Annotated in this window: 45 protein-coding genes (1 of these 45 running past the window's edge); 33 read left to right on the top strand and 12 right to left on the bottom strand. The window is 54.2% G+C overall.

The features are described 5' to 3' along the window. Nucleotides 1-447: the 3' portion of an S-methyl-5'-thioinosine phosphorylase gene (locus Q8W32_RS13200; protein ID WP_305415304.1), read on the top strand. Its footprint begins 300 nt before the window's first position; only the last 447 of its 747 coding nucleotides appear in the window; its start codon lies beyond the left edge, outside the window; the stop codon is at nucleotides 445-447. A gap of 128 nt (nucleotides 448-575) precedes the next feature. On the opposite strand, the gene Q8W32_RS13195 is transcribed toward Q8W32_RS13200, so the two are convergent. Beyond that, nucleotides 576-1,400, bottom strand: coding sequence for a CsiV family protein (locus Q8W32_RS13195; RefSeq protein ID WP_305415302.1), 825 nt, complete (start codon nucleotides 1,398-1,400; stop codon nucleotides 576-578). Nucleotides 1,401-1,403: 3 nt separating this feature from the next. Then, nucleotides 1,404-4,859, bottom strand: a complete 3,456-nt coding sequence (mfd, locus tag Q8W32_RS13190) for a transcription-repair coupling factor (protein ID WP_305415300.1) — start codon at nucleotides 4,857-4,859, stop codon at nucleotides 1,404-1,406. Between the two features lie 718 nt (nucleotides 4,860-5,577). Between mfd and Q8W32_RS13185 the strand changes: the two genes are divergently transcribed. The 21 genes from Q8W32_RS13185 to Q8W32_RS13085 all read left to right on the top strand — a co-directional run bounded on the left by Q8W32_RS13185 (nucleotide 5,578) and on the right by Q8W32_RS13085 (nucleotide 31,713). Next, complete coding sequence (locus tag Q8W32_RS13185) at nucleotides 5,578-7,029, top strand: glyceraldehyde-3-phosphate dehydrogenase (RefSeq protein WP_303431978.1); 1,452 nt, start codon at nucleotides 5,578-5,580, stop codon at nucleotides 7,027-7,029. A gap of 423 nt (nucleotides 7,030-7,452) precedes the next feature. Then, nucleotides 7,453-8,787 carry a Na(+)-translocating NADH-quinone reductase subunit A gene (locus Q8W32_RS13180; protein WP_303431979.1) on the top strand — a complete coding sequence of 445 codons (1,335 nt, stop codon included), beginning with the start codon at nucleotides 7,453-7,455 and terminating at the stop codon, nucleotides 8,785-8,787. Nucleotides 8,788-8,789: 2 nt separating this feature from the next. Further along, entirely contained in the window at nucleotides 8,790-10,001 is a 1,212-nt protein-coding gene (locus tag Q8W32_RS13175; protein WP_303431980.1) for an NADH:ubiquinone reductase (Na(+)-transporting) subunit B, read from the top strand. Then, on the top strand, nucleotides 9,991-10,788 hold the full coding sequence (locus tag Q8W32_RS13170; protein WP_303431981.1) for a Na(+)-translocating NADH-quinone reductase subunit C: 798 nt from the start codon (nucleotides 9,991-9,993) through the stop codon (nucleotides 10,786-10,788). Before Q8W32_RS13175 ends, Q8W32_RS13170 begins: the two co-directional genes overlap by 11 nt. Before the next feature lies 1 nt (nucleotide 10,789). After that, a complete protein-coding gene (locus Q8W32_RS13165; protein WP_303431982.1) occupies nucleotides 10,790-11,452 on the top strand; it encodes an NADH:ubiquinone reductase (Na(+)-transporting) subunit D in 663 nt (220 codons plus the stop codon). Beyond that, entirely contained in the window at nucleotides 11,452-12,066 is a 615-nt protein-coding gene (nqrE, locus tag Q8W32_RS13160) for an NADH:ubiquinone reductase (Na(+)-transporting) subunit E (protein ID WP_303431983.1), read from the top strand. The genes Q8W32_RS13165 and nqrE overlap by 1 nt, the downstream gene beginning before the upstream one ends. Nucleotides 12,067-12,078: 12 nt before the next feature. Next, the gene (nqrF, locus tag Q8W32_RS13155; RefSeq protein WP_303431984.1) at nucleotides 12,079-13,302 is read left to right on the top strand and encodes an NADH:ubiquinone reductase (Na(+)-transporting) subunit F; all 1,224 of its coding nucleotides are present in this window, start codon (nucleotides 12,079-12,081) and stop codon (nucleotides 13,300-13,302) included. A gap of 263 nt (nucleotides 13,303-13,565) precedes the next feature. Continuing rightward, nucleotides 13,566-14,756, top strand: coding sequence for a fatty acid desaturase (locus Q8W32_RS13150; RefSeq protein WP_305415296.1), 1,191 nt, complete (start codon nucleotides 13,566-13,568; stop codon nucleotides 14,754-14,756). Nucleotides 14,757-14,861: 105 nt separating this feature from the next. Then, on the top strand, nucleotides 14,862-15,533 hold the full coding sequence (locus Q8W32_RS13145) for an SDR family oxidoreductase (RefSeq protein ID WP_303431986.1): 672 nt from the start codon (nucleotides 14,862-14,864) through the stop codon (nucleotides 15,531-15,533). A gap of 48 nt (nucleotides 15,534-15,581) precedes the next feature. After that, complete coding sequence (locus Q8W32_RS13140) at nucleotides 15,582-15,950, top strand: hypothetical protein (RefSeq protein ID WP_303431987.1); 369 nt, start codon at nucleotides 15,582-15,584, stop codon at nucleotides 15,948-15,950. 467 nt (nucleotides 15,951-16,417) lie between these two features. Beyond that, nucleotides 16,418-17,404, top strand: a complete 987-nt coding sequence (locus Q8W32_RS13135) for an ABC transporter substrate-binding protein (RefSeq protein ID WP_305415295.1) — start codon at nucleotides 16,418-16,420, stop codon at nucleotides 17,402-17,404. Further along, nucleotides 17,404-18,018 carry a hypothetical protein gene (locus tag Q8W32_RS13130; protein WP_303431989.1) on the top strand — a complete coding sequence of 205 codons (615 nt, stop codon included), beginning with the start codon at nucleotides 17,404-17,406 and terminating at the stop codon, nucleotides 18,016-18,018. Before Q8W32_RS13135 ends, Q8W32_RS13130 begins: the two co-directional genes overlap by 1 nt. Further along, nucleotides 18,015-19,079 carry an iron ABC transporter permease gene (locus tag Q8W32_RS13125; RefSeq protein WP_305415293.1) on the top strand — a complete coding sequence of 355 codons (1,065 nt, stop codon included), beginning with the start codon at nucleotides 18,015-18,017 and terminating at the stop codon, nucleotides 19,077-19,079. Before Q8W32_RS13130 ends, Q8W32_RS13125 begins: the two co-directional genes overlap by 4 nt. Beyond that, nucleotides 19,076-19,858 (top strand): ABC transporter ATP-binding protein, encoded by a 783-nt coding sequence (locus Q8W32_RS13120; protein ID WP_303431991.1) that lies wholly within the window; start codon nucleotides 19,076-19,078, stop codon nucleotides 19,856-19,858. The genes Q8W32_RS13125 and Q8W32_RS13120 overlap by 4 nt, the downstream gene beginning before the upstream one ends. A gap of 662 nt (nucleotides 19,859-20,520) precedes the next feature. After that, complete coding sequence (locus Q8W32_RS13115) at nucleotides 20,521-21,348, top strand: substrate-binding domain-containing protein (protein WP_305415292.1); 828 nt, start codon at nucleotides 20,521-20,523, stop codon at nucleotides 21,346-21,348. A 109-nt stretch (nucleotides 21,349-21,457) separates the two neighbouring features. After that, nucleotides 21,458-28,132 (top strand): filamentous hemagglutinin N-terminal domain-containing protein, encoded by a 6,675-nt coding sequence (locus tag Q8W32_RS13110; RefSeq protein WP_305415290.1) that lies wholly within the window; start codon nucleotides 21,458-21,460, stop codon nucleotides 28,130-28,132. Continuing rightward, entirely contained in the window at nucleotides 28,129-28,485 is a 357-nt protein-coding gene (locus tag Q8W32_RS13105) for a hypothetical protein (protein WP_303431994.1), read from the top strand. Before Q8W32_RS13110 ends, Q8W32_RS13105 begins: the two co-directional genes overlap by 4 nt. Further along, on the top strand, nucleotides 28,482-30,140 hold the full coding sequence (locus Q8W32_RS13100; RefSeq protein ID WP_305415288.1) for a ShlB/FhaC/HecB family hemolysin secretion/activation protein: 1,659 nt from the start codon (nucleotides 28,482-28,484) through the stop codon (nucleotides 30,138-30,140). Before Q8W32_RS13105 ends, Q8W32_RS13100 begins: the two co-directional genes overlap by 4 nt. 14 nt (nucleotides 30,141-30,154) lie before the next feature. Continuing rightward, entirely contained in the window at nucleotides 30,155-30,583 is a 429-nt protein-coding gene (gene exbB / locus Q8W32_RS13095; protein WP_303431996.1) for a TonB-system energizer ExbB, read from the top strand. Then, nucleotides 30,576-30,956: a biopolymer transporter ExbD gene (locus tag Q8W32_RS13090; RefSeq protein WP_305415286.1), complete on the top strand. Its 381-nt coding sequence runs from the start codon at nucleotides 30,576-30,578 to the stop codon at nucleotides 30,954-30,956. The genes exbB and Q8W32_RS13090 overlap by 8 nt, the downstream gene beginning before the upstream one ends. A gap of 1 nt (nucleotide 30,957) precedes the next feature. Further along, nucleotides 30,958-31,713 carry a TonB family protein gene (locus Q8W32_RS13085; protein ID WP_303431998.1) on the top strand — a complete coding sequence of 252 codons (756 nt, stop codon included), beginning with the start codon at nucleotides 30,958-30,960 and terminating at the stop codon, nucleotides 31,711-31,713. Between the two features lie 15 nt (nucleotides 31,714-31,728). On the opposite strand, the gene dbpA is transcribed toward Q8W32_RS13085, so the two are convergent. Further along, nucleotides 31,729-33,312, bottom strand: coding sequence for an ATP-dependent RNA helicase DbpA (gene dbpA / locus Q8W32_RS13080; RefSeq protein ID WP_370693689.1), 1,584 nt, complete (start codon nucleotides 33,310-33,312; stop codon nucleotides 31,729-31,731). Next, the gene (gene trmA / locus Q8W32_RS13075) at nucleotides 33,312-34,415 is read right to left on the bottom strand and encodes a tRNA (uridine(54)-C5)-methyltransferase TrmA (protein ID WP_305415284.1); all 1,104 of its coding nucleotides are present in this window, start codon (nucleotides 34,413-34,415) and stop codon (nucleotides 33,312-33,314) included. Before trmA ends, dbpA begins: the two co-directional genes overlap by 1 nt. A 37-nt stretch (nucleotides 34,416-34,452) precedes the next feature. Between trmA and Q8W32_RS13070 the strand changes: the two genes are divergently transcribed. Together Q8W32_RS13070 and Q8W32_RS13065 are read left to right on the top strand one after the other, a co-directional pair. Further along, nucleotides 34,453-34,593, top strand: a complete 141-nt coding sequence (locus Q8W32_RS13070; RefSeq protein ID WP_305415283.1) for a hypothetical protein — start codon at nucleotides 34,453-34,455, stop codon at nucleotides 34,591-34,593. Nucleotides 34,594-34,617: 24 nt separating this feature from the next. Next, the gene (locus Q8W32_RS13065) at nucleotides 34,618-35,499 is read left to right on the top strand and encodes an acyl-CoA thioesterase II (protein WP_303432001.1); all 882 of its coding nucleotides are present in this window, start codon (nucleotides 34,618-34,620) and stop codon (nucleotides 35,497-35,499) included. 22 nt (nucleotides 35,500-35,521) lie between these two features. Here the strand turns inward: Q8W32_RS13065 and Q8W32_RS13060 are convergent, their stop codons facing one another. Beyond that, complete coding sequence (locus Q8W32_RS13060) at nucleotides 35,522-36,508, bottom strand: peptidoglycan DD-metalloendopeptidase family protein (protein ID WP_305415281.1); 987 nt, start codon at nucleotides 36,506-36,508, stop codon at nucleotides 35,522-35,524. A 95-nt stretch (nucleotides 36,509-36,603) separates the two neighbouring features. Continuing rightward, complete coding sequence (gene xseA, locus Q8W32_RS13055) at nucleotides 36,604-37,965, bottom strand: exodeoxyribonuclease VII large subunit (RefSeq protein WP_370693690.1); 1,362 nt, start codon at nucleotides 37,963-37,965, stop codon at nucleotides 36,604-36,606. 269 nt (nucleotides 37,966-38,234) lie between these two features. Here xseA and Q8W32_RS13050 point away from each other — a divergent pair, with 269 nt between their 5' ends. From Q8W32_RS13050 to Q8W32_RS13020, 7 genes are all read left to right on the top strand, one after another. Next, complete coding sequence (locus Q8W32_RS13050; RefSeq protein ID WP_305415278.1) at nucleotides 38,235-38,714, top strand: DUF3015 family protein; 480 nt, start codon at nucleotides 38,235-38,237, stop codon at nucleotides 38,712-38,714. Between the two features lie 208 nt (nucleotides 38,715-38,922). Further along, entirely contained in the window at nucleotides 38,923-40,950 is a 2,028-nt protein-coding gene (locus Q8W32_RS13045) for a DUF4105 domain-containing protein (protein ID WP_305415276.1), read from the top strand. 146 nt (nucleotides 40,951-41,096) lie between these two features. After that, complete coding sequence (locus tag Q8W32_RS13040) at nucleotides 41,097-42,023, top strand: alpha/beta hydrolase (RefSeq protein ID WP_303432006.1); 927 nt, start codon at nucleotides 41,097-41,099, stop codon at nucleotides 42,021-42,023. Between the two features lie 150 nt (nucleotides 42,024-42,173). Beyond that, the gene (guaB, locus tag Q8W32_RS13035; RefSeq protein WP_305415274.1) at nucleotides 42,174-43,661 is read left to right on the top strand and encodes an IMP dehydrogenase; all 1,488 of its coding nucleotides are present in this window, start codon (nucleotides 42,174-42,176) and stop codon (nucleotides 43,659-43,661) included. Nucleotides 43,662-43,844: 183 nt separating this feature from the next. Further along, entirely contained in the window at nucleotides 43,845-45,422 is a 1,578-nt protein-coding gene (gene guaA, locus Q8W32_RS13030; RefSeq protein WP_305415272.1) for a glutamine-hydrolyzing GMP synthase, read from the top strand. A gap of 276 nt (nucleotides 45,423-45,698) precedes the next feature. Next, nucleotides 45,699-48,035: a YecA family protein gene (locus Q8W32_RS13025; RefSeq protein ID WP_305415270.1), complete on the top strand. Its 2,337-nt coding sequence runs from the start codon at nucleotides 45,699-45,701 to the stop codon at nucleotides 48,033-48,035. 331 nt (nucleotides 48,036-48,366) lie between these two features. After that, nucleotides 48,367-49,491 carry an NAD(P)/FAD-dependent oxidoreductase gene (locus tag Q8W32_RS13020; RefSeq protein WP_305415268.1) on the top strand — a complete coding sequence of 375 codons (1,125 nt, stop codon included), beginning with the start codon at nucleotides 48,367-48,369 and terminating at the stop codon, nucleotides 49,489-49,491. Nucleotides 49,492-49,570: 79 nt separating this feature from the next. Here Q8W32_RS13020 and Q8W32_RS13015 read toward each other — a convergent pair whose 3' ends face one another. The 3 genes from Q8W32_RS13015 to Q8W32_RS13005 all read right to left on the bottom strand — a co-directional run bounded on the left by Q8W32_RS13015 (nucleotide 49,571) and on the right by Q8W32_RS13005 (nucleotide 51,876). Next, nucleotides 49,571-50,305: a cupin domain-containing protein gene (locus Q8W32_RS13015; protein WP_305415266.1), complete on the bottom strand. Its 735-nt coding sequence runs from the start codon at nucleotides 50,303-50,305 to the stop codon at nucleotides 49,571-49,573. 193 nt (nucleotides 50,306-50,498) lie between these two features. Continuing rightward, complete coding sequence (locus tag Q8W32_RS13010) at nucleotides 50,499-50,789, bottom strand: putative quinol monooxygenase (protein ID WP_303432016.1); 291 nt, start codon at nucleotides 50,787-50,789, stop codon at nucleotides 50,499-50,501. Nucleotides 50,790-50,850: 61 nt separating this feature from the next. Beyond that, nucleotides 50,851-51,876, bottom strand: coding sequence for a zinc-binding alcohol dehydrogenase family protein (locus Q8W32_RS13005; protein ID WP_305415264.1), 1,026 nt, complete (start codon nucleotides 51,874-51,876; stop codon nucleotides 50,851-50,853). A gap of 103 nt (nucleotides 51,877-51,979) precedes the next feature. On the opposite strand from Q8W32_RS13005, the gene Q8W32_RS13000 reads away from it, so the two are divergent. After that, nucleotides 51,980-52,915, top strand: coding sequence for a LysR family transcriptional regulator (locus Q8W32_RS13000; RefSeq protein ID WP_303432018.1), 936 nt, complete (start codon nucleotides 51,980-51,982; stop codon nucleotides 52,913-52,915). Nucleotides 52,916-53,210: 295 nt separating this feature from the next. Beyond that, entirely contained in the window at nucleotides 53,211-54,431 is a 1,221-nt protein-coding gene (locus tag Q8W32_RS12995; RefSeq protein WP_305415263.1) for a multidrug effflux MFS transporter, read from the top strand. Nucleotides 54,432-54,475: 44 nt separating this feature from the next. Here the strand turns inward: Q8W32_RS12995 and Q8W32_RS12990 are convergent, their stop codons facing one another. Genes Q8W32_RS12990 through Q8W32_RS12980 form a run of 3 tightly spaced genes read right to left on the bottom strand, consistent with a single transcriptional unit; the run spans nucleotide 54,476 to nucleotide 57,470 of the window. Next, nucleotides 54,476-55,702: an MFS transporter gene (locus Q8W32_RS12990; protein ID WP_305415261.1), complete on the bottom strand. Its 1,227-nt coding sequence runs from the start codon at nucleotides 55,700-55,702 to the stop codon at nucleotides 54,476-54,478. 5 nt (nucleotides 55,703-55,707) lie between these two features. Then, a complete protein-coding gene (locus Q8W32_RS12985; protein WP_305415258.1) occupies nucleotides 55,708-56,967 on the bottom strand; it encodes an FAD-dependent oxidoreductase in 1,260 nt (419 codons plus the stop codon). Between the two features lie 56 nt (nucleotides 56,968-57,023). After that, a complete protein-coding gene (locus Q8W32_RS12980; protein WP_303432022.1) occupies nucleotides 57,024-57,470 on the bottom strand; it encodes a MarR family winged helix-turn-helix transcriptional regulator in 447 nt (148 codons plus the stop codon). Nucleotides 57,471-57,671 lie beyond the last annotated feature (201 nt).

Here is a 57,671-nt window from a genome sequence, read left to right as displayed (position 1 = left end):
ATTGTGATTCCGGATCAACTGATCGATCTGACCTGGGGACGGGAAAGCACCTTTTTTGACGGCAGTTATCAGCCACTGAACCATATTGATTTCACCGAGCCATTTGATGCCGGATTACGCCAGGCACTGATTGAAGCCGCCAGGGTGTTACCGGCGCCGGTGAGTGATTATGGCGTGGTTGGCGTGACCCAAGGCCCACGGCTGGAGACCACCGCCGAAGTGAATTACCTCGAGCGTATTGGTTGTGACCTGGTTGGAATGACCAGTATGCCGGAAGCGGTACTGGCACGGGAGCTAGGCATACCCTACGCCAGCGTCTGCCTGGTGGTGAACCCGGCGGCGGGTCGCAGCGATGCCGAAATTACCATGGCTGATATTCAGGCGGTACTGGACAGCGGTATGAATAACGTTCGGGACTTGCTGGCAGCGGTCTTGTTGTCACTGTAAGGGCCGGCTCCCGGCTCTGTCGGTGTCCGCCGGTTATGTCTGTGCCGTAGCTTCGTGTGTGTCCTCTGCCCCGGGATCAAGGCCCGGGGTGACGGATGATTTGGTGGCGGTCGTCTGTGCTCGCCAGTCTATTCGCCAGCTGTCAGGTCTGGAAACTCAACCGGTGTAATAATCAATACAACGCCCAGCATCGGGTGGTCGATATAATGCAATTCCTTGCTGCGCATGCGGCGTTTCTGACGAACCTCGGTGGCCCGTATCGGGTAGAGGCCATGAATGGTCAATGGCTGCTGGCTTGCCAGTATGGCCGGGGTCGATGTGCCGTCGGTATTGATGGCTGTGCTGAATGCCTGTAACTGTGGCTCGGCGGGCATCTGGCTGCTGAGGTGTTGCACATGAAAGTCGGTCGAAATATGCAGGTAGCGGCTGAGGTAGAGGCTGAAACCGCCGGTAATCTGGATTTCCGGTTCTCCGCCGACGGTCAGGTTGACCTTGTGGACGATGGTGCCTTCCTGGCTTTGTACGGGTTCCAGCCAGCTTTGGTGCCATACCACATCCATATCGGCCTGTGGGTTGATGCGGTTGGCTTCCCGTTTCAGTTTAAGGCTGGACAGCGGTGCCAGGGGTTGCCACAGGCTATCCGGTAGTCTGACCGGGAGCTTGATGGCATTGAGAAACTGCGTTTGTAGCCGGCGGTAACGGTAATGTTTGGCGACCGGGTCAAGGCGTCTGGACTTGGGTGTCATCGTTGCAAAGAGCGACTGGCTGTCGAGGATGACTTTGGGCCAGTATTCCTGGTCGATGTCGCTGTTATTACGATAGGCGACCAGCATCATTTCAACCTGAAACCAGTTATCGCTTAACGGAGTGGCGGCCACCGCGCTGGTGGGCAGTGTGAATAATGTGGTGAGGCTCAGAAAGAACGCCACTTTGGCAGAGTGAAACAGGTTCAAGGGTCAGAGTTCCTTTTGCAGTTCGGTCAGCACCTGGTCGATGACGTTAAAGCGCCGGTCGATAGTGTCCATGTTGAAGTAGAAACGCAAGGTGTGGCCACCTTCCAGTTTGTAGCTGTGGGATTTGCTTTGTACCAGCTTGACCAGCGTGAAGGGGTTGATTTTGGTGTCGGCGCTGAATTCCAGTCGACCGGAGTCGGAACCAACGTCGAGCTTGGCAATGCCCAGCGGGTTGAGCCGCAATTTCAGCGCGGTTTGGCGGAACAGGTTTTTCACCGGGTCTGGCAGTAGCCCAAAGCGGTCGATCATTTCGACTTGCAGTTCTTTCAGTTCGTTATCGCTCTGGCCGTTGGCAATCCGTTTGTAGAGCGTAAGGCGGCTGTTGACGTCGGGCAGGTAGTCGTCCGGGATCAGCGCCGCAATATGCAAATTGACATCGGCCATCTGTTTCGGGGTCAGGTCGTCAGATGGAATCTTGCCGGAGCGCATCGCCTGTACGGCTTGTTCCAGCATTTCCATATAGAGGGTAAAGCCGATGGTTTCGATCTGGCCGCTTTGCTCTTCGCCCAATAATTCCCCGGCACCCCGGATCTCAAGGTCATGGGTTGCGAGCATAAAGCCCGCACCGAGGTCTTGTGCCGAAGCAATGGCTTCCAGACGTTTTTCAGCGTCCTTGGTCATCACTTTGGGCGGCGGTGTCAGCAGATAGGCATAGGCCTGATGGTGTGAACGGCCAACCCGGCCACGCAGCTGATGCAGCTGGGCCAGGCCGAATTTGTCGGCCCGTTCAATAATAATGGTGTTGGCTGAGGGAATGTCGATGCCGGTTTCAATAATCGTGGTGCAAACCAGCACATTAAAGCGTTTGTGGTAAAAATCACTCATCACGCTTTCAAGTTCGCGCTCCGACATCTGGCCGTGGGCAAATACAACCCGGGCTTCCGGCACCAGTTGGTCCAGTTCACGGGTGATTTTCTCGATGCTTTTGACTTCGTTGTGCAGGTAATACACCTGACCACCACGGAGGATTTCCCGCAGGATGGATTCCTTGATGGTGGCTTCGTCGTACTGGCGTACAAAGGTTTTGACGCTCAGTCGCCTTGCCGGTGGGGTGGCAATGATCGACAGGTCGCGAATGCTGGCCATGGCCATATTCAATGTACGCGGGATCGGCGTGGCGGTCAGGGTCAGAATATCGACATTGGCGCGCAAGGCCTTGATGCGTTCTTTTTGCTGTACCCCGAAGCGGTGTTCTTCATCGATGACCAACAACCCGAGGTGTTCAAACCGTACGTCTTTTTGCAGCAGCTTATGGGTGCCGACGACGATATCGGTTTTGCCATCAAGCATGCGTTCAAGAGCCTGTTGGGTTTCCTTGGCGGACTTGAAACGCGACAGTACATCGACCTTGACCGGCCATTCGGCAAAGCGGTCGGCAAAGTTCTGGTAATGCTGTTGTGCCAGCAACGTGGTAGGGACCAGTACGGCGACTTGCTTGCCGCTTTGTACCGCCATAAAGGCAGCTCGCATGGCCACTTCGGTTTTACCAAAGCCTACATCGCCACACACCAGCCGATCCATGGGGCGTGGTGAGCACATATCGTTGACAACGGCGTCGATGGCGGTCTGTTGATCCGGGGTTTCTTCATAAGGGAAGCCCGCAGCAAAGCGGTCGTATTCTTCGTCCGGGCCGTTAAAAGCAAAACCTTTGCGGGCTTCCCGGCGGGCATAGATTTCCAGTAGCTCGGCGGCGGTGTCACGAATTTTTTCGGCGGCCTTGCGTTTGGCGGCCGCCCATTTTTCGGTGCCGAGGCGGCTGATTGGAATTGCCCCGTCTTCGGCTCCGCCGTAGCGTGAAATCAGGTGTAACGACGACACCGGTACGTACAATTTACTGTTGTTGGCGTATTCCAGCACCAGAAATTCATTCAGCTGGCCACCGGCATCCAACGCCTGTAGCCCTTGATAGCGGCCGATGCCGTGATCGAGGTGTACCACGGGGGCGCCGGGTTTCAGCTCGGACAAGTCACGGATAGTGTTGTCGGCATCGGTTTTCTGTTTGTTGCGGCGGCGGGTCTGACGAATGCGCTGGCCGAACAATTCATTTTCGGTAATCAGGGCCAGCGGTTGGCTGGCGTCGATCACAACGCCCTTGCTGAGCGGTGCGGTGGTGAGCACGAGCTGGTCGTTGCTCTGGGTCGCAGTGATCCAGTCCGGGTGCTCACTGGCCCGGATTTTGATGCGGCTGAGTAATTCTTTCAGGGCTTCCCGACGACCGGCTGACTCGGCACAAAACAGCACTCGGGTGTTGGCGTTGGCTTGCAGCCAGGATTGCAGGCGTTGCAATGGTTGATCCAGTCGCGAGTCGATACTGATGTCGGGCAGGGGGTGGGTGTCAAACCGGACGGCACCGCCGCGGCTGGGCAGGTCGGCATCATGCCATTGAATGCGTGGGTAATCGTTGAGATGACTGAACAACTGGTCGGTTGCGATAAACAGCTCACCTGGCGCCAGGATCGGGCGGGTGCGGTCGTAGCGGCGGCTTTCGTAACGCTGCTCCAGTTCATTACGAAAATGTTTGGCACCGGGTTCGATACCGGCATCGTGAATGATCAGGGTATTGCGGGGCAGGTGGTCAAAAAAGTTACCCAGATCATCGGCAAAAAACAGCGGTAAATAGTATTCGATACCCGCCGGGGCAATGCCCTGGCCGATGTCGACATACACCGAGCAGTCGTTGGGGTTGTGCTCAAAAAAGTCGAACCAGCGATGTTTGAACATCTTGATGGCGGCGGCATTGAGCGGGAATTCCCGGGCGGGCAGAATGCGGATGCTGTCGACTTTATCCAGCGTGCGCTGGTTTTCAGGGTCGAAGGTTCGCAGGGTCTCGATTTCGTCATCAAACATATCGATGCGGAATGGTAATGCCTGACCCATTGGGAAAATATCGACAATGGCCCCTCGAACAGCAAATTCGCCGTGTTCATACACGGTGTCAACACAATGATAACCGGCGGCCTGTAACTGCTTGCGGGTATTGTCGACGTCAAAGTGCTGGCCGACGTCCAGTGCAAAACTCTGGCCTTGGTAAAAGCTGGCAGGGGGCAGGCGATGCAACAGGGTTGCGACCGGGATAATCAGAACGGCCTGACGAATATCCTGCAACTGGCTGAGGGTGGCGATCCGTTGGGAAATGATGTCCTGATGGGGAGAAAACACATCATAGGGCAGGGTTTCCCAGTCGGGAAATAACAGCACGGGCAGTTTGGCGGCGAAAAAACGAATATCTTCTTCCAGCTGCAAGGCGTTGGTGGTGTCGTTGCATACCACCAGGGTCAGGCCCTGATTGGATGATGCGGCCTGGGCAATGGCCAACGCCAGGCTTGCTCCCTCAAGATTGCCCCAGAAGCGACGTTCGGCAGCTTTGGTTGGCAGGTCGGGAGTCATCGGACTGGTCATGCGTTCTCCGTGCGTATATCGAAGGGTGGAATCGGCAGGCGGTCAAGTGTAATCAATGGCTGGAAGGGTGTCACAGGTTTCCCGTCAGAGGGCTGCTGTTTTGCCCTGCCAATGCGGATCAGACAGGCTGGTATTAGGAAATCATTGAGAAATCATCGGCGGTTGGGCCTTGTGTATCTCCTGGAGAGAACGTAACCACGTGACTGTTTTGTCATGGAATTGTGTCAATTCGAGGAATTTTGACACCTTTTGAGCCCAATAATCCGCTGTTTACCCTGTGTCAACCAATGGGCAATGGAAGTATTTTGTCAGTTTGGGTCGGTTTTTGTTGGAAATTAACTACGTTAATTGTGCAGCTTGTCATTATGTGAATCGAGGTAAGAGTGTTGTGATGGTGATTTCAAAAGCCACGACCTGGTCGCGAGGGACAGACAGGTTTGGGTATTGAGGACGATGACAACAAGATAACGACAAACAGGGGCTATGCTATGGAATATGCCTTTGCTGAGTCGCTATTGTTGGCCGTACTGGCCTGAACCGGTCTGGCTGATTGATGGTGGCATGGGAGGAGCAATGGTCGTCTGGTTCACCAAATTCGAAAAAATAGGTAGGTTTTCTACAAAGTCGGTTGCTTTTTGGTCGGATTGTGAACTTGGGCCGGCACGTGCATAATCTGCACCGTAATGATCCCTCGAACAATTAAATGGAAGGTTTGCCTGTGACTCAAGATATGCGCGACACCTGCTTGCAGGATTGGATGGAACGCGAAGCGATTGCTGAATCCATGATTCCCCTGATTGGTGGTTTGTACCGCACTCATAATGTGATCACATCCCTGTATGGTCGTGCGATCATCAATCGTTCTGTGATTGATATTCTGAAAGCACATCGTTTTGTCCGTCACATGGAAAAACAGGAAGTCACTGTCCGCGACACGTTCCCGATTCTTCAGGTTCTGGCAGAGCTGGATATCAACCGTGTCCATGTTGATATCGGCCGTCTGGCGGTAAAATTCCGCACTGAGGCAAATGGTCGCGACCTGCGCACCTTTGTGACTGACGAGCTGGGTGACGCCGTTGGCCAAACCACAGAAGATGGCGAAAACCGTGACATCGTATTGTACGGCTTTGGTCGTATCGGTCGTTTGCTGGCTCGTATCCTGATTGAAAAATCCGGCGGTGGCCGTGGTTTGCGTTTGCGTGCCATCGTGGTTCGTCGCGGCAAGGGTGATGACCTGGTCAAACGCGCCAGTTTGCTGCGTCGCGATTCAGTACACGGTACTTTCCGTGGCAGCCTGTCTGTCGATGAAGAGAACGAATGCCTGATCGCTAACGGCAACGTGATTAAAATCATCTACGCTGGTAGCCCATCTGACGTTGATTACACGGAATACGGCATCAAGAACGCTCTGGTGATTGATAACACCGGTGTATGGCGTGACGAAGATGGCCTGAGCCAACACCTGAAATGTAACGGCGTTGCCCGTGTGCTGCTGACTGCACCAGGCAAAGGCGATATCAAGAACATCGTTTATGGCATTAACAACGGTGATATCACAGAAGCCGACAAGATCCTGTCTGCGGCTTCCTGTACCACCAACGCGATTACGCCGGTTCTGAAAGTGATGAACGATGAGTACGGTATTGTCAGCGGCCACGTTGAAACCGTTCACTCCTATACCAACGACCAGAACCTGATCGATAACTACCACAGTGGGGATCGTCGTGGCCGTTCTGCACCGCTGAACATGGTAATTACGGAAACAGGCGCTGCCAAGGCGGTTGCCAAGGCATTGCCAGCACTGAAAGGCAAGCTGACCGGTAACGCGATCCGGGTTCCAACGCCTAACGTTTCCATGGCGATCCTGTCGTTGAACCTGAGCAAGGACGTCAGCGTTGATGAGGTAAACGAGTACTTGCGTGAAGCTTCCCTGCGCTCTGACCTGCATCGTCAGATCGACTGGGTAAACTCACCGGAAGTGGTATCTCTCGACTTTGTTGGTAACAGCCATGCCGGTATCGTGGATGCCAAGGCGACGATTGTGAATGGCAATCACGCCAACCTGTACGTTTGGTACGATAACGAATACGGCTACAGCCGCCAGGTTATCCGTATCGCGCATCAGTTGTGTGGTGTTGAATACCCGACTTACCCACCGGTACAAAACTGAGTGCTGACCGGCTCACGACTGCTCTGAATGGGCTGCTGAGCCGGTACAATGCATGCCGTTATCGAGGAGAAAGCAGCGATTTTCTTCTCGATAACGTTCTGATTTCCCTGTCATGACTACCTTCCTGATACTCCTGTTTCTTGCTGTTTGGCACTGAATAGCCTCTTTTTGGTATAGATTGTTCCCTCTAAAGCATGATCTACCTACACCCTTGATCGCTAGATTATTCGGGTGCGCCTCTTTATACTAACCGCCGATTTTTCACTTAGTAAACTTAGCAAACGAGTATCCAAGTGCTTGTTTCCCAATGCAATTGCAAGTAATACGAGCCTGCTTCCAGCTTCAGTGATGATTTTGGTGGCCTGTTCGTGTGTTTGTGTTGCGGATTCTGGCGCAGCGGACTCATGTGATTAGGCGAGGCATATGATCAAAATTAAAAAAGGTCTCGACTTACCTATCACCGGAATTCCTGAGCAAACCATTACATCGGGCCAGAACGTAACGGAAGTTGCGATACTGGGCGCGGACTATGTTGGTATGAAGCCAACAATGGCTGTTCAGGAAGGTGATTCGGTCAAGAAGGGACAAGTCCTATTTACAGACAAGAAGACCGAGGGGGTGCAGTTTACCGCTCCGGTTGCGGGTGTGATCAAGGCGGTAAACCGCGGCGATCGCCGGAAATTCTTGTCGATTGTTATCCAGCTCGAAGGTTCTGATGAAGAAACCTTCAATCATTATCCAGTAGATGCGCTGTCATCCCTGGCGGCAGCCGATGTCCAGAGCAATCTGGTGAACTCCGGTTTGTGGACCACTCTGCGTACCCGTCCATATTCCCGGGTACCGGCACTGGACAGCACGCCTGATGCTATCTTTGTCAATGCCATGGATACCAACCCGCTGGCAGCCAATCCGGAATTGATCATTGCCGAGCAAGCCGATGCTTTCAAGCATGGGCTGCAGGTGCTGAAAAACCTGACAACTGGCAAGCTGTTTGTCTGCAAGGCACCGGGCGCCAATATCCCGGCCGCTGGTGTAGAAACAGTGGAAGAGTTTGCGGGAGCTCACCCGGCTGGATTGGCGGGCACGCATATTCATTTTCTGTACCCTGTCAGTGAACAGCGCACCGTATGGACAATCGGTTATCAGGATGTGATTGCCATTGGTATCCTGTTTACGACGGGCAAGTTGTCTTCCGAGCGCGTCGTCGCGCTGGCTGGCCCACAAGTCAAAAAACCGCGTTTGATCCGTACTCTGGTCGGTGCCAGCTTGCAGCAGTTGACTGCTGGTGAACTGGTCAATGCCGAGAACCGTATTGTTTCAGGTTCTGTGTTTGGTGGTCGTACTGCCGCTGGAGCTGAGTCTTTTCTGGGTCGCTACCACAACCAGATCAGCGTACTGCGGGAAGGGCGTGAGCGTCCATTGCTGCATTACCTGACTCCAGGTGCCAATCGCTTCTCTGTGATGCCGATTTACCTGTCCAATCTGATGAAGAAGAGCTTTCCGTTTTCGACTTCAACCAACGGCAGTGAACGTGCCATGGTGCCTGTCGGCGCTTATGAACGTGTGATGCCGCTGGATATGCTGCCAACCCAGTTGTTGCGAGCGTTGATTGTTGAAGATATGGAATCGGCCGTTGCGCTGGGTGCACTGGAGCTGGATGAAGAAGATCTGGCTCTGTGTTCTTTTGTTTGCCCAGGCAAATATGAGTACGGCCCGATCCTGCGTAAAAATCTTACTCGAATTGAGGCGGAGGGCTGATTATGGGTCTGCGAACTATGCTTGATAACCTGGCGCCTTTGTTTGAGAAGGGCGGCAAGTACGAAAAGATGTACCCGCTGTATGAAGCGGTTGATACCGGTCTGTTTTCACCACCAAATGTGACCAATAACACGGCGCACGTACGGGATGGCATTGACCTCAAACGTATCATGATCACGGTATGGGTCTGTACCTTTCCGGCGATGCTGTTTGGTATGTACAACATTGGCTTGCAGGCGAACGAAGCCATGGCAGCCGGTGCCGGTACCGTCATTGAAGGATGGCGCGAGTTTCTGATTGTATTGCTGGGTGGTGGTGCTCACGATGCGGCCAGCTTCTGGGATAACTTTGTTTTTGGCGCGGCTTATTTCCTGCCTGTTTACGCCACGGTCTTTATTGTGGGCGGTTTCTGGGAAGTGTTGTTTGCCACCATTCGTCGCCACGAAGTTAACGAAGGGTTCTTTGTGACTTCCGTGCTGTTTGCTCTGACCTTGCCCCCCAGCATTCCGCTGTGGCAGGTGGCTCTGGGCATTTCGTTTGGTGTTGTGATCGGCAAGGAAGTGTTCGGTGGTACGGGCAAAAACTTCCTCAACCCGGCACTGACGGGTCGTGCTTTCCTGTTTTTTGCTTACCCGGCCAATATGTCAGGTAATGCGGTATGGACGGCAGCCGATGGCTTTACCGGTGCGACAGCATTGAGTAATGCGGCTGAAGGCGGCGTACAAGCTATTATTGATGCGGGTGTTAGCTGGAGTGATGCATTCTTCGGCACTATCCAGGGCTCCATGGGTGAAACCAGTACGCTGGCGATCCTGTTGGGTGGTGTGGTACTGCTGGTGATGAATATTGCTGCGTGGCGTATTGTCGCGGGTGTGTTTGGCGGCATGGTGGTTTTCAGTCTGTTGCTGAATATGATTGGCTCAGACACCAACTATATGTTTGCCCTGCCGTGGTACTGGCATCTGGTCGTTGGTGGTTTTGCGTTCGGTATGATCTTTATGGCTACCGATCCAGTGTCCGCTTCCATGACCGATACCGGCAAGTATGCTTTTGGTGCCTTGATCGGTTTTATGGTGGTTATGATTCGGGTGGTTAACCCGGCCTTCCCTGAAGGCATGATGCTGGCCATTCTGTTTGCCAACCTGTTTGCGCCACTGATCGACCATTTCGTAGTGCAGGCAAACATCAAGCGGAGGATCGCCCGTGTCAGCTAATAACGACAGCATTCAAAAAACTCTGACGGTTGCTATTTTGCTGTGCCTGGTGTGCTCGGTGATTGTTGCCGGTGCCGCAGTGGGTTTGCGTGGCAAACAGAATGAAAACAAGGCCAATGATAAAAAAATCGCGGTATTACAGGCTGCTGATTTGTATGTCGAAGGCCAGCCGGTAGCTGATCAGTTCACACAGATTTCTACCCGTATTGTTAATCTGGAAGCAGGACGTTTTGCGACGGATGCTGAACTCCAGGAAATCCGTGATGCCGGTTTGACGGTCGAAAACTTCGATCAGAAAAAATCGTCCAAGACGCCTGCGCTGTCTCGTGCCTTGTCTTCTGAAGAAGATGAAGCCAGCATCAAGCGTCTGGAAAAATACGCGGCGGTCTTTATTGTCGGCGGTAGCGATCATATCGAGAAGATTATCCTGCCGGTTCACGGCTATGGTCTGTGGTCTACCTTGTATGGCTTCCTGGCGCTGGAAGGCGACATGGATACCATCGTTGGCCTGGGTTTCTATTCTCATGCTGAGACCCCGGGACTGGGTGGTGAAGTCGATAATCCCAAGTGGAAAGCACTGTGGGTGGGCAAAAAAGTCTTTAATGATCAAGGCAATGTCGCAATCAGTGTCGTAAAAGGTGGTGCAGAAGCCGGTAACCCTTATCAGGTTGATGGCTTGTCTGGTGCTACCTTGACCAGCCGTGGTGTCAGCAATCTGGTACGTTTCTGGGTTGGTGGCAAAGGCTTTGGCGAATTGCTGAACAAACTGAAAGGACAGGGGGCGTAATATGTCTGATCTGAAAAAAGTTCTTACCGAACCGCTTTTCAGCGCAAACCCGATTGCAGTTCAGATTCTGGGTATTTGTTCTGCATTGGCAGTAACGACCAGCCTGAACGTAACACTGGTTATGTGTCTGGCGCTGACTTCGGTAACGGCGTGTTCCAACTTTGGTATCGCGCTGATCCGTAATCATATTCCAAACAATATTCGAATCATCGTACAGATGATCATTATTGCGTCACTGGTTATCGTGGTGGATCAGATCCTCAAGGCGTATGCCTATGAAGTCAGCAAGCAGTTGTCGGTGTTTGTTGGTCTGATCATTACCAACTGTATCGTGATGGGACGCGCAGAAGCCTTTGCCATGAAAAATGGCCCGGTGCTGAGCTTCTTTGACGGTATCGGTAATGGTCTTGGCTACTCCGTGGTTCTGGTTTCTGTTGCGACCGTGCGTGAGTTGTTTGGCTCTGGCAAATTGTTTGGTTTCGAGATCCTGCCATTGATTCAGGATGGTGGCTGGTATCAGTCCAACGGTTTGCTGCTGTTGCCGCCGTCTGCCTTCTTTATTATCGGTGGTTTCATCTGGATTCTGCGTACTGTGAAGACCGAACAGGTCGAAGCACCAGATTTCAAAATCCTGCCTAACACTGAACACTCAGGAGGTCACTAATGGAACACTATATCAGTCTGTTCGTTAAGTCCGTCTTTGTGGAGAACATGGCGCTGTCGTTCTTCCTCGGAATGTGTACCTTCCTGGCAATCTCCAAGAAAATTCAAACGGCGATTGGTCTGGGTGTTGCGGTTATCGTGGTGCTGGGTATTACCACACCGGTCAACAACCTGATTTATACCTACTTGCTTAAAGAAGGTGCATTGACCTGGATCTCCAACGATTTTGCTGCGGTTGATCTGAGCTTCCTGGGCCTGCTGACCTATATCGGTGTTATTGCCGCCATGGTCCAGATCCTGGAAATGGTGCTGGATAAGTATGTACCGGCTTTATATAACGCGCTGGGTGTATTCCTGCCGCTGATCACGGTGAACTGCGCCATTATGGGTGCTGCCTTGTTCATGGTGGAACGTGACTACAACTTTGGTGAAAGTACCGTATTCGGTATTGGTGCCGGTGTGGGTTGGGCGTTGGCCATTGCTGCTTTGGCAGGCATTCGTGAAAAACTGAAGTACAGCGATGTGCCAGCAGGTCTGCAAGGTCTGGGTATTACCTTTATGACTGTAGGTCTGATGTCTCTTGGCTTCATGTCCTTCTCTGGCGTATCACTGTAAGGAGACGAAGTTTTGGATATTGAAATTATTCTGGGCGTAGTGATGTTCACCGTGATTGTATTGTCACTGGTGTTCATCATTCTAGGCGCTCGCTCCCGGCTGGTTAGCTCGGGTGATGTAACCATCATGATCAACGGCGAGCGGGAAGTAAAAACCGAAGCCGGTGGCAAGCTGCTGCAAACTCTGGCCGCTAATAATATCTTTCTGTCGTCTGCTTGTGGCGGCGGTGGTACCTGTGCCCAGTGCAAGTGCAAGGTAACGGAAGGTGGCGGTGAAATGCTACCTACCGAAGCCTCTCACTTCACCAAGGGTGAGGCCCGTGAAGGATGGCGGTTATCCTGTCAGACACCAGTCAAGCAAGATATGGTGGTTGAAGTTCCGGAAGAAGTGTTTGGGGTGAAAAAGTGGGAAACGACCGTTGTTTCCAACCCGAACATGGCAACCTTTATCAAGGAGCTGACACTGGCTTTGCCTGAGGGCGAAAACGTTGACTTCCGTGCTGGTGGTTACGTGCAGCTGGAATGTCCTCCGTATGAAATCAACTTCTCTGACTTCGATATTGAAGAGCAGTATCGCGGTGACTGGGAGCGTTTTGGTTTCTTCGACATCAAGGCTGTTAACAAGGAAACCACCATTCGTGCCTATTCCATGGCTAACTATCCTGAAGAAAAAGGTTTGGTGAAGTTCAATATTCGTATTGCAACGCCACCACCAGGATCCCAGGGTATTCAGCCAGGTATTATGTCGACCTTCGTCTTTAACCTGAAACCAGGTGACAAGGTGACGGTATACGGTCCATTTGGTGAGTTCTTTGCTCGTGATACCGATGCGGAAATGGTCTTTATCGGTGGTGGTGCCGGTATGGCACCGATGCGTTCGCATATCTTCGATCAGCTCAAGCGTTTGCACTCCAAGCGCAAGATCAGCTTCTGGTACGGTGCGCGTTCATTACGCGAACTGTTCTATCAGGAAGAGTACGACAAGCTGGCTGAAGAGAATGAAAACTTCGAATGGCACGTGGCGATGTCTGATCCACAGCCAGAAGATAACTGGGACGGTCTGACCGGCTTTATCCATAACGTACTGTATGAACAGTACCTCAAGGATCACGCTGCGCCAGAAGATTGTGAGTACTATATGTGTGGGCCTCCAATCATGAACCAGTCTGTAATCAACATGTTGCTTTCTCTGGGTGTTGAGCCTGAGAACATCATGCTGGATGACTTCGGTGGCTAATCACTGAGTTGTTCCTGAAAGCCGCGCTGACAGCGCGGCTTTTTTTTGCCTGTTATTTGAGCGCAAAGAGGGCGACCCGGTTTTCTGGCGATAGAAAGGTAGTGAAACTCGGACTCATCAGGAAGGTATTGTGACAATGGGGCATTTTTAACCCTATTTCAGTCTATTTCACTCATGTCGCATGTCGAATGACACAATCGTGGTTTAGTATAAATACTAGAGGTGTGTTTGTTACTGCACCGACCGTCACTAGAAAGGGTATTATGCTGTCAAACGATCAAGCACCATCTGCCAGCGAGCAGAGTGAAAATAATCAGAACAATAACAAGCCGCCTATCTACTGGGTTCCGACCATCATGTTTGCAGCCAGCACGCTGGGCGTCTTGACCCTGGTGCCCTGGTATGGCTTCACCTATGGTTATGAGACCTCGGCCTGGGTTACCTATATTGTGATCACCTGGCTGACAGGGATGGCGATTACCGGTGGCTATCATCGTCTCTGGTCGCACAATGCCTATGAAGCACACTGGGTGTTGCGCCTGTGGTACGTCTTGTGGGGAGCTTCTGCCCTGCAGAATACCGTGTTGGAATGGTGTTCTGGCCACCGCAAGCACCATCGTTATGTTGATGATGTCGAGCATGATCCATACTCCGCCAAGCGGGGGTTGTGGTTTTCCCATATCGGCTGGATGCTGCGAGAGTGGCCGTCAGGCAAAACTGACTACGCCAACGTCAAAAACCTGCTGAAAGACCCCATTGTGATGTGGCAAGACAAATACTACGTCTGGATTGTATTAGCCATGAACGTGGGTCTGCCTGCTGCGCTGGGATGGATGTTCGGGGATGTCTGGGGCATGTTGCTGCTGGCGGGTTTGCTGCGCTTGTTTACGACCCATCACGTTACTTTTTTTATTAATTCCATTGCTCATAAATGGGGTAGCCAGCCTTATACCGATGAAAATACTGCACGCGATAATCCGTTTTTTGCCTTTCTGACCCATGGTGAGGGCTATCACAATTACCACCATATTTTCCAGAATGACTACCGCAATGGTATTCGCTGGTATCACTGGGACCCAACCAAATGGTTTATCAAGGCCTGCTCATGGGTTGGCCTGGCCTCTAATCTGAAAACCATATCTGATTTTAAAATCCAGCGCGCCAAGGTTCAGATGCAGTTCAAGCGAGCGAAGGAAGAGCTGGCTTTGCGGCAGCTTAAAGAAGCCGATTACCAGCGCTGGAGTGCGGTGCTGGAAAATGAATATGCCCAGTTTAAATCCATGCTGAACGACTGGACCAACCTGCAAGGGGAGCGTTACTCCAGTACGCGTCAGTCTCTGGCTTGTCGCTGGGAAAAGGCGGCGATTCGTACGCGCTACCAGGAGCTGGAATATGCGCTCAGAATGCAGCACCAGCGTATGCAGGCGTTGATGCTTGAACTGACGCCTGCCTGATCAGAGGTGGTCGCCAGGAAAACACCATAGTCATTGCATCCTGTCACGGCCCTTGGTTAGTATGGCGCGGATTGTTCATATCAACCGACCAGACAGGAGAGAGGCATGGCGAATGTACTGATTACCGGGGCCAACCGGGGTATTGGGCTAGAACTGGTACGTCATTTTTCCAGTCGTGGAGACTGCGTTATGGCGGTTTGTCGTGAGTCTTCGGAAGCATTGGATACACTGGCAGACCAGATTATTACCGGTATCGATATGACCGATGCCGAGGCTGTCCAGGGGTTGCAAACGATCGTGGCGGAGCTGTTGGATGGACCGCTCGATCTACTGGTCAATAATGCCGGTATCTTTGCCAACGACACTCTGGATCAGCTGGACTTCGAGCAGATCAGTCGCCAGTTTGAAGTGAATACCCTGGCACCGCTGCGGCTCGTACACACCTTGCTGCCGCTGATGTGTGAGGGCAGTAAAATTGCCAATATCACCAGCCGCATGGGATCTATGGCAGATAATGGTTCCGGTGGTTACTACGGCTATCGAGCATCCAAGGCTGCATTAAACGCGTTCGGCAAAAGCCTGGCAGAAGATCTCAGACCTCGCGGTATTGCCGTGGCACAATTACATCCCGGCTTTGTCCAAACCCGCATGGTGAACTTTGCGGGTGATATTTCTCCGCAGCAAGCAGCCGAAGGGCTGGTTGCTCGCATCGATGAACTGACAATAAGCAACAGTGGTGGTTTCTGGCATTCCAATGGCCAGCCTTTACCCTGGTGACATTCGTTATACACACCGCTACAACAACCGCTTCAACAGGATATTTACATGGCAAATGCCCGTATCACCAAAAAATACCATACACGTTACCTGGCTGATTTTTTTGTCGAATGCACTCAGGCAAAAGAGTGGGAAGAGAAACTCAAGGCACTGAGCCTGGAAGATAAAACCGATACAGCGATTGATGGGTTCCCGGCCAGCTTCGAACAAGAATTCCCTGAAGTGGCTGGTCTTGGTCTTCATTACTGCATCGAACGCGTTGAACTGGCCGATATTCCGCGTGCTGCTTCTTGCTGGTGGCCGGTCGATGAAGCGACCCAGTATTTTATGTGCTACCCGGCCGACTTCCCACAAAGCGCGATCTTTATGGCCATCGATTTCGATAATACCGATCATGAATGTGGTCATGACCACTAGGCACGACCCGGTAACACCTTTCTGAATAATCCCTGCCATTGGTCTGGCATGACAGCGCCCGCTTGAGCTTCGTCTCAAGCGGGCGTTGCTGTTTTTGATCAGTGTTGATGGATTATCTCTCCTCAGGCCATTGTTGTGATTGCCGGATCTGCAACGGAGGCTGTTTTTATCAGGTTTGTTACTTCGTTAGGTAGTTTGTATATATAACGACATGGTGTCTGTTTTGCGACATGAGCGGTCACGTTTGATTTATAAAAATCTATAGAAATCAATGTATTATAAATTTATACAGATGGTACCTGTTTTGCTTCTTAAGTTATTACTATTGAAGCATTCCTATAAAGGTAACCAAAGTGAACGTGTTGTGGGAAAAAACCGGAAGATGTAATAGCTGGCTGCTGCATATCCTCTTGGGGGTGATGTTACTGTCTGCTCATCAGTCTGTGGTCGCGGCCAAGACAACGTCGATGACAACCGATATGGCTGGCAGAGAAGTCATCTTGCCTGATCATATACATCGCCCACTCGGGGCCGCTCCTCCCTTGACTGCTCTGCTTTACGCACTCGATCCTGAGTTGGTACTGGCGTTGAATATTCCTTTTTCTCCGGCCAGCGATGGCTTTGTTGATCCTCGGATGTCGACCCTGCCGATTATTGGCAGTTCCATGGGGCATGGCCGCCAGGTTAACCCTGAAACCTTGCTGCAATTGCAGCCGGATGTGGCACTGGTTTGGTTAAACCGGTTTATGTCCCCAGGCAGTGATGTGATTGAAAAGCCGTTTCGCACCACCGGCATTCCGATTGTGTACGTCAAGCTGGATACGCTGGAAGACTGGATAGCCGCATTTGAGTATGTCGGGTCTTTGGTTGGGCGGGCTGAACGGGGCAAGCAACTGGCTGCCTATATCCGCCAGTCCTTGCAACGGGTTAGCAGCGGGTTGGCTGGTATTGGCAATAAACAACGGGTGACCGTGTATTACGCCGAAACAGCCGACGGCCTGGCTACCGATTGTCATACCTCCTTCCATACTGAAGCAATCAACCTGGCTCACGGGTACAACCTTTATCGTTGTCAGCCGAAAACCATGATGGGGCAGGAGCGAGTGGATATGGAGCAGGTCATGCTTTGGAATCCGCAGTATATCGTCGCCCAGGACTCTATGTTTACTCGTAGGGCAGCTGCCGATAAACGCTGGCAGCGGCTTTCAGCCTTCCTCAATCAACGGGTACTGACTGTGCCGCATTTACCCATGAACTGGCTGGATCGGCCACCGTCTTTTATGCGGGCGTTAGGTATCCAGTGGCTGGCGAATGCGTTTTATCCACAACAGTTTCCATTCAACCTGAAAGAAGAAACCCGTCATTTTTACCAGCTGTTTCTGGGTGTGGATCTGACCGATCAGCAGCTGGCAATCTTGCTGGATAGCGACCAGGCAATCAAAGGAGATGAGTAATGAGCAAGCGTGATATCGACGAATTGAACCGGATACCAGCGGATGCCAAACAAATAGACTGCTTTTGCAGTGGCTCCCAGCTGCAAGCCGAACCGCAGGAGCGCTGGATGAATCGTAAAGAGACAGAAGCTTTTCCAGCGGTGCCATTGCCCTCCAGCGCATTGTATAACGAGGTCGGGGCCGAGGCTCTGACCGGCTTGGTTGAGCGGCATCACCAACGGCTTCAGCTCAGCGTGATCGGTACCTTGTTTCCACAGCAACCCCATGCCTTTGCCGCTACGGTCGCCAAAAGTGTGGCCTTTATTCTGGAAGGGGCCGGGGGGCCGGTTGATTTTACCGAACGGCATGGAGAGGTGCGTATGCGTGAGCGACATTTCCCTGTCAGTATTGATGAAGCCGCACGTGATGTCTGGTTGCTGGAATTATTGCGCAGCTTTGATGATGTGGACTTTCCATCGCACTGGCGGGACACCTATTGGCGTTGGATGGAGGCATTTTCTTTACGTATGGTGAACCGCCGCACACGTATGGAACCGTTATCGCGTTATCGGCTGGCAGATGCCCAGGCCAGTCTGCTGGCCAACCTGGCGGCGTTTGGCCGCCTAGAGCAATGACGGACTGGTTATTAAAAGCCTCCGGGCGACTGTCATACCACTGGCCAGATTACCTGTCTGGCCGCTGGATGCTATTGGTCGGACTACTGTCAGCCGCCATTCTACTGTCCTTGGTTTCAGGCCGTTATGCACTGGAAATACAGGATATTGTACAGTTTTTTATGGCCCATATTGGCTGGCAGACAATGGATAGCAATCGCTACGAGTTGCTGGAAACCTTGCTGATGGAGATTCGCTTGCCCCGGTTGCTAACTGCGGCTTTGGTGGGGGCTGCGCTGGCCGTTTCTGGCTCAACCTATCAGGCGGTGTTTATTAACCCTCTGGTTTCTCCCGGATTATTGGGAGTACTCGCAGGATCTTCATTCGGTGCTGCCTTGATGATGGTCTTGGCGCCAGCCTGGTGGATGGTACAGCTGGGGGCCATCGCTGGCGGCCTGTTAGCCGTGGTAGTGGCGCTGGGAATTGGCCGCATGTTTGGTAATGCCTCGACCATTATGCTGGTGCTGGGCGGTATTTTTACCGGCGCCTTGTTTGCCGGCCTGCTGGCATTGGTAAAATACGCTGCCGATCCTTATGAGCAGTTGCCAGCCATTATCTATTGGCTGATGGGGTCGCTGGGGTTAGCCAATATGGGTGATCTGGCCCTGTATGCACCACTGATGCTGGCAGCGATTATTGGTTTGACGTTACAGGGGAGGGTGCTGGATATACTGACCCTGGGAGACGATAGTGCAACGGCGCTGGGGTTGTCGGTCAGTCGGGTACGGCTGATGCTGATTCTGCTGGCAACGCTGGCATCGGCATTAACGGTCTCGCTGGTGGGTATGATCGGCTGGGTTGGCTTGCTGGCCCCTCATATTGCCCGCCTGCTGGTCGGGCCATTAAATCGCCAGCTGATACCGGCCAGCGCCCTGGTTGGCGCCATTTTCATGCTGTTCGCCGACGTGTTAGCCAGAAGCCTCATGGCGGCGGAACTCCCTATTGGTGTTGTGACCGAACTGATCGGACTGCCTGTGTTTCTGTTGGTGTTGCGTAATGTTCGTAAAGGGTGGAATACATGAACGATATTGTGATGACGGTTAGTCACCTGACGTTCCGCTACCCGCACCAACCTCAGCAGACAATTCTGAATGACATCAGTTTTCATATTGGCACTGGAGAAGTGGTGTCCTTGTTGGGCGCCAATGGCTGCGGTAAAAGCACCTTGCTGAAACTGTTGCAAGGGTTGTTGCAGCCGACTCAAGGCGATGTTTACTTGCTTGGCAAGCGAGTGCAGGAGTGGACGCGGCGGGATATTTCCCGGCTGATTGCTTATGTTCCTCAGGCGGGACAGCTGCCTTTCCCATACCGGGTACGGGACCTGGTCGCGATGGGGCGTATTCCTCACCACGGCTTTTATCATCAACCTGGCAAAGATGATGACGCGGCAATTGATGAGGCTATGCAGCGTTTGGGGATCTCCGACCTGGCCAATAAAACCTGTACCGAACTCTCTGGTGGTCAGCAACAGCTCTGTTTTCTCGCCCGGGCGCTGGCGCAGCAAACGACGGTGATCCTGATGGACGAACCGGTGAACGGCCTGGACTTTGGTAACCAGTGGCGTTTGCTTTCCCTGCTAAAAGATCTCGCCGCCGACGGCTACAGCATTATAAAAACCACCCACTACCCGGATCATGCTCTGGGGTTGCCGGGGAGGGCGGTGTTGTTGCATCAAGGAAAAATCCTGCAGCAAGGGCCGCCACCAGAAGTGATTAACCCGGCGTCTATCCGGACGCTGTACCAGTTGGACGAAAGCAGTTATCCCGCCTTGCGTTACCATCATAATCCTCAAGAAAGCTGAGAGTGGGGTTGGGGTTCAGAAGTCAAAAACTGAATCACCCCGGCTTTTGGGAAGGCTCCAATTTATTGGAGCACTGTCATTTATAGATGTGACCTGAAGTGTGAACGCACTGGCGCATGCCTTGCCCCCGTCTCAATGGACTGGCTATCCAGCCCTACAAGTCAATCTAGCTTCGATTAACAATCAGTTGACTCAATATATGTAAATATAAGTAATATAAAAATAGGATATTTCTCAGGCTTGTTTGATCTAAAAACAGCCTTCTAGTCAAAAAGCGGATCAAAAAAGAACCAAAAAGCTACTAAAAACACAATTCCGTCTTATTTACGACAATTATAGGTATTTGTACTACATATAACATTGCAAGCCTGCCAAACGCCGCCAATCTCCTGTTGATGCCACCTTCAGTACATCACGGTATATCACTGTAATTTTGATTTATTTACTTAAAAATCAAATAGTTATTTTTAAGTGATGGTGGTTTTTCTGGTTGAGAAAACTTCATGCAACAACTGGTATATCTGTTGCTATTCCCTCCGTATGTGTCGTTATTTAGTTAAACCTTATAGAAAAGTGTTCGCTTGCCAAATTCCTGCGCTGGCAAGTGGTAGCAACACCAAGCGGGTAACCCTCACTAGTGACACTTGATGGAGAATAACCCTATGAAAAAGCAAGTTCTGCCCGTTATCAGCACTCTCGCCATGGCCATCGCCTTCAGCGCTTCCGCCCAGGCGGTTACCGTTGAAATCGCCGCTGCCAAGCTATTTGAAGATGCGCTGGGTTCAGGCACTACCGAAGGCCCGGTGATCCAGGCATTCAAGGCATCCAGTGCCTATACCAATCTGGGCTACAGTGTTGATTTTACGATTGCTACGGGTTCGTCTGGTAGCCACGCAACCACCATTGCCAATAACCTGGATAACGACGTAGTGGTCTACGAGTTATTTATTTCGGCGGATACCGATTATCCCGATGATCTCTACGACGACTACTACGCACTGGGCTACACCTCCTCGGTAGAAGTTGTTTCCGAAGGCAAGCTGATGCACTGGTCCAATGGCAATGTTGATGTTTCTACCAATTGGCCCACCAATTTTATTGCCAACTACACCAGCCCTGGTATTGGTATCTGTAATCCAACCAATGGTCCTTACGGTGTGGCCGCAGAAGATATGATCGATGACTATTACTCTCCGATCAGCTCCTCCTCTGATACCACCCAATACAGCACCATCAAAATGGTCGACAACAATGTGTCGAGCGGCACGATGGAATCCGGCTTTGTGCCGACCGCACTGCATTGCAGCAGTGGCACCGTCAGTGTGCCAAGCGGTGCCACCTATCATGTGTTTGACGATACCTATGATCATGGAGCGATCCAGATCTACAGTGGCACGACCAATGTAGATACCGCGGTAGCCACCTTCATGACCTGGCTTGCCAGCAGCGCTGGTCAGGCCGAGCTGGAAGATTACTGTCTGGCGTTCTGATCCCACTCGCCCTGTTAGGCATCGCTGACAGGGCTCCTCTTGTTGTGCAACCCGTTAATGATGTCTATGCCACCTGCACTGGCGGGCCTGGTATTGGGAGAGTTTTTGTATGAACCGATGTTATCGCACGGTCTTTAACCCCAGTGTGGGTGAGTATCAGGCAACCTCTGAACTCAGTCGCTGCCGTAGCCGCAGCGCCACGGTCCGTTCCGTTTCCCGTTCTGCCATGCGCAGCGGCTTGTACGCCTGTTGCTTGCTGGCCAGCCTGCCTGCTCTGGCGACCGATTTACCCACCGGTGCCGATATTGTGTCTGGCGAGGCCAGTATCAGTACCAGCGGCAACGATATGGCCATCAATCAGAGCACTGACAGCCTGATTACCAATTGGCAAACCTTTGATATTGGTGCAGAAAACAGTGTGACCTTTGTTCAGCCATCGTCGGATTCGGTGGCATTAAACCGGGTAGTGACCAGTGATGCGTCGGAGATTTACGGCAGTCTGAGTGCCAATGGCAAGGTCTTTCTGATCAACAGCAGCGGTATCTTGTTTGGTGAAAATGCTTCGGTGGATACCGCCGGTCTGGTGGCTTCGACCCTGGATATCAGCGATGACGACTTTCTGGACGGCAATTACCAGTTCAGTGGCGATGGCGATAATGCCGCCGTGGTTAACAACGGCAGCCTCATCAGCGATGGTGGTGCCGTCGCTCTATTAGGGGGCAGCGTCACCAACAACGGGGTCATCAGCGCTCGACTGGGCACGGTAGCGCTGGCAGCAGGTAACGTCATTACGCTGGATTTTGCTGGAGATGGCCTGCTTTCTGTGGCAATTGACGAAGCCACCCTAGGCGCTCTGGTCGCCAACCACCAGCTGATTCAGGCCGATGGCGGCCAGGTCATTCTGACCGCCAGTGCCGCCGACAACCTGTTACAGACAGTGGTGAATAACGACGGCATCATTCAGGCTGCCAGCCTGGAAGATCATAACGGCACCATAGTGCTCAACGGCGGCGATGGTGCTGTTGAGATGTCCGGTACTCTCGATACCTCATCAGTCGACACCACAGCAGCCGACGAGCAAACCAGCAGCGGCGGCACCATCCAGATCAGCGGTAGCAGCATCAGCCTCACAGCGGCCACTCTGGACGTATCAGGTACCACAGGCGGTGGCAGCATTGAAATCGGCGCCGGTTATCAGGGCAGTGATTATTCGTCGACCGGCCTGACCGACAGCAGCAGTCTCACCAATGCCACCAGTATCAGCATTGATAACGACAGCAGCCTGTTGGCCGACGCTGGCAGCAGCGGCGACGGTGGCACCATTGTGGTGTACGCCGAACAAGACACCCAGGCGGGTGGCCGCTATTCCGCCACCGGTGGCAGCACCTCCGGCGACGGTGGTCTGATTGAAACCAGCGCCAGCAGCCTCAGCGTCGCCAGTGCCATCAGCATAGACACCAGTGCTGCGAACGGGGCAACCGGCAGCTGGTTACTAGACCCGGATGGCTTTACCGTCGGTGACGACGGCGATATGACCGCAGCAGCCCTGACCAGCGCCCTGCAAACCAGCAATGTCACCATTCAATCGACCGATGGCAGTGGCGACGACGGCGATATTACCATTGCCGACGATGTCAGCTGGAGCAGCAATGCCCTGACCCTGACCGCCACCCATAACATCAACGTCAATGCCGTAATGACAGCCACCGACAACGCCGGACTGGTCGCCAACTATGGTACTGGCATCGATGAGGACGGCGTTCTCTACGGCCTGTACACCCAACAGGGAGGTAATAGCAGCTTCACCGGACGAATCGATCTGGACGAAACCGTCAGCGTGGTGATGAACGGCAATAGCTATACCGTGATTACCGACGCCAGCCAGCTGGCCGATATTGCCAGCCAGCTGGCCGATATTGCCAGCGACGGTTACTACGTACTGGGTGTTGACCTGGGTGATGGCTTTGATGACCAGACCATTAGCAGTTTTGCCGGTGTCTTGAACGGCTTTGGCCATACCTTCAGTTATAGCAACGACTATGACGACAGCGGCATTGCCAGCGGCCTGTTCGGTACACTGGAAAACAGCGCCCTGGTCTCCAACCTGATTCTGACCGCTGGCAATATCGACGGTCAGGACAGCGGCTCAGCCAGTGCTATTGGTGCACTGGCCAATATCAACTACGGCAGCATTATCAACGTCGGTAGCGGAGTCGCTGTGAAAGATACCCTGGCCGATGACGAGGGTAACTCCAGCATTGGTGGCCTGGTCGGCATCAACTACGGCCTGCTGGCCAACAGCTATACCTACTCAGGAAGTCTCTACATCGTCAATATCGGTGGCGGCCTGGTGGGCACCAATGAAACCAGCGGTGTCATTGTTAACAGTTCTACGCGCTACAACGGTGCTACCGTCGATGCCGATGCGGCCACAGTGACCTATTTGGGCGGGCTGGTCGGGGTTAACAACGGTACGATCAGCAAAAGCTATTCAACCTTACTGGTCGATACCGGTTCCAGTAGATATGACGAAGAGGATTTTCCTGACCTGATTGCCGGTGGCTTTGTTGGCCAGAATAACGGCACCATCGACCAGTCGTATGCATACCATGACACTGAAACGGGTACCGGCAGTATGACCAGTGGCCTAAGCACGGTCGGTGGTTTTGTCGGCGAAAATACCGGTACCATCACCAATGCCTATGCCTACGACATGCTCTACGGCAATAAAGCTTATGCGGCCGGCTTTGCCTACATTAACAGCGGCACCATTGAAAACAGCTATGCCCGCTTTACCAGTAGCGCCTCTTCTGTAAGGACCGTATATGGCTTTGTTGCCTACAACACAGGCACCATCAGCAACAGCTACTGGACCCATAACGAGGGTGGTACGGCAGTGGACTCTGTCGACGACGATGGTTCTGAGGACTACGTCGATCTCACCACAGAGCTGGGTGCTGAAGAAGCCTCCGACCTCGCCAACTATGTCGGTTTCGATTCGGAAATCTGGAGCAGTGCTGGCAGCGGCTTCCCCATGCTGGCAGCTCTGAATGCGGTTTATGTGTCCAACTCTCTCAGTAGCAGAATAACGCTGGACTACGGCGAAGATGCGTATACCTCAGGGAATCTCTCCATTTATGGCCTGCAGGCGGGCGACACCGCTGCCGATGTGCTGTTCATTGATGAAAGTGCGCTGTCCTGGGGGTATCTGGATGCCGGCGACTACAACGCCACCGATGTGACGGTGAGCAGTGTTGATGGTTACAGCATCCTCGGTAATTTCACCGTCACTCCGGCAGAGATCAACCTCGATTATAATAACTACACCACTTACGCCGCTAAAGAATACGATGGCACCACGGATGTGAACCTTGACGGTAACAGCAGCTTTAATGGTCTGATCGGCGACCAGACCCTTACCTTCAGCTACGATGCCTCATACGACTCCGCCGATGTCGCCTGGAGTGACGGCTATGTCACCAGCCAGACTATTACCGTTGACAATATCAGTGTCAGCGATGGTGACAACGGCGGCAAGTCTTCCAACTATGTTCTCAAAAGCGACAGCTTTACCGCCAGCGCAGTAATTTCCCAACGGCTGGTCGACAGTTCGGAACTCAGCAGCAGCGCCAGTGACAAGACCTATGACGGCACGACCACTGCCGATGTCAGCCTCAGCATCACCGACAGCCTCGCCGCTGACACCCTTGCCAGTGGCGAACTGAGCCTGGAGTACGACAGTGCCGACTTCGACAGCGCCGATGCTGGCGATGATCAGACAGTCACCGTCAGCGGTATCAGCCTGGCTGGCGACAGTGCCGCTAATTATCTGTTGGAAAACGACACCAGTACCACGGAAGCCAGCATCAACCCACTGGTATTAACCGTGTATGGCAGCACCACCGACACCGAACTCGACAGCACGACGATCAGCGCCGACGAGTTGAGCCTCTCAGGTGTATTGGAAGGCGATACCGTCAACCTCAGCGGCACAGCCAATCTGCTTTCCAGCGAGGAGGGAAGTAATGAACTGGACATCAGCAATCTGACTATTGATAACGCCAACTACACCCTGGTGGATGCTGATACCAGCTTTGTAATTTCCGAAGCCTTACGGGTCGCCATATCCAGCAGTAACGGCGTCACCCTGGATGAAGACGTCAACACCACCAGCATCACCACCACCGAGTCCAGCAGCTGGATCAACTGGCAGGTCTTCTCGATTGACGCAGGCGAAACCGTCACCATCACCCAGCCAGATGGCAGTTCGGTATTACTGAACCGTGTCACCGGCGATGCCGCCAGTATTATTGACGGTACCTTGCTATCCAATGGCCGGGTATTCCTTCTTAACTCCAATGGCGTGCTGTTCAGCAGCAGCTCCTACGTCGACGTGGCCGCTCTGGTCGCCAGCACGCTCAGCCTCAGCAACGATGAGCTGATGGACGGTGACGACCAATACATCTTCTCCGTTGGCTCCAGTGAAACCGGCTCGGTGGTCAGCGAGGGTGATATCGTGATTGCCGACGGGGGCTTGCTGGCGCTGCTCAGTAGCCAGGGCGTCAGCCAGAATGGCAGTCTCTCCGCCACCAATGGCAGTGTGGTACTGGCCGCGACTTCCGGGCTGACACTGACCACCGACGACACTGGGCTGACTGACTACCAGCTGGACGATGTCAGCGGTGCACTGACATTCGGTGGCAGCGCCAGCATCAGTAATGGTCTGCTGGAAACCGCCGGTGAAACCCTCAACCTCGACAGCCTGACGCTGATCGACGACAGCGCAGCGGCGACCTGGTCCGTCTCTGTGCCTGCCATCAGCATTGGCGACAGCGGCCTGTTCAGCGCCGACGAAGTAGCCGCCCAACTGGCCGTACGCAACCTGTTGCTCAATGCCATGGATGGAGGCATCACCATCAGTGATGACATCCGCTGGAGCAGCGATAGCACCCTTGGACTGGCCAGCACAGACACCCTGGACATCAATGCTCGCCTGAACGCCAGCGGCGCCAGTGCCGGACTGATTATCGAGGGCGATTACGCCATTAATAGTGAGCATCTGGACTACAACGCCGACACCACTGGCTATGCCGACGCCGGCATTACCCTCAGGGGCGCCAATGCCAGCCTCACTATCGACGGTAACGATTACGTACTGCTGCACGACATGGACGATATTGAAGCCATCAATGACGTCGGCGGCAGTGGTTATTACGCCATCGCCAATGATATTGATGCCAGTGCCTACGGCGATACCGAAGCGGTCGTCACGACCTTTACCGGCGTATTGGCCGGGTTGGGCAATACCATTGCCAGCCTGACCGTGGATACTGGCTACGAGAGCTACGCCGGCCTGATTGGCCAGGCCACCGACGCTGTGTTCCGCGATCTGTTTCTAGATACCATTGATATTGCCGGGTTCGCATATATCGGTGGCTTGCTGGGCTATGGCAGCAATATCACCCTCGACAATATTCGTGTCAGTGGTGCGGTTACGGGTAATGTTGATAACACCCAGACCGGCACTGAAACCAATACAAACATCGGGGGTATTGCCGGGGCCATAGCCCTGGGCAACGTAAATAATGTGTCGTCCTCCGCCACCGTCACCGGCAATCAGGCTGACGCTATCAGTGCAGATATCACTATTACTACGGGTAACATTGGCGGTCTTATCGGCGGAGCCAGCGGTATTACCCTGACCAATGCCTATAACACTGGCGACGTAACGGGGCACTCTGGTGTGGGTGGCCTGATTGGCAGAATCAATAGCTACACAGCCACCGATGGCACCGTTGTGGACTCAGTTGTGGAATACGCCTGGAACACGGGCAGCATCAGCGGTGACGACGTCTACCTGGACGACGGTACTGCCGGAAATATTTCCTACGCCGTTGGCGGTCTTTTTGGCAGTGTGGCCAACGCCATTATCAGCCACGTCTGGAGCACCGGCGATGTCTATGGCGGCGGCTACACAGGAGGTCTGATCGGTGCTGCAACCGACAGTGATATCAGTGATGCCTCCGCCAGTGGCGATGTCTATGCCTACAACGTCGAAAACGACCATTTCTTCCAGACCAGCATTGGCGGCCTGATTGGCGACATGTCTGGAGGCAGTGTCTCGGACTCCAGTGCCAGCGGGGATGTTTATGCCGATTCAACTGACGACCCTTATTACACCTATATGAGTGTGGGAGTCGGCGGTCTGGTCGGCACTCTCGAAGACGGCACCATCAGTAACTCCAGCGCCACTGGTAACGTGACTGGCGGTAGTATGGTCGGTGGCCTGGTCGGCCAGAACGAAGGTGGCAGCGTCAGCGATTCCAGTGCCAGTGGTAATGTTGACGGCGCCGTTGCCACGGGTGGCCTGGTCGGTCACGACGAAGAGGGCAGCTACACCAACTCCACATCCAGTGGCGATGTCTCCTATATTCTGGAGCCGCAATCGGCTATTGATAACTCCGCAGATACCCTCTCAGATGGGGATTCTGACGACTCAGATACCAACAGCGGCAACACCTCTACCTCTGCCACCACAGCAGCCCGCGCTGCGGTAGATGCCAGCCAGCAAGACCTGCCTGAAACCGAATCCGCTACCGACCGCTTTGACGGCGACTCCAGCGACGATCTGGCACTGATTGCCGCCCGCGAAGGCGGTGGCGAACAGGGCGACGGCAGCTACAGCGCCGACGTCCATGAAATCGAGATTGACGGGGTGATCTATCAGTTAAGCGAAGACGACTGTGATCCAGCCAACGAAGACTGCCAGGGAGACGACCAGTGAGCACTCTGAAACCAAGCTGCAATAACCAGCCATCTGGCACTGTCAAGCCGCTGCTTGTTCTGCTGAAGGCAGCGTTGCTGCCATCTACTCTGGCGCTGCTGGCTTTGCCCGCGGCAGCCGAGCCTGAACCGCAGCCGTTCGTCACTGTGCAACAGCATGGTGGTAGCGCTGCCCAGCAGTTGCAGGCAATAGAAACAGAGATTGCCCAGCAACAATTGCTGCAACCATTGACCGACCGGGTGACCTTCCATCAGCAGAACGAACCCGATTCACTGTTTGAAATCCGGCAGGGGGGAATTGCCATGCCGGGTCAATGCAATAACCCACCTTGTCAGGGGGAGGATCGTCCATGAATCGATTGCTTTATCGTGCCCTGTTGTTATTACCGATCGGCATATTACCAACGGCCGTGATGGCCCAGACTGCACCCGCAGGCGATCAGGTATTACGAGAAATCCAGCCAGCGGCAGAATTACCCGCACCGCGAGAACTGGACCTGACCATTCCTGCCATGGCTGACCCTGTTGCTCGTTCGTCTGCAGGTACAACCATGCAAATAGTTGGATTTCGCTTTATCGACAATCAGGTCTTCAGTGATGCTGAATTAAGCGCACTGTTAGCGGATCTGGCTGGCAGCATGATGGGGCTAGGTGATCTGGAAGGTGCCGCTGCCCGTGTGACTCACCATTATCGCGATCATGGTTATCCACTCACCCGAGTGGTGATTCCGGCCCAGACCATTCAGGATGGCATCGTGGACATGCAGGTACTGGAAGGTCGGCTGGGCGAGCTGGAAGTCACCAACAATACCCGTCTGAGATCTTTTGGACAGGCACCGCTGACGCTACTGCAAAGCGGTGATGCCATTCGTACCGATGCGCTGGAACGGGCGCTGCTGCTGACCAACGAACGGGCGGGGGTTAATACTCATGCCGTGCTCAGCCCTGGCAGCAGCACGGGCCTGACTGATTTACTGGTGACACTGGAGCCCGAGCCTGCGCTGCAAGGCCAGGTGTCGATTGACAACGGTGGCAACCGCTTCACCGGCAGTTATCGCAGCATGGCGTTACTGAAAGTGAATAACCTGCTGGGGCTGGGTGAACGGGTTGACCTTAACCTGGTCGGCAGCAACGGCAACCAGCAGTACTATTACGGTGGCATTGATATTCCCGTAGGTCGCTGGGGTACCAGTATCGGCGGCGGGTATTCCTGGTTGACCTACGAGCTGGGGGAAGATTTTTCCTACCTCGACAGCCATGGGAGCGCACGTTCCGGTCATTTGTTTGTCCGTCAGCCACTGATCGCCCACCGCGATTTGTGGCTCGACGTCAAATTCGATCGCCAATGGCGGCGTCTGCATGACCAGATCGATCTGGCCGATAGTGAAAGCAAAAATCGCTACCGGGTGAATACCCTGACGTTGGAAGGCAATAACCGGGACCACTGGTTTGGTGGCGGTATGAATGCCTTTGCGCTGGGCTGGGGCCACGGCAGTTTGAATATGCTCAACACCGAAGACAAAAACAGCGACAAACTGGGTGCCCAGGCCATTGGTGGTTTTAATACCGTACGGCCAACACTGGTGCGACTGCAACGACTGGATGATCGTTTCAGTCTGTTTGCCCGCCTGCGCGGCCAGTGGGCGGATGGCAACCTGGGGGGCGGTGAGAAATTCAGCCTTGGCGGCAGCAGTGGTGTGCGGGCTTATCCTCAGGGAGAAGCCCAGGGAGACCTGGGCTGGCTGGCTACTACCGAATTGCGCTACAACCTCAATCACTATGTACAGTTGAACGCGCTGTTTGACTACGGTGCCGTGACCATCAACAAAGACCGCTGGGACGACAGCGACAACCACCGCCACCTGAGCTCGGTTGGGGTCTCAGCAGTGCTTTATTATGCCGACTTTACCGTCGATATAAGCTCATCCTGGAAAGCAGGTTCAGAGGCACCGGAAAGTGATGATGATAAAACCCCACGAATCTGGGCCCAGGCCAGCTGGACTTTCTGAGCAGGAGCAAGTGTATGAATATGGATGTGTTGGCGGGTGTGATCGACTATGGCGTGATTCTGTTTCTCGCGTTTCTCAGTGTGGTGGTTGTCGCCGTCGGGCTGGAGCGCTTTGTGCGCTACCGGCAGTTGAAACTTAGCGATTTCAATGACCTGAAAAGTCTTGAACTGGCGTTGTCTGACAAGCTGATTCTGATTTCTACCGTGGCGGCCAACGCGCCTTATATCGGCTTGCTGGGCACGGTATTGGGTATCATGCTGACCTTTTACCGGATGGGTATGGACGCCAATATCGACACCCTCAAAATCATGGTGGGCCTGGCGCTGGCGTTGAAAGCCACTGCTGCCGGTCTGTTGGTCGCGCTGGTTGCGGTGGTGTTTTATAACCTGTTGATGCGGCGCGCCAAGGTGTTGATGCTGAAGTGGGAGATCGCCAATGGATGACAAGGCGTTTGAAAGCATGAACATGGTACCGTTTATCGACATCATGCTGGTGTTGCTGACGATTGTGCTGATGACGTCAAGCTTTATTGTCAGTGGCAAGATTCCGCTCAATCTGCCCAGTGCCAGCAATACCGACAAGGATCGTGACCAGCAACGTATGCTGGAACTGGATGCCGAAGGACAGCTATACTTGGACAGCTTGCCAGTGCAGGTAGCGGAACTGGGTAGCGCATTAACCGGGGAAGATCGCCAGACACCGTTTCTGCTGCGGGCGGATAAAAGCATCGCCTTGCAGAAATTTGTCGATGTGATGGACGCGCTCAAAACCCTTGGTTTTACTCGTGTTGCCATCCAAACGGAAGCAGGGGGCTGATATGAGTCTGCGGCCATTTACGCTTTGGCATGGTGCTCTGATATCGGTCTTGCTGCATGCACTGATTGCCTTGCCCTGGCTGCTGGATCTGCAGGCGGCTCCGGTGGCGGAGTCGAAAGAATTGCTGGTGATTGAGCTGGATGGCCTGGAAAGCCAAGTCCAGCAACAACAACAGCATCTGGGTGCCCGGCCACAGGTTCATCAACCGGTGGGCGAGGCCAGGCCAACACCTCCACCAGTCGCCGCGGCTCAGGCCGTAGAAGCGGAACCAGACCCGGTTAAGAAAGCGCCACGACAGCCGGAAAGCCCGGTTAAAGTGAAGCAAACACCGCCGCAACCAAAGCCACAGACCGCAGCTCAGGCAGCACAAGTGCCGCCAACGGCGCAGGCCGAGGAAAAACAAGCCATTGATGCAGGTCAAAAGCAGCAACAGCAACAGCAAACATTACAGCGGCCTGAGATCTCAAAATCGGCTTTGCGGCATTATTTAGCACGGCTGAAAAAATCCATCCAGAGCAACCTGGAATATCCCGATGATGCCCGTCGTTATCGCCAGACTGGTATGCCAGTGGTCAGCTTCCGGCTGCGTGAGGATGGTCATCTGGAGCCGGGCAGCCTGCACTTGGCCCGCAGCAGCGGTTTTCCCCAGCTTGATCAGCGCGCGTTGGCCGCGGCTACAGCCAGTGCGCCATTTGATCGTCCGCCCAAGGTGATGCAGGTGGCGATTGCCATTTCGTTTGCTCGCGCCAGTCGCTGATAACCGCGTTATCCCTTAGAGCTTTCTGGCCTTGATGGTTTTGCCCTTGACCCGGCCCTGGTTCAAGACCTCAACAGCTTGTCGGGCGGCGGTTCGTTCAACGGCAACGTAAGACACCATGTCCAGCACGTGGATTTTGCCAACCTGCTTGCCCTGGATGCCACCGGGTGCGGTGAGTGCTCCCAGCACATCGCCGGGGCGCATTTTGTGTTTGCGCCCAGCGGCAATACACAGGGTGGCAAATTCCGGCAGCACCGGGATTGGGGTATCGATGCTGAGTTCCTCAACAGCCATACAAGGAATATCAATACCTTGCTGGTTGTTAAGCGCCTTGCGTTTGTTATCTTCGCTGTCGCCGATCAGGGTGATGGCAATCCCTTCCTTGCCAGCCCGACCGGTGCGACCAATACGGTGGGTATAGACTTCCAGCTCGCGTGGTACCTCGACGTTAATCACGGCTGGCAAGTCGTCAACATCCAGACCCCGTGCTGCGACGTCGGTAGCAACAAGGAAGTTGGCAGAGCCTTGCTTGAACTGGGTCAAAATGGCATCGCGGTCGCGTTGTTCCAGGTCGCCGTTGATCGCCCGGGCAATAAAGCCCAGTGATTTCAGCTGCTGGGCGATTTCTTCGGTGCTTTGCTTGGTGTTGCAGAACACTACTGCTTGTTGAATATCAAAGTGCGCTAACACCCGTTCAAGAGCGGCCGGGCGCTGGTGGCGATCACACAAGACCAGGCGCTGATCAATGCTGTTGCTGGTGTGAGTGGATTCAACCTTGATGATCTCTGGCGACTGCTGGTATTGAGCGCTCAGTTTCTGGATGTTGTTCGGGTAGGTGGCGGAGAACAACAACGTCTGGCGGTCTTCCGGAGTGTGGCCAATGATGTGCTGGATATCGTCGCTGAATCCCATATCTAACATGCGATCGGCTTCGTCCAGTACCAGAGTGTGTACCTGACTGATGTCCAGTGTGTTTTTGCGCAGGTGATCTTTCAGGCGTCCCGGTGTGCCGACAACAATATGAGCGCCGTGCTCCAGTGAGCCGATTTGTGGGCCAATGGATACACCGCCACTTAATACCACGACCTTGATATTGGCCAGATAACGGGCCAGCTGGCGGATCTCGGTGGCTACCTGGGATGCCAGTTCGCGGGTCGGGCACATAATCAAACCCTGTACGCCAAAAAAGCGCGGATTGATCTTGGTCAGCAGTGGAATGGCGAAGCTGGCGGTTTTACCTGAGCCGGTTTTGGCCTGGGCAATCAGATCCTTACCGTCCAGCGCCAGCGGCAAGGCCAGTTGCTGGATAGCCGTCATGGCGGTGTAACCCATGGTGCGCAGATTATCGATTTGTTCTGCGGGTAAATTCAGGGCTGCAAATTCACTGCTGGTTGGGGTTGAGTCGGTCATGGTGGCTGCCTGTGGTGTATCCGTGATGGACTGATGCGACCGGGCGGCGTTGCCGGCAGGGCTGGAATCAGCAGAGGTGTCAGTATTGTTAGCCGTGGTTTTTTGCGGATGTGTCTCGCTGCGCCGGGTGCGGGCAGAAGAGCGGGAACCGAGTTTGCCACTGCGGGCGTTTTTCCAGGGATCAACCATCAGACAGGTCTCCGGGTGAGTAACACACCGGTCTCAATATGATGGGTATAGGGGAACTGGTCAAACAGTGCGCAGCGCTGGATGGTATGGGTTTGTGATAACAGTCGCAGGTTGGCTTGCAGGGTTTCCGGGTTACAGGAAATATAGATGATATTGTCGTAGCCCTGCACCTGCTTGACGGATTCGTCGTCGAGTCCGGCCCGGGGCGGATCGACCAGCACGGTGCGGAAATCATAGCTGCTGAGATCGACGTCTTTCAGCCGTTCAAACTGCTTTTCACCGCGTAAAGCCTGGACAAAATCCTCGCTGGCGAGGCGGGCGATAATCAGGTTGTCGATCTGGTTATCGGCAATGTTGACCTGGGCTGCAGCCACGGAGGTTTTGGAAATTTCAGTGGCCATAACCCGATCAAAACAGTTGGCCAGAGCGATGGAGAAATTGCCGTTACCGCAATAAAGCTCAAGCAGATCCCCGCCAATTCCTGCGGAACAGCGACGCGCCCAGCTGAGCATTTTCTGGTTCATCTCACCATTGGGCTGGGTAAAGCCGCCTTCAATCTGGCGATAACGATAGGTCTGGCCATCGACGCTCAGCTGCTCGGTAACATAGTCGCGTTCCAGTACAACTTTCTGTTTGCGCGAACGGCCAATAATGGCGACATTCATACGCGCCATCAGGGCGCGGGCTGCCACTTCCCAATCGGCATCGAGTTTTTTGTGGTAAATCAGCGTGATCAAGGCATCGCCACTGAGGGTGGTGAGAAACTCAACCTGAAACAGTTTGCGTCGCAGTGGCTGGTTGTCTTGCAACTCGGCCAGCAAGCGCTGCATCAGATCGTTGATCTGTTCTGAGGCAATGGGGAAATCGAGCACTTCCAGCGGTTTTTTGCGGTCTTCCGGGTCAAACATGGCGTAAAAACAGCGGTCGCCACTGTGCCAAAGACGAAATTCGGCCCGCAAGCGAAAGTGCGTTACCCGGCTGGCAAACACTTCCAGTGCCGGGGGATCAAATTCAGACAGTCGTTGCGTCAGGGTTTGGCACTTTTGTTCCAGTAGTTGCGGGTAGTGCGCTGGCGTAACGCCGGGTTGGTACAGATCTGACATAAAAGCGGGTAAGCTCCGCGGAGGAATAAAAAAGTAAATGAAAAAAGCCGGGCATTATACGGCGCTGGCAAAGTACAACAAGCGTACTGCACTGAAGCTTGAAAAGAAAAATAACCTGGCGGTCATTGCCCGGTTATTTTTCCTGGAACGCTGGCCGCTGATATCATCAGGCGATTGATTATAATTATAAAAGGAACCCGGCATGAGTGATGTTCTGGATGAGTTGATTGGTTTACTCGACCTGGAGCCAATTGGAGTGAACCGTTTTCGAGGTCGCTGTCAGGATCTTGGCTTTAAAAACCTGTTCGGTGGGCAGGTTCTGGGTCAGGCACTATCCGCGGCAACCCAAACCTTGCCAGGTGATATTCATCGCGATTGGCTACCCCATTCCCTGCACTCCTATTTTTTACGTCCCGGCAATGTCAAGGACAGCCTGGAATTTGAAGTCTCGGTGCTGCGGGATGGCCGCAGTTTTGCCAACCGGCAAGTGCTGGTCAGCCAGCTGGGTAAAGCGGTGATGACCATGACATGCTCGTTTCAGCGCCCGGAGGCCGGGTTGGAACATCAGGTCGCGAAACCTGCCGCCAAAGGCCCGGAAGGCATTGCGTCGCAGGTGGAGCTGGCGCGGCAGTGGCGGGATTGTTTCCCGGAGCGTTTACGACCGATTTATACCGCCGACAAGCCGGTTGAGATGCGGGTTGTCGATCCGGTTAATATTTTCTCGCCAGAAGTACGGCCACCACACAAAACGGTGTGGATGCGCAGTGATGACACCATGGACGACAGCATTCGTCATCACACGACCTTGCTGGCCTACGCCAGTGACTTCAATCTGATTACAACGGCTTTGTTGCCCCATGGGGTAACGGTATTCCAGAAAGAAATGCAGGTTGCCAGCCTGGATCACAGCATCTGGTTTCATCGGCGGTTCCGGATGGATGACTGGCTGCTGTACAGCATCGACAGCCCCACGGCTTCCGGTGGCCGGGGGTTCTGTCGCGGGCAGGTGTTTTCTGCCGATGGCAAGCTGGTGGCCTCGATCGCCCAGGAAGGTCTGATTCGCCATTGCCAGCCAGAGGATTAGTCTGGCGGGCTGGCGCCCGGCGTCAGGGCTGAACGGTCTCGCTGGCAGCTTCCGGTTTGGGTTCCAGGAACAGCATGGGATCTATCCGGGCGTTATTCAGGCTGAGCGTCCAGTGCAGGTGTGGCCCGGTAACTCGCCCGGTTGCGCCCACCAGACCAACGTGATCGCCTACCTCCAGCTGGTCTCCCGGCTGCACATCAATACGGCTCAAGTGGCAAAACATCGAAATCAGCCCTTGGCCGTGATCCAGCAACACGGTATTGCCGTTGAAATAATAATCCCCGGTTTGCACCACGGTGGCTTGCGCCGGGGCAATGATCTCGGTGCCGGTGGCGGCGGCAATATCCAGCCCGCTGTGCGGATTGCGGCGTTGGCCATTAAAAAAGCGTTGTAAACCAAAGGGGCTGGAAATTGGCCCTGTTACCGGCCAGATCATCGGTTGCCACGGAGCTGTTGCTTGCTGGCCGGAAACCGGAGTGAAGGACGTAAAGACACTTTTCATCTTGCGGCTTTCGGCACGGATACGTTCCAGCGCGGGCTGACTGGGATTGACGTGTTTGTTTTTTACCGTTAACCACTGTTCGGCGTAGCTGTGGGGGGTAACGTCGAAGGTTTGTTTTTGGCCGTTAATCGTCAAGGTGCGTTGACCTGGCGATGATTTCAGGTCAATGCCGACGACGGCGGTCCAGTGATGGTTGTCGCCGTCGCCGCTATTAATGGTCATCACTGGACGACCGCCGACCTCTACTTTGGGGGGAGTGGCGCTGTTGCCAAGGTCGAACAGGGCGACACCACCAGGCACCAGTTGTTGCTTGGGCAGTGGTTGTTTGGGTGGCTGTTGCTGTGTATCGGCGCTGACCGGTAGCGTCAGGCACAGTCCCGCCATGGTGGCGAATAGCAGACGGGCGGATTTGGCCAGCGTGGTGTTCCGTCGAGTGGCTGGCTGGCTGTTTGAGAGGCTGCCGGAAGTCGTTGTGGCTGGGCGGCTTGTGTTGGAATCCTGCATCATTGCTGTTTCCTTCTCTTGCTTGTCTGTATCTGCCGCTGGATCTGCGGACGTTGTCGTTGTGTACGCGATGTCTGTGGTTGGCTCAGGTGTCCGGCTCAGGTGCTCGTTCCGTCGGTGTCCGGGTGCGGGGTGATGATCTCACACTCCAGCCAGCCTTGGGCCAGTCGTGCATGAACCCGCTCCCCGGCATGATGCTGTTGGGCATCACGAATCACATCACCACCGGGGGTCTGGCACAAGGCATAACCCCGGCCCAATACATTGAGTGGGCTAAGATTGTTGAGCAGCTGCGCCTGACTACCCAACTGTTGCTGGCGCTGCTGCAACAGACGTTGCATGGCATGGCGAAGGCGAATACCCAACTGGTCGTTCTGACTGCCCAACGCTGCCAGCGTGGTTTGTGGATGTTGGTGCTGCAGCCGCTGATGCCATTGCTGGATGTGCCACTGGCGGTGCTGTTGTTGCTGCTTCCAGGACGCCATTAACCGCTGCTCCAGTTGGTCGAGCTGCTGGGCGTTTTGTTCCAGTTGCCGGGCTGGGTGACGTAACCGCTGTTGCAGATGCTGCAGTTGCTGGCTGGCGGTCAGTAAGGACTGGCGCTGGCTCCGTAGCAGACGCTGTAACAGCTGAGCCAGTTGCTGATAACGACTGGACTGATCGTCGCTGACCAGCTCTGCGGCTGCGGATGGCGTTGGTGCGCGCAGGTCGGCAACAAAATCACAGAGGGTAAAATCCACCTCGTGACCAACAGCACTGATCACGGGCAAGCGCGAGGTAAACACCGCCCGCACCAGCGCTTCATCATTAAAACACCAGAGATCTTCCAGTGAGCCACCACCACGGCCAAGAATAATCACATCCACACGCTGATCCCGGTTGGCGCGTTCAAGGGCAGACACCAGCTGTGCTGGCGCGTCCTGTCCCTGTACCAGAGCCGGGTAGACATCCACTTCAATGGACGGATTACGGCGTTGTAACACCGTCAGAATATCGTGCAGAGCGGCACCGGTGGATGACGTGATAATGGCCAGGCGGCGGGCTTTGGGTATCGGCTGCTTGTGCTCCTGATTAAAGAGCCCTGCGGCGGCCAGTCGTTGTTTTTGCTGCTGGAAAGCCAGTAGCAATGCCCCTTCTCCGGCCGGTTTCATGCTCTCGACAATCAGCTGGTAATCCCCCCGGGCAGTGTACAGACTGACCTTGGCGCGAATTTCAACCTGATCACCTTCCTTGGGCGAGAAAGTTAACTGCGCAGTGCGAGAGCGAAACATGGCACAACGCACCTGGGCACCGCGATCCTTCAGGCTGAAATACCAATGGCCGGATGACGGGCGGGCAAGGCTCGACAACTCTCCTTCTACCCGTACATTGGCAAAGGATATTTCCAGCAGTTGCTTGGCGCGTTCATTCAGTTGACTGACCGTAAACACGGCGGGCGGGGTGGGTGAGGGCATGGTGATCTCGAACAGGGTTTGTGCAGAGGCTGCCATAGCCGCCGGGCTTTGACCAGAAGAGGGGATGGTTTTGTGTGGTGATTGTTCATCTGTGGTACAACTGTTTTTTGGCTGCATCAGAGGAAATGAGAGCGAGGGCGTACATCGGGTTTCAGTTGTTGGTACCATAAATGAGGTGGATAAGGCATATTAATGTCCCCCATGGAGTGCGGCAGCGAGTACATAACAAAACGCTGGTTGTCGTAATGAATTGACCCGGTTCAAGGATACAAACTATGAAAAAAATTGCGGCAATTGCCATTCTGACAGCATCATCTTCATTTGCACTGGCTGCGAATGGCCCAGCTGGTTGTGGCTTGGGTACAGCGGTTATTTTCCCCGATGCCAATGAATGGCATGAACATGTACTGGCAGCCACGACTAACGGTACTTCTGGTAACCAGACTTTTGGCATGACCTCTGGCACCTTGGGTTGTGAGGCGGCTCATGGTCCTCTGTCCCAGGGACTGACCCAGGCATTTATCGACGACAATATGGATCAGCTGGCTGCTGATGTTGCTGTTGGTGAAGGCGAAACCTTGAATGCGCTGGCCGAAGTGGTGGGTGTTGATCTGTCTGATCGCGCCACTTTTGCTGCTGCACTGCAAGCCGATTTTGACGCCATGTTCAACGAAAATGCGACTTCTGCTACCGCGCTGGAAGCCATGACTGCTGCGATGGCTGCGGATGCCAGCTTGCAAAAATACCTGGGCTGATCTGATCGCTCAGAGGTAACAGATTGCTGAACAGTGATCTGGAAAAAGTGCGCCAAGGCGCACTTTTTTGTGTCCTTTATTTACGTTATCGATTTCGATCTGCAGATATGGACGCACATAGAGATGTCCCCTAAAGATTGATAGGTTGCTGGTTGGGTATCCCGACAGGAGGGATATCTGATGGGCTTGATCAGTGAGCACATTGTGAATGAATAGTTACCCCGGCTGCAGCAGCGGTATCCCTCTGACCGAACCGTCGCGGCGCTTGCTTGCCTTTATTGTGTGTGCGGTTGCCGGTTGTCTGGGCCTGGTTCCGGCGCAAGCCGACACCCCTGAGCCTGACATGCTGTTGGCATCTCCGCCTGACTCCATGCTACAGCCATTGACCGCACCAGAATCACAGCGTCTGGATGCACTGGCCGACGCGCCTCAGTGGCGGCACTTGCTGCATTATCGCTATCACCCGTTCAGTTTTCGCTGGATGGCCCAGAATGATTCGCCGGATTTTTATCTGGCTCACCCGGATGGTCATCTGGAAGGCGAAGAAGGGCTGCGCAAAGAGCTCAAGGCCGATGTGCAGGCATTTTTACAACGGGGTCTCGGCCCGGATATTTCTGCACAATGCCGTTTCCCGGCCCGTTATCATTGGTTGCAACAACAGTTACCAGAATACGACTGGCAAGATCAGCCTTGCCCGGCATTTGAGGATTGGCGTGCCACACTGGATGCTTATTCCCTGACCCTGGTATTTCCGGCGGCGCATATCAATTCGCCATCTTCCATGTATGGCCATACCTTGATACGTATGGATCGCAAGGACCCGGCGTCGAGCAAGTTATTGGCCTACAGCGTGAATTTTGCCGCCAACGCCAACCCGGATGATAACGAACTGGTGTTCAGCTATAAGGGGCTGACCGGAGGCTATCCCGGCGTGGTTTCGGTCATGCCGTACCATGTGAAAACCCGTGAATACCAGCATATGGAATATCGTAATGTCTGGGAGTACCCACTGGCACTGACGCCCACAGAAGTGGACCAGTTTGTTCGCCATGTCTGGGAGTTGAAAGATACCGGGTTTGATTATTTCTTCTTTGATGAAAATTGCTCCTACCGGGTGCTGGCGATGATTGATGCCGCCACGGAGCGTTCAGACTTGGCTGATGACTTTGTGTTAACTGCCATTCCGGTCGAAACCATTCGGGCGCTGGACTCCGCCGACCTGATTGCCGGACATGTGTTTCGGCCATCGGCTGCTGCCGAGCTGGAAAATATGGAATACCAAAGCTCGCCAGCGCAGGTTCAACTGGCGTTGCAACTGGTCGCCGGTCAACTATCACCGGCGCAGTTACCCAATAACCTGGATGATCAGCAACAAGCACAAGTGCTTGAACTTGCGTTTACCTATGCCCGTTATCTCTCGGTGAAAAAGAAACAGGCCAGCCCGGCATTACGGCGGCAGACTCTGGCCATTCTGAAAGCGCGCAGTCAATTGAACCAGACCAGCGGCAGTGCCTTTCCACTACCAGTGCAAGCACCGACCCGTGATGACCTTGGCCATGGCTCGACCCGGGTTGGTGTGGCGATGGGGGGGGTGGACGATAAACGGTTTACCGACCTGTCCTTGCGTCCGGCGTACCACGATGTGATGGATCGGGCGAAAGGTTTTGTCCCTGGTTCTGAAATCCAGATGTTACACCTGACGCTGCGTCACCAGCCGGATACCAGTGCCCGGGTACAGCAATTGTCGGCGGTCAAGGTCTTGTCTCTGGCCAGTCGAGGGGAGTTGTTAAAGCCACTCTCCTGGGGAGTGGATGCGGGCTACGATCGTTTGCCCGACCTTGACGGCCGTGCCGGGGCCGGTCATGGCTATCTGAATACTGTGTTTGGCTACACCTGGGGGCTGGGGCAAAGCCCACTGTCTCCCAATGGCATGGGGCGTATTTATACCCTGCTGGAAACCCGACTGATGGCCGGGCAACAACTGGGTGATGCCGGTTGGAACCTCTCGGCGGGGCCAGTGGCGGGCTGGCTGTATCAAGGAGCGTTATGGCAATGGCAGCTGTCGGGACAATGGACACCGGGTATTGCCGGGGAACAACTGGACCTGCAGCAGTGGCAAGGGCAGTTGGGGCGCACGATTCTGGATTCCGGACAACTCCGGTTAACAGCCAGTACCCACCGCGTTGAACATGAGTGGGTTGCGCAATGGTCGCTTGGCCTGAACTGGTATTTCTGAGGCGGTATTTCTGAGGCGGTCCGGGTCATGTGGCCAACCAATGGCGGTTTTGATGGTGTGGATGTCTTGGTTGTGTGTCTTGGTTGTGGACAGCCTGGTTGTGATGTCTTGGGTTTGGATGGCGTAAAAGTGAGGATCTGGTTGTGATGGCATTACGCCGTTGGTGGCGTGGCGGTTTTGTGATGGCTGGTACGATCGGCTTGCTGGTATTGATGACGGGCTGTGCTTCGCTGACGCGCCTGTATTTTCACCCGCAGCAGGTCTGGGTTCGAACACCCGCCGCCCTGGGGCTGGCGTATGACGATGTTGAACTGACTGCCGCCGATGGCACCTTGCTGCATGCCTGGTGGCTGCCGGGGCAAAAGGCTCACGGCACTGACTCCGTAATCCCCGGATTGTCTGCAGAGACCGCACACACAGACACAGAGGAGCCGCTACCCGTGGTGCTGTATTTACACGGTAACGCAGAAAATATCAGCTCCCACCTGCTCAGTGTTGCCTGGTTACCCGCACAAGGGGTTGGCTTGTTGGCGCTGGATTATCGGGGTTTTGGTGCTTCGCAGGGGCAGCCGTTATTGCCGGATGTGCTGCAGGACCTTCACGCAGCCGCAGCGTGGTTGCAGCAACGTTTTCCTGAACGGCCTTTGGTGGTAATGGGGCAAAGTATCGGTGCCGGCCTGGCGGTACCTTTTGTTGCCGACTCCGCCGCGCGTTATGGCATTGATGCCCTGGTGCTGGAAGCGCCACCGGCCCGCTACGCCGAGGTAGCCAGAGATATGTTCTCACGCAGCTGGATCGGCTGGGCCCTGATGCCTGCCACCTGGTTGTTGCCATCCGACTGGGACCCCGATGCCTATGCCGCCGCGATTTCGGTGCCGGTACTGGTGATCCATAGCCCGGAGGATCAGGTCATCCGTATCGGGCAGGGTAAAACACTGTATTCCGATTTGACTGGCCCCGCCTGCTGGATAGAAGCCAGCGGCCCCCATGTCGCTGCTTTTGCCCAGCCGGAAGTACGCCAGCAGACTCTGGAATTCCTCTCAGGACTTTCCTGTCCGGCGTTGTCGAAGTAAGACTTTCCGGGTACAATGCCGCGCCTAAGTTTCTCCGGGGTCGCTTAAAAACGTGATATTCCCGGCGGATCAGGCCAGCGATCTAGGCTTTCCGTCACCGCGTTTGACTTCGGGTAACCTCCCAAATTTCCCCATTCTGGAAGGCTCTCTATGTTGCGAATCGCTCAGGAAGCACTCACTTTTGATGATGTGCTATTGGTTCCCGGTTATTCTGAAGTTCTACCCAATCAGGTTTCTCTGAAAACTCGTTTGACCCGTGGTATTGAGCTGAAAATTCCACTGATTTCTTCCGCAATGGATACCGTCACCGAAGGCCGTCTCGCCATCGCCATCGCGCAAGAAGGTGGCCTGGGCATCATCCACAAGAACCTGACGCCAGAAGAACAGGCCGCCGAGGTTCGCAAGGTTAAAAAATACGAAAGCGGCGTCGTCAAAGACCCGATTACCGTAACCAGCTCAACCACCATCAGTGGTGTACTGGCGCTGGCCGACCAACTCAATATTTCCGGTATGCCAGTGGTCGATAATGGCGAGCTGGTGGGTATTGTGACCCGTCGTGATGTACGCTTTGAAAAAAATCTGGAAGCCACCGTTGCTTCCGTGATGACCCCGAAAGAAAAACTGATCACCGTACTTGAAGGCACCAGCCCAGCGACCGTTCAGGATCTGCTGCACAAGCACCGTATTGAAAAAGTCCTGGTACTGGACGAAGCCGGCAAGCTGGTGGGATTGATGACCGTCAAGGACATCGACAAGGCCAAAGCCTCTCCGAACGCCGCCAAGGATGATCAGGGCCGCTTGCTGGTCGGTGCCGCAGTTGGTACCGGTGCCGGTACCGACGAACGCGTTGATGCCCTGGCCGCAGCCGGTGTTGATGTCATCGTTGTGGATACCGCCCACGGTCATACCTCCAACGTGAACGGTACTGGCGTCATCGACCGCGTTCGTATGATCAAGGAAAAATACCCGGATGTGCAGGTAATTGGCGGCAACATCGCCACGGCTGACGCCGCGATTGCGCTGGCAGAAGCCGGTGCCGATGGTGTTAAAGTCGGTATTGGTCCTGGTTCTATCTGTACCACCCGTATCGTTGCCGGTGTGGGTGTACCGCAAATCAGCGCCGTAGCCAACGTGGCTGAAGCGATGGAACAATACGGTGTTCCGGTGATTGCTGACGGTGGTGTACGCTTTTCGGGTGATATCGCCAAGGCACTGGTTGCCGGTGCATCCGTGATTATGGTGGGTTCCATGCTGGCCGGTACCGACGAAGCCCCCGGCGAAGTGGAACTGTTCCAGGGTCGTGCTTACAAGTCTTACCGTGGCATGGGGTCACTGGGTGCCATGGGTCAGACCCAGGGCTCTTCCGACCGCTACTTTCAGGACAAGAAAGAAGGCGTCGACAAGCTGGTGCCTGAAGGTATCGAAGGGCGTATTGCCGTCAAAGGCCCGCTGTCAAATGTGGTTCACCAGCTGATGGGTGGTGTACGTGCCGCCATGGGTTATACCGGATGCGCGACCATCGACGATATGCGCACCAAACCCCAGTTTGTACAGATCACCGGCGCGGGCATGAAAGAATCCCACGTGCACGATGTACAGATTACCAAAGAAGCGCCTAACTACCGCCTTGGTGACTGATTCGTGTATCTCTCTGGCTTGTGTGCGGTTGCTATGCGCGCAAGCCCGGGAGGAACCACCCCACAGGGGGCAAGCGCTACGGATTATATGGATTAAAAGAGAGGGGATTAACGTCCCCTTTTTGCATTTTACATTGAACTGAACATTCACCCAGGGCCAAGGCCCGGTTTTCATGGATACCCTATGTCTCAAGATATCCACGCCCAGAAAATTCTGATTCTGGATTTTGGCTCCCAATACACCCAACTGATCGCCCGTCGTGTGCGCGAAATCGGTGTGTTCTCGGAAATTCGTGCCTTTGACATGGACGAAGCCGAAATTCTGGCATACAACCCAAGCGGTATTATTCTGGCCGGTGGCCCGGAGTCCGTTACCGAGGCCGGATCACCACGAGCGCCGGAGTGTGTCTTTACCCTGGGCGTACCCGTGCTGGGTATCTGCTACGGCATGCAAACCATGGCCGAGCAGTTGGGTGGTCAGGTTCAAGGTTCCAGCATTCGTGAATTTGGCTACGCCCAGATTCAGGTGGAAGGGAATGGTCAACTGTTCCACGATATTCGGGATCACATCACCGACGACGGCCAATCGCTGCTCGACGTCTGGATGAGTCACGGCGACAAGGTATCCGCCATGCCCGACGGTTTTGAGCTGATGGCCTCGACGCCATCATGCCCCATTGCCGGTATGTACCTGGCCGACAAGCATTTTTATGGCGTCCAGTTCCACCCGGAAGTGACCCACAGCCTGCAAGGCCAACGCATTCTGGAACGTTTTATTCTGGATATCTGCGGCTGCGAAGTACTCTGGACACCGGCAAAAATCATTGAAGACCAGATCGAAAAAGTCCGCGCCCAGGTAGGTGAGCAAAAAGTATTGCTCGGCCTGTCTGGTGGTGTTGACTCCTCGGTGGTGGCGGCTTTGCTGCACAAGGCAATCGGCGACCAGCTCACCTGTGTATTTGTCGATAACGGCCTGTTGCGCAAGAACGAAGGCGATATGGTGATGGAAATGTTCGCCAACAACATGGGCGTTAAAGTCATTCGTGCCGATGCAGAAGCGCTGTTCCTGGGAGCGCTGGCTGGGGTCTCTGACCCGGAAGCCAAACGCAAGGTTATTGGCGGCAACTTTATCGACGTTTTTGACGCCGAAGCCACCAAGCTCAAGGACGTTCACTTCCTGGCGCAAGGCACCATCTACCCGGACGTGATTGAATCCGCCGCCTCCAAAACCGGCAAGGCCCACGTGATCAAATCCCACCATAACGTTGGCGGCCTGCCAGACGATATGAAAATGGCACTGGTTGAGCCATTACGGGAACTGTTCAAAGACGAAGTGCGCAAAATCGGCCTGGAACTCGGTCTGCCATACGACATGGTTTACCGCCACCCATTCCCGGGGCCGGGCCTGGGTGTTCGTATTCTGGGCGAAGTGAAAAAAGAATACGCCGATATCCTGCGCGAAGCCGATGCCATCTTTATTGAAGAACTGCATAACTTCGACTGGTACCACAAAACCAGCCAGGCCTTCGCGGTATTTATTCCGCAAAAGTCCGTTGGCGTCGTGGGCGACCAGCGTCGTTACGAATGGGTGATTGCCCTGCGTGCCGTCGAAACCATCGACTTTATGACCGCCCGTTGGGCGCACTTGCCTTACGAACTGCTGGAAAAAGTATCCAACCGCATTATCAACGAAATAGAACACGTCTCCCGCGTGACCTACGACGTGTCGAGCAAGCCACCTGCGACGATCGAGTGGGAATAATCACCCGTTAGTCTCTGGCTGGTAGTAACTGGCAAAAAACACATTTAAGCCCATGTTTTCATGGGCTTTTTTGTTTTTATTTCTGGCAGTATTTGGCAACTGATGGCAGCGGGAAGCACCGCTTGAGCGTGGTATAGCGGTGGTATTATTCTCTCCAAGCACCATGCACAATCCTGATCAATATCACTACCTCTGGGCTGCTCGGCGCTGCCTAAGGCTACTTGTATCTCACAACGATGAATAGTTAGCTACTTTCATTATCTGGAGTCAGTGAGGATGAATATGGAAGAAGAACGAAAGAAAGCTGCTGCTTCTTTATTGAAGGATATGGAATCCATTGCTGACCGAATGCGTGAGTTGATTGTCAAAATGCCTCCGCATGATTTGCTCGGGTACATCTACGCTCAGCACATGATGAAAACAATGGGAAGCCAAATTGGGGGCGAAAAGCAAGGCCAAGAAGATGGCCCAGATGACGTGGTTAATGAAAACCAGTTCTTACTGGAGTATGTGCACGCGGTTCTGGCATCTGATGCCGCACCTGCGGATATGGAATTCGACGAAGCGCTGTGCGCTGAGCTGTTTGAACTTGGCCGAAAACTGAGAGAGCAGGCCATGTTCTTTGCTATGGCCACCTCCGCTGATACCAACGATGGGATCTTCGGTCCTAACACGGCCGACATTGAATTCCGTGCGAAATCCACTTGGGTCATGATACGCGGGAATCGTTATCAAGTTTTGGAGGGCGAGTTCTATCGCTACGTTCTGGCGCCTCACAATGATGTTTTGGAGGAGGTGTACGGCATTGGTGCCACCGATATTGCGGAAGGCTTTCAGGCTATGGCCGACGCCACTCGTTCCGGGCACGCCAACGCAATCATTGAGATGATGAAGCAGTTTGAGGCGGCAAGGGCCTTTTCTATAGAGCAAGGTAAGTCTATGGAAGACGCCATGGAGGCATGGGTTGCAGAAAATGCGGAGCAGTCCAAAGCGGCCCGGGGGGCGATGGAGGATATGTTTTGCGGTGGTATTGCCAATGTAAGCCGTCACACGAAGTTGCCACCGACATTGCTAGCGGACTTGTCATACCAGCGTGGAGAAGATACTGAGTTCTTCGCTGCGGGCGATTTTAAGGGGACGCCCTTTCGGACACTACCAGCACGTAAAAAACCTCTAATTCAGCTGGGGTCGGACTACTACGCCGTCGACCCCTGTTTTGCTCGCGATGCGGGGTATCGTGCGCTCCTCTTTAACCTCCTTCAGCGAAAGCCGGATTACAAGAAGGCCTTTAAAGATCGGCAGAAAATGATGAGCGAAGCAGCCTTTGCCGACATTCTAGATGCCCAGCTTCCGGGAGCCACAGTGCTCCAGGAGGTTTACTACAAGGACCCTGATAGCAAGCAGTGGTTCGAAAACGACACTCTAATCTTGGTCGATGATGTGCTGTTACTAGTTGAGGCCAAGGCTGGTGCAGCTGCCACCATCGCATCGCCAGCGCTTGATTTTGGCCGCCATGCTCAATCAGTACAGGACTTGGTACTCAAGGCATATAAACAATGTGAGCGCTTCTTCAATTATGTGAATTCGGCGGATGAAGTGTCCCTCTATCACCTCGTGGATGGCAAATACGAAGAGTGTAGCCGTGTGCGTCGCTCTGACTACCGGGTGATGGTGCCGATTGGGTTGACAGTCGAGTCGTTCTCGCCCTTTTCCACGTACTGTAAAGAATTACCGCAGGTTGAGCCTTTACTTGGAAAGCATGCTTTCATTTCACTGTCCATCGACGATTTGTTTGTGCTCAAGCGACTCTTGCCCACACCCGGGGAGTTCGCCCATTACTTGGAGGTGCGGCAAGCTGTGGCCGGGATACGCGGGGCTCATCTCTTCGACGAGTTCGATCACTTGGGTGCTTACCTGAAGAAGAACCGTTTCGATCAGGATATTGTCGAGCAGCTGAAGGAAGAGAAAGCGAACATGCTTATCTGGGATGGCATGAGTGACATCGTCGACAGGAGCTTCGAGGGTGAAGAGTGGGAAAGCAAACCGTTCCCACGTCAGGAGTTCCCAGAGGAGGTGCTGAAGCTGCTTGGAGCACTCGATAGCACCCGAGCTAGCGGCTGGCTTTCAGCGGAGAGTCATATCCGTGACCTAGGAGAGGAAGGCCGGAAGAATCTGGCCAAGATGCTGTCCGACCTTCGAAAAACACTGATTCAGCATCCCGCTCGTTACTTTGTTCTGGGCGGGGATGGTGTGCCGCTCTTCGTTTGGCTTCAACGGCATGACCACCCAATTGACTGGACTAAGGTGAACAATAAGGCCAGCGCAGGTGCGTTGAGTGTCAAGGCTACTAACGTCATTGGCGTCGTGGCTGAAGTTAGTGCTGAATGCACGTATCTTCAGGCGCAGTCTTTCGAAGTCTACATACCGACAGGACGTACGGAAGAAAACGCCCACATTTACGAAGACGCGGCGAGAATGACTAACCCTGCACGTACAGACAATCTCAACCGGGAAAAACAACTCTCCCCTAGTCGCAAGAGCAAAAAAATTGGACGTAATGTCCCTTGTCCATGCGGCAGTGGCATGAAATACAAGAGGTGTCATGGTCGGTAAAATGTGCTTTCACGGCTGACTAGAATCAGCTCAGGAGTCCAGATTTTTTAGAGGCTAAAATTCCTGTTGGCATCCGAGGGTGTTCATAGTTCTGTGTCAGCTCATTCTCACAAATCCACGTACTTGTCTATCCGGCCTTCAAAATGGACTCTGGTACTGATATCACATCACCCAGCAACGGTGCGGCAATATGTCGCTGTCTCTGATGGCTCTGTTGTTGTATATCCAGCGAGCAGAGTGAGTTATATTCCTTGTTGGTTATATTGTTTTGCCATCAGACAGAGGTGTTAGCAGCTGTTCTGTTTATCCTCGGGGATACAAGGAGAAAGTTATGAATATCACGATACTTGGTTCTGGATTTGCCGCACTGACTGCGATTCAGGAGATCCGTAAACTCGCTCCAGATGCGGAGATTACCGTGATTTCTCCTTCTCAGGAGCTGGTGTACTTGCCCAGTCTGATCTGGATTCCTTCAGGCCTGCGTAAAGGGGAAGATCTGATCATTGATCTGACCAACTTCTTCCGCCGTCAGAATGTTAAGCATATTGCCGCGAGGGTGGAGGATGTTCTGGATCAGGGCCGTACCGTGAAAACCAATCAGGGTGACTTCAGTAACGATGGGCTGATTATTGCGTCTGGCGGCCGTTTTATTAAAAAACTGCCGGGTATTGAGCATGCCATTACGCCCTGTGAAGGTATTTCTGCCGCTGAAGCTATCCGTGACCGGCTTAACGCTATGCCGGGCGGAACCATTGCCATCGGTTTTGGCGCCAATCCGAATGAGCCTTCTGCCATGCGTGGCGGCCCAATGTTCGAGTTTCTGTTTGGTATTGAAACCCTGCTGCGCCGTCAGGGCCGGCGCGATAAGTTTGAGCTGGTATTTTTCAACCCGTCACCAAAACCGGCGAAACGGTTGGGCGACAAGGTGCCTGATGCGGTGCTGAAAATGATGGCAGAACGGGGCATCCGCACCCATTTGGGTAACAAGATGAAAGGATTTGAAGCCAATAAAGTGATTACCGAAGGCGGAGCAATCGACGCGGATCTGATTCTGTTTATGCCGGGTATGACTGGCCCCGCCTGGTCGCAGGAGTCAGCCATTGCCAAGTCGGAAGGTGGCCTGATCAAGGCGAATGAATATTGTCAGGTTGAGGGTATGGATAAAACCTATGTCGCCGGGGATTCCGGTAGTTATCCGGGGCCGGAGTGGCAGGCGAAGCAGGCGCATATGGCGGACCTTCAGGCGAAGGCCGCCAGTCGTAATCTGCTGGCAGAGCTGAAAGGTTCGCAACAGTTTGAGACCTTTAAGCACGAGCTGGTGTGCATTATCGATATCTTGTCACAGGGTATTTTAATCAAGCGTACGGAGCGTAAGAGTCTGTTATTACCTCCGCTCCGGCTGATGCATTACGCCAAGCGCTTTTTTGAATACTGGTATTTGCGGCAATATCGTTGATTGTAAAGAGTGCCCAGCTATCCAGTGCAGGGTGCCGCCAGCGCGGATCAATGTACGTGAAGCTGGTCATTAGGCAGTGTCATGATGGATGTTGCCCTTGTTGTAAATACGACGCTATGTCACAGATGTCGGGGTGCTGCAGCGGTGCTTGTTTCATCCAGAAGCGGGTACCTGAGCTCCCTGCTGTTCCCTGAAGTGCTGTACCGGCGGGTAGTCGAATCCAGCTCAAGGGTTCCAGGGTGTGATGGTCGACCTTGATGGCTCCGGACAAGATCAGTATTTCCAGGCCTCTGGCGTTGGCGATATTGATCGCTGACTCTGGTGAATAATGTTCCAGCGTTACGATTTCGTGGCCATCACTGAAAAGCGTTTCGGCGTCGGCAGTTGGGTGATGGATGCTGTCGTTGCCGTTCTTGATACTGGCTATGGTGCGTTGCGGATGTGTTGCGATGGCGGCGATTTGAGCCTGGTCGTCGGCGCGAAACTGCCACAGCTTGACGAAGATCGTGCAGCCCGACAGTGCAGCGGGGCGATGACGGCTACCCGGTGGGTTGCGCAGATAACTGCCTTTCGGGTAATCGCCGTGTTCGTCCTGGAAAACGCCATCGAGTACCAGTATTTCCTCGCCGCCAGCGTGTGTGTGGGCAGGAAATGTACTGCCTGGTGCGTAGCGCACGATAGAGGTGGCTCTGGCGACTTCATCACCTTCGCGATAGATCATTTTTCGGTCCACACCGGCTGTCGGGCTGGAAATCCAGTCCAGATCCGCTAGCTGAACATGGATGGGAACGGTGAAGTTACTGTTGATTTTCATGGATGATTTGCTCCGTTGTTAACGGCATGTGAAATGTCAGAGCGCCAGAGCGTATCCGATCCCGTGTCTGTTGTGCTTTTTTTGTCGCTCGACTTGCGATTGAACGCCTGCCGTCCGGTCGTCTGTTCTGGTCGGGCGCTGCGGTTATACAGGCGTGTGGGTGTCAAAGGGGAGTGACACCCGGTAGCTCTCTTTAACTGATGACGCTCATTTCCGTGAGGGTAAATTCGACAACCGCGCTTTCCGTCGCCGCTAGGTAGGCGGCCAGATGTGGGGCATTCATATGGGTTTGCCAGAGTTCACGGGATACCCAGTTTTCATAGAGCATAAAGTGAGCGGGGTTTTCGTTGTCTTGGTGAAGGTCGTAATGGATGCAGCCTGCTTCGGCCCGGGTAACTTCAATAAGCTTTAACAGTTCTGTCTTTACCAGATCGATTTTGTCTGCTCTGGTGGTGATATTGGCGACGATGGTTAATTGAGTCATGTTGGTATCCTTTATTGGCAGCGGTTGTTGATCGAGCGGTCTTGGTGCCCTGTGCCTTGTTTCAGAATCCCTGCAGAACGATCTTGCCAATGGATCGACCGGACTCCAGTTCTGCGTGGGCTGCTCGCAGGTTGGCGGCGTTGATGGTCCCCAGATTTTTGCCGGCGGTGGTCTGGATATGGCCTTGATCAACCAGATCCGCTACGCGATTGAGCAGGCGGCTTTGCTCATCCATGTCTTTGGCATGAAACATGGAGCGGGCAAACATAAATTCCCAGTGCAGCGACAGACTCTTGGGTTTTATCTTGGCGATATCCAGGGTGTCAGGGTCATCAATCAGCGCGATTTTTCCGAAGGGTGCAAGTAAGTCGATATAGTGCTCGAAGTAGGATTCGGTGCTGTTCAGGCTGGCAACATGGGTCAGCTGGCCAATGCCCAGGGCTTCGATTTGTGCTGGCAGCGGCTGGGTGTGATCCACCACATAATGGGCACCGAGTTTTTTTACCCAGTTTCGTGAACTCTCCCGTGATGCAGTGGCAATAATAGTGGCGCCGGTCAGCGTGCTGGCGAGTTGCAGCAGAATCGAACCAACTCCTCCGGCAGCCCCCACAACCAGAATGACTTCATCGGATCGGCTGTTATCCTCTGGCTTCTGCTGCTGCAATGACAGGTGCTCAAACAGTAATTCCCAGGCAGTGATGGCGGTCAGTGGCAGTGCTGCCGCTTCGGCATCGGACAGGCTTTTGGGTTTGCTGCCAACGATGCGTTCATCAACCAGTTGATATTCGGCATTGCTGCCTTGCCGGCTGAGGTCGCCAGCATAATAAACCTTGTCGCCGGGATTGAATTGGGTAACCGATTCGCCGGTGGCCACGACTTCACCCACGGCGTCCCAGCCAAGTACCTTGTTGTTGCCATCTGCTGGCGCGACGTTCTGGCGAATCTTGTAATCCACCGGGTTGACCGCAATGGCGCTGATCTTGACCAGCAGGTCACGGCCGGTGGCTATCGGTTGGGGCAATTCGATATCGTTTAGCGCTGCATGGTTATGGATAGGCAGGGATTGTGTGTAACCAATGGCTTTCATAAGGATTCTCCGGTCAGTGATGATCTGAGAGTTATAGTAGGGCTTGTATTAATCGTCTTAAACAGCACAATGGAAGAATCATTATCAAATAAAATTTGAAAATATGTTGTTAGAAGATCTCCAGGTGGCGGTTAAAGTGGCTGAGTTTCGTAGCATCACAGCGGCGGCCACCAGTCTGAATATGCGCAGTGCTACGGCCAGTGCCGCCCTTAAGCGGGTGGAAAGCGCCCTTGGGGTAGAGTTGTTTGTCCGGACGACTCGCAGTTTGCGGCTCTCTGCTGCAGGCGAACGCTATATTCCCGAGTGTGAAAAGGCATTATTGATGCTGGAGCTTGCGCGGCAAAGCGTGAAAGGTGATCTGCATGTGGTGGACGGCGAGCTGCGTATTGCCTTGTCATCGGATCTGGGACGGAATCTGGTCACGCCTTGGCTGGACGACTTTATGGATGCAAACCCTGGGGTCAGCCTGCGTTCTCATATCAGTGATAGTAATATCGACTTTTACCGTGACTCTGTGGATATCGCGCTGCGCTACGGTTCTCCTGATCAGGCCAATCTGTATGGCTTCAAAATCTGTGATGTCCCCTGTGTGCTCTGCGCCTCGCCCCAGTACCTTGAGGCTAATGGCACGCCCAGACACCCCCATGATTTGCCGTTACACAAAGGCGTGTTTTACCAGCTGCAGGATATTGTCCACGATGTGTGGGTGTTCTCCCAAGGTGGAAGCGACTACAAGATCAAGATGAGTGGCAACCGCATCGCCAACGACGGCGATCTGGTCAGGCGCTGGTGTGTTGCAGGTAAAGGGCTCGCCGTTAAATCCTGCCTCGATATGTCGTTTGATCTGTTGGCGGGCCATGTGGTCAGCGTTATGCCGGAGTACAAACCCACTGCTTCAGAGCTTTGGCTTATTTGCCCGAGCCGACAATCGATCACGCCGGCGGTTCGCTTGCTGCGGGACACCATCCGGGAACAGTGTGCGGCAATCTTGCAGCAACTGTTTGAGAAAGGGGTGATAGAGAGGGTTGCGGTCGGATAGTCTCCCCCGGTTTTGCCTTTCTTTAATGAGGGACTCTGCTGCTGTTCGATGTACTGAGGACGACTTCCACAATGAGAGGAATTGCTGCTGAGCAGAGTTGTCCTCTGTATGGCTTATCAAACCGGATACAATAGCAGATGGACTGCCAGGTGTTAGACGCCCGATAGATGAGGTATAAAAAGCCCGCGTGCCCGTGCGGGCTTTTTTGTGTCTTGCGGGCTGGCAGAACACAGATATAAAACACAGATGGGCTTTCACTGACTGAGGACAGCTCACCGACCAGAAGGAAAAAACGATGACAACGGCACAACCACGGCTAGGCCGACGCGGGATGCTGTTTATGCTGGTGATCCTCGGTGCCTTTCCGCCGTTGACCATGGATATCTATCTGCCTGCGTTGCCGCAGATCGCCGAGGCGTTTGCTGTCTCCCATGATGCCGTAAATCTGACGCTGGGTGGCTATATGGTGGCCTATGCCTGCGGCATGTTGTTTTGGGGGCCGCTGAGCGAGAAGTTCGGGCGTAAGCCGATTCTGTTGATCGGGCTGGCGCTGTATGTGCTGGCCAGTCTTGGCTGTGTGTTCTCTTACAGTATTGAGCCGCTGATTTTTTCCCGGGTTTTGCAAGGTTTTGGAGGTGGTGCCATCACGGTGGTGGAAACGGCCATCGTTAAAGACCTTTACAAGGGCCGTGAGCGTGAGCGGATTCTTGCCACTGTGATGTCGTTGGTCGTTATCGCGCCGTTGGTCGCTCCGGTGTTGGGGGCCGTGCTGCTGAGTGTTGCCTCATGGCATGCAATATTTGTGGCTCTCGCCCTGTTTGGCCTGTTCGCCACGGCCCTTGTGTTGCTGTTTCGGGAAAGTCTGGTCAATCGCTATGACGGGCCGGTGGTCAAGTCCTGGAGTCGGTTGGGCACGGTGCTGAGCAACCCGCGCTTTGCCTATCTGGTGTTGCTTTTTGGTATGGCGCCGATGTGCCTGATGGCGTTTATCGGCAGTGCGGCTTATGTCTATATCGATGGCTTTGGCATGTCCGAGCAGGCGTTCAGTCTGATCTTTGCCATGAATGCGGTGTGTGCCCTGATTGGCCCGATGCTGTATCTCCGCCTGTCGCGGCGGATGCCGGTGCAAACCATCGTCCGCATGGGGTTTGCGGTGTTGGTGATGAGTGGTGTGATGCTGGTCTTCTTTGGTGATCGCTCACCCTGGCTTTTTGCGGCCTGTGCCGCCGTGGCCACTCTGGCTGTGGTCGGCCTGCGTGTGCCCGGCACCAACCTTATTCTGGAACAACAGCAGCGTGATACTGGCTCGGCGGTGGCGCTTGTTCATTTTATCACCAGTATGTTCGGTGCCATGGCGGTGCAGCTTGTCGCCGCCCATTCCGGCAATATGACGTCCACTCTGGGTGGCCTTTTTATGGTGGTGGGGTTGCTCTGCGGTGTTATGTGGCTGGCGGTGCAGGGGCGTCCTTTTGTGATGGATCATCTGACGAAATACGATAAAGCGGAAGTGATGTAGGGCCTGTATCCGTGGCTACAGGCTCTGTCTGTGGTTGTTGTGATTTATGTTCCGGCCTTGTGCTCTTGTGTCGGGCTCTTGGTAACAAGTGCGAGGCCAAACAATACCGGTACCAATATCGCCAGGGCCAGCATCAGGTTGAGGGCGTTGTCGGGTGTGTCGGAATGTGTCCAGTATACGGCAATCAGCCAGGGTGCTGCCGCTCGTGCCAGTGACATGGGAATCAGCATAATGCCGTTGATGCTGCCGTAGTGGTGGCGCGTCAGCAGTTCCGGTACGGCCATGCCGCGCACGATGGTAAAGATGCCGTTTGCGCCGCCATAAAGCACACACAGGGCCGCCAGTGTAAACGCCGATGGCGGTGCTTTTAATAGCAGGATCGCTAGCGGAAACGCAACGCTGGCCAGCAGGCCAAGATGTTTGATGGAGATTTCCCGGAATAACAGCAGCAATAGTCGGGCACCGACCTGGGCCGGGCCAATCAGGGCAATGGCGAACACGACGGCTTGAATATCGGAAGACAGGGCAACCAGCAGCGGATAAATATGGTAGGTAAAGCCAGAAAACAGCGCCATATAAAAACAGAAAGAAGCGGTGAGCAGGTAGAATCTCGGGCTGTATAGCATCGCCCGAACAGGATTGTCCGGGGGACTGGGGGATGCGGTTGTTGCGGGCTGGTGCCGAGGTGTGTAATCGGCCACCGTGGCTGAGCGAATGGCCCAAAAGTACAGTGGGGCGGCGACGGCCATATTGATGGCTGCCAGTCCCAGTAGTGCGCCGCGCCAGCCCAGGTTGTCGAGCATCCATTGCAGCAGCGGTATAAACACCGTGCTGGCAAAACCGGCCCATAAGGTGATGGTGGTGATGGCGGAGCGGGCTTGTTGCGTCCCTAACTGGCGTATGGTGACGGCAAAGGCGGGTTCGTAAGATAACGCCGCTTGTAGTACTCCTAAGGTGATCACGACACCATACAGCGCCGTCATGGTGTTGATACTGGACCAGCCCAGCAGTGCAAGGGAAGCAGCCACCGTCGCGCCAACCATTAACGGACGACCATGGCCACGATCAATCAAAGCCCCCACCGGATAGGCGGCTAACGCAGCCGCCAGCAAGCCCAGTGTGGCAGCCCCATAAATATCCGCACGGCTCCAGCCCAGTTCATTACAGATGGCCTCGGCAATCAGGGGGAAGCTGTAATACAGCGTTCCCCAGGACACCATTTGACTGATGCCCATCGCTGCCACAAAGCTGCGATGGGCGGGTGCAGGCAACCTGCTCATCCCTGGCAAGATGACGTGGCTGGAGAGGGTGCCGCTGCCGTCGTCGAGGCCTGGGCGGCGGCGTACATGGCGTTGCTGCCTAATGCGGTAACAACCGCGGCCACTTGTTTGTAACCGGTACGCAGCAAAAAGGTTGGTGCACGGCCATAACTCTTGATGCCCAGGATAAACAGGCCGGGTTCCGGGTGGGAGAGTTCTGCCAGGCCGTGTTCAGGCACCGAACCACAGCTGTGCTGATTGGGGTCGATCAGGGGGGCCAGTCGTGTTGGGCTTTGTGTGGCCGGGTCCAAAGAGGTACGGACTTCGGCCAGCAGGCTCAGGTTGGGACGGAAGCCGGTGGCTGCGATGATGCGATCGACGGGCGGCAAGGTACGTGAGCCACTGCGTACCATCAGCTGGCCGTTATGGCGCTCGATGGCTTCGATTTCCAGTTCGGTAAATACTTCGATAAGGCCTTGCTCCAACAGCTCTTGAATGCGGACTTCCAAGCGTCGGCGTTCCTGCAATTCATCATTGGCGGGGGAGCGAACCACGTTGGTGACAGAGGCATTACGTACCCCCCAGAGTACACGCATGCCTTCGTGTTGCTCAGCCAGCACCACCAGATCCTGCAACGCGTTAAACGCCGAATGGCCACCGCCGACAACCAGCACCGATTGGTTGACGTATTGGTCGCGGGCAGCACCAAGAATATTGGGCACACCGTAGGCGATGGCGTCTGCGGCGGCATTTTCCCCAAGTGCTGGAATGCCGTGGGTTCCCAGCCAGTTAGGGGTCTGATAAGTGCCGGAAGCGTCAATCACCGCCTGTGCGACAACGTCGCGTTCGCCGTCAGGGCCGGTAACACGGAGCACAAACGGGGACTCGTTACGGCCGCCGGTGCGCAGTACATCATGGTTGCGACGGCTGACCGACTGAACCTGGGTATTCAGCTGCAGATGAGGGGCAATGGCCGGGTGAGAGGCAAGTGGTGTGACATACTGTGCCAGTAATTCCTGGCCAGTCGGGAAATCGCTGGCAAGCGGGTGGTTCCAGCCCTGTTGCTGCAGTAATGTAGCGGCGGCGGCATCAACGTTGTACGCCCAGGGGGAGAACATGCGCACATGGCCCCAGCGTGCCAGGTTGGCACCGGCCTGGTCTCCGGCTTCAAATACGATGGGGGTGTAGCCCTGATCAAGCAGGTGAACGGCGGCACTCAGTCCGATAGGGCCTGCACCGATAACGGCAACCGGTAATTGGGATGTGGTTTTGTTCATAGCATGGTCTCCATGATTAATGTTGTTACTAACAACTAATTGGGTAAAAAAATGGGCTATGAGCCCAGGCGATCACGAGCGGCTTGGGTCAGCTGCCGGATCAGTGTCAATGCGCCATCGACCACTTCAGCGGGAACGTCTTTGATCATGGACGCTTCTTCCGCGATCAGGTCTTGATGGATGGTCTGGTATAACGCTTCGCCAGCAGGAGTCAGTGAAAGTTGCACTGCGCGCTGGTCGGCCGGGTCGTGGGCCTTGAGTACATATTGCTTGCGCAACAGGGAGTCGACGACCCGGCTGGTGGTGCTTTTGTCGAGATACATCTCATCGGCCAGCGCCTGAAGGCGTAACGGGCCACGCTTGACCAGGGTTTCCAGTGCGTAGCACTGGGCCACCGAGACATCGTGGTGGCAAATGCAATCACGGTCGCGGAACTGGTGAACACGGATAAGTTGGTTCACTGCTTCGTAGAGTTCCTGAGCGCGTTTCGAGCTGGCGGACATGGCGATGGGTGTCTCGTTAATGGCTGCGTTAATTGGTTGTTAGTAGCAACTATAAAAGTGCCTGTTGATGGTTGCAAGCCCGAATTTCAGAAATGGGTTCTGAAATTCGGGCTTGTGGGGGCATCTATTTAATCCGGTGCTCACTCTGGGCCACCGGATGGTTTCGAATCACGAAGCCGACTTGCAGGCCTGACGGGTCAA

The organism is Oceanobacter sp. 3_MG-2023 (assembly GCF_030688925.1).
GTDB lineage: Bacteria > Pseudomonadota > Gammaproteobacteria > Pseudomonadales > Oceanobacteraceae > Oceanobacter.
The sequence above is the reverse complement of the archived record's forward strand: the minus strand, read 5'-3'. Positions and strand labels throughout refer to the sequence as shown.

Coding starts and splice junctions, on each gene's coding strand:
- Q8W32_RS13070 (WP_305415283.1), top strand. CDS start 34,453: ATGAAAAAAGCCGGGCATTATACGGCGCTGGCAAAGTACAACAAGCGT.
- dbpA (WP_370693689.1), bottom strand. CDS start 33,312: ATGGTTGATCCCTGGAAAAACGCCCGCAGTGGCAAACTCGGTTCCCGC.
- Q8W32_RS13120 (WP_303431991.1), top strand. CDS start 19,076: ATGAACGATATTGTGATGACGGTTAGTCACCTGACGTTCCGCTACCCG.
- Q8W32_RS13000 (WP_303432018.1), top strand. CDS start 51,980: ATGTTGTTAGAAGATCTCCAGGTGGCGGTTAAAGTGGCTGAGTTTCGT.
- Q8W32_RS13015 (WP_305415266.1), bottom strand. CDS start 50,305: ATGAAAATCAACAGTAACTTCACCGTTCCCATCCATGTTCAGCTAGCG.
- Q8W32_RS12995 (WP_305415263.1), top strand. CDS start 53,211: ATGACAACGGCACAACCACGGCTAGGCCGACGCGGGATGCTGTTTATG.
- exbB (WP_303431996.1), top strand. CDS start 30,155: ATGAATATGGATGTGTTGGCGGGTGTGATCGACTATGGCGTGATTCTG.
- Q8W32_RS13175 (WP_303431980.1), top strand. CDS start 8,790: ATGGGTCTGCGAACTATGCTTGATAACCTGGCGCCTTTGTTTGAGAAG.
- Q8W32_RS13025 (WP_305415270.1), top strand. CDS start 45,699: ATGAATATGGAAGAAGAACGAAAGAAAGCTGCTGCTTCTTTATTGAAG.
- Q8W32_RS13020 (WP_305415268.1), top strand. CDS start 48,367: ATGAATATCACGATACTTGGTTCTGGATTTGCCGCACTGACTGCGATT.
- Q8W32_RS13130 (WP_303431989.1), top strand. CDS start 17,404: ATGAGCAAGCGTGATATCGACGAATTGAACCGGATACCAGCGGATGCC.
- nqrE (WP_303431983.1), top strand. CDS start 11,452: ATGGAACACTATATCAGTCTGTTCGTTAAGTCCGTCTTTGTGGAGAAC.
- Q8W32_RS13150 (WP_305415296.1), top strand. CDS start 13,566: ATGCTGTCAAACGATCAAGCACCATCTGCCAGCGAGCAGAGTGAAAAT.
- Q8W32_RS13085 (WP_303431998.1), top strand. CDS start 30,958: ATGAGTCTGCGGCCATTTACGCTTTGGCATGGTGCTCTGATATCGGTC.
- mfd (WP_305415300.1), bottom strand. CDS start 4,859: ATGACCAGTCCGATGACTCCCGACCTGCCAACCAAAGCTGCCGAACGT.
- guaA (WP_305415272.1), top strand. CDS start 43,845: ATGTCTCAAGATATCCACGCCCAGAAAATTCTGATTCTGGATTTTGGC.
- Q8W32_RS13165 (WP_303431982.1), top strand. CDS start 10,790: ATGTCTGATCTGAAAAAAGTTCTTACCGAACCGCTTTTCAGCGCAAAC.
- trmA (WP_305415284.1), bottom strand. CDS start 34,415: ATGTCAGATCTGTACCAACCCGGCGTTACGCCAGCGCACTACCCGCAA.
- Q8W32_RS13100 (WP_305415288.1), top strand. CDS start 28,482: ATGAATCGATTGCTTTATCGTGCCCTGTTGTTATTACCGATCGGCATA.
- Q8W32_RS13135 (WP_305415295.1), top strand. CDS start 16,418: ATGACAACCGATATGGCTGGCAGAGAAGTCATCTTGCCTGATCATATA.
- Q8W32_RS13045 (WP_305415276.1), top strand. CDS start 38,923: ATGAATAGTTACCCCGGCTGCAGCAGCGGTATCCCTCTGACCGAACCG.
- Q8W32_RS13005 (WP_305415264.1), bottom strand. CDS start 51,876: ATGAAAGCCATTGGTTACACACAATCCCTGCCTATCCATAACCATGCA.
- Q8W32_RS13180 (WP_303431979.1), top strand. CDS start 7,453: ATGATCAAAATTAAAAAAGGTCTCGACTTACCTATCACCGGAATTCCT.
- Q8W32_RS13140 (WP_303431987.1), top strand. CDS start 15,582: ATGGCAAATGCCCGTATCACCAAAAAATACCATACACGTTACCTGGCT.
- Q8W32_RS13060 (WP_305415281.1), bottom strand. CDS start 36,508: ATGATGCAGGATTCCAACACAAGCCGCCCAGCCACAACGACTTCCGGC.
- Q8W32_RS13010 (WP_303432016.1), bottom strand. CDS start 50,789: ATGACTCAATTAACCATCGTCGCCAATATCACCACCAGAGCAGACAAA.
- Q8W32_RS13125 (WP_305415293.1), top strand. CDS start 18,015: ATGACGGACTGGTTATTAAAAGCCTCCGGGCGACTGTCATACCACTGG.
- Q8W32_RS13040 (WP_303432006.1), top strand. CDS start 41,097: ATGGCATTACGCCGTTGGTGGCGTGGCGGTTTTGTGATGGCTGGTACG.
- Q8W32_RS12980 (WP_303432022.1), bottom strand. CDS start 57,470: ATGTCCGCCAGCTCGAAACGCGCTCAGGAACTCTACGAAGCAGTGAAC.
- guaB (WP_305415274.1), top strand. CDS start 42,174: ATGTTGCGAATCGCTCAGGAAGCACTCACTTTTGATGATGTGCTATTG.
- Q8W32_RS13110 (WP_305415290.1), top strand. CDS start 21,458: ATGAACCGATGTTATCGCACGGTCTTTAACCCCAGTGTGGGTGAGTAT.
- Q8W32_RS13115 (WP_305415292.1), top strand. CDS start 20,521: ATGAAAAAGCAAGTTCTGCCCGTTATCAGCACTCTCGCCATGGCCATC.
- Q8W32_RS13145 (WP_303431986.1), top strand. CDS start 14,862: ATGGCGAATGTACTGATTACCGGGGCCAACCGGGGTATTGGGCTAGAA.
- Q8W32_RS12985 (WP_305415258.1), bottom strand. CDS start 56,967: ATGAACAAAACCACATCCCAATTACCGGTTGCCGTTATCGGTGCAGGC.
- Q8W32_RS13090 (WP_305415286.1), top strand. CDS start 30,576: ATGGATGACAAGGCGTTTGAAAGCATGAACATGGTACCGTTTATCGAC.
- Q8W32_RS13065 (WP_303432001.1), top strand. CDS start 34,618: ATGAGTGATGTTCTGGATGAGTTGATTGGTTTACTCGACCTGGAGCCA.
- Q8W32_RS13050 (WP_305415278.1), top strand. CDS start 38,235: ATGAAAAAAATTGCGGCAATTGCCATTCTGACAGCATCATCTTCATTT.